Here is a 57,671-nt window from a genome sequence, read left to right on the forward strand (position 1 = left end):
ACAACCTTCATCGGCGTTGCGGGGCGCATTATGCGTATATGGCCGAATTGCGTCAACTAATTTTTTCCCAAAAAAGCGCTGAAAGGGTTCGTTTGTTTGGCTTGTGAACAGACTGGCGATTAAAGCAGCAGTTATAATGATTAATTGTTGAATTTACCTGCAAAAGGAATATATCCAGACTGTTTGAGGTTACCGCTGTGTTAGCCACTCTGGTTACGCGGTTATCAGTCACTGATGGCCAATAAAAAAGGCCGCCCGGAGGCGACCTTGCTATCAGAACCAAAAGTACGAAGGTTTTAGCCCCTCGCAACAGTGGAATTATTTATAAGCATCCTGATGGACGCCCACGGCACGGCCTGATGGGTCATCCATGCTTTTGAATGATTCATCCCATTCAATAGCTTTAGCTGATGAACATGCCACTGATGGGCCGCCAGGGACACATTCAGCTGCACTTGGCAGCGGGAACAGCTCTTCAAAGATTTCGCGATACAAGTAGCCTTCTTTGGAAGACGGCGTGTTATATGGGAAACGGAAATGAGCAGTTTCCATCTGTTGATCAGTGACTTGCTCGGCTGCTTTCTCTTTTAATGTATCAATCCAGCTGTAGCCAACACCATCGGAGAATTGCTCTTTTTGACGCCATGCAACACTGTGTGGCAGGTAAGATTCAAAACATTCACGCAGGACATGCTTTTCCATCTTGCCATTGCCGCACATTTTATCTTGCGGGTTGATACGCATTGCGACATCAAGGAAATTTTTATCCAGGAAGGGAACGCGAGCTTCTACGCCCCAGGCAGACATGGCTTTATTGGCTCGGGCACAGTCATACATGTGCAGAGCTAACAGCTTGCGCACGGTTTCTTCATGTAATTCTTTGGCATTCGGCGCTTTGTGGAAATAGAGGTAACCGCCGAATACTTCGTCAGAACCTTCACCAGATAACACCATTTTGATGCCCATCGCCTTGATTTTACGTGACATCAAATACATTGGCGTTGAGGCGCGGATGGTGGTGACATCATAGGTTTCAATGTGATAAATCACATCGCGAATAGCATCCAGACCTTCTTGCACGGTGAAATGAATTTCATGGTGCACAGTACCTAAATGATTGGCGACTTCTTTCGCGGCACGTAAATCAGGGGAGCCCACTAAACCCACGGCGAAGGAGTGCAATTGTGGCCACCAGGCTTCACTGCGCTCGTCATCTTCGACTCGGCGGGCAGCAAATTTTTTGGTGATGGCGGAAATAACCGAAGAATCCAGGCCGCCAGACAGTAACACGCCGTAAGGCACGTCAGACATCAAATGGCTTTTTACTGCTTCTTCTAATGCATTTGCCAAGGCCACTTTGTCGGTAACATTGTCTTTTACATTATCGAAATCAAACCAGTCGCGATGATAATATTCGCGGATTTCGCCGTCTTTGCTCCACAGATAGCTACCTGCCGGGAATTCTTTAATGGTGCGGCAAACCGGGACTAACGCTTTCATCTCGGAAGCGACAAACATATTGCCGTGTTCGTCATGGCCCATATACAGCGGGATAATACCCAGGTGGTCACGGCCGATCAGGTAGGCGTCTTTCTCTGTATCGTATAAGACAAATGCGAACATGCCTTGTAGATCGTCAAGGAAATCAGGCCCTTTTTCCTGATACAGCGCCAGAATGACTTCGCAGTCTGAGCCGGTCTGGAATTCATAGCGGTCGCCATATTGCTGGCGCAATGCTTGATGATTATAAATTTCACCGTTTACCGCCAGAATATGCGTTTGAGCCGCATTATACAGGGGCTGAGCACCGGTATTTACGTCAACAATAGATAAACGCTCATGGGCCAATATTGCTTTATCATTTGCCCATACACCCGACCAGTCTGGGCCACGGTGGCGCATTAAACGTGACATTTCCAGCGCTTTTTTGCGTAACTCAATGGGGTCGGTTTTAAGGTCAAGAACCCCGAAAATAGAACACATAATAATCTCCCTAACTTCGCTGCTTTGGCGGTGATGATGTTGAGTTTGAGTCGTTCATCGCTGGCGCTATTTTTTAGCCACTTGCTTGCAAGTTATGCCCCATGACGATGCAGTCATCCGAATAATTTAAAGAAACTCGTCATTTGCTAATAGAAAATAATGCAAAAAACACGCCAATTTATAGTTTTATGGATTTGCCGCTATAGCAGGCGCGGTTCTGAGAGTATTAAAAGAAAATGCGCTAAAACAGGGAGGAATGGCAAGAAACTTTAGTGCATTGCACCAAAAAAGGGAGTGGCGGCCATGACCGCCAACAAAATTAGATGATGTCGATTTCTGCAACAGAGCTGTAAACATAGCTTGGGCGGAAGGGCATGGCGTCAATATCCGCCAATGTGGAGACTCCAGACAGCACTAAGATGGTTTCAAGGCCGGCCTGGAACCCGGCCAGAATATCTGTGCGCAGGTTATCCCCGACAATTACTGTGCTTTCTGAGTGCGCTTGCATTTTATTCAGTGCCGCACGGATGATCCACGGGCTAGGCTTGCCGACATAAAATGGTTTCTTGCCCGAGATTTTCTCGATAGGGGCACAGAGCGCGCCACAGGCTGGGGAAAAACCATGACCATGGCTATCTGGGTTGGTGGCAATAAAACGCGCGCCATTAGCCACAAAATAGGCCGCTTTATGCATCATATCCCAGTTATAAGAGCGGGTTTCGCCCACAATGACAAAATCAGGATTGATATCAGTAATGGTAAAACCTGCTTTATACAATTCGTGAACTAATGCGCCTTCACCCACCACATAGGCTTTTTTACCCTCCTGACGGCGCAGGAAGTCGGCAGTGGCCATTGCAGAGGTATAAAATGCACTTTCCGGCACTTCAAGCCCGGCAGAACTGAAGCGGTTAGCCAAGTCTTGCGCGGTTTGGGATGGATAATTGGTCAAAATAACCAGCGGCATTCCGGCTTCTTGAATTCGGGCCAGAAAAACATCTGCCCCAGGGATCGGGTGATTATCATGCAACAACACGCCGTCGATATCACATATAACGCTTTTAATTGTCATTGTTTATATTACTCTTTTAGCCGCAGCAATATGCCACTATAACATGGTCGATTAGGGCCGTGACCCTGCAATTTCCTTATCAGCAGGTTATACCTGCTTTCCGGGATTTTGACATCTATGGCGTTTGATTTTCTAACAGGTGCTGTAGCAACACGCCGTTCAGCATGGCACGTTTAGCCAGCGCGAAAGCCCCGATGGCCGATTGATGGTTAAGCTGCGAGGTGACTATCGGCAGGTTTTGGCGGAAGTTTTTCAACACTTGCGTATTGATACAACCCTGAATGGCGGGAAGCAGGATTTTGTCGGCTTCGATGATTTCGCCGGCAATAACGACTTTTTGTGGATTAAATAAGTTGATGGCAATAGAAATGGCTTTACCGAGGTAGCGGCCCACATGTTCGATGACTTCGGTCGCCAGCAAATCCCCTTTATTGGCGGCTTTGCAAATAGCGCTAATATGGCAATCATCCAATGTCAGTTTGCTTGGGTAGCCCTGAGTCAACAGGTGGCGCACCCGGTTTTCAATCGCTGCATTTGATGCCACGGTCTCCAGACAACCAAAATTGCCGCAATAGCAGCGCTCACCCAGGGGATCAATTTGGATATGACCGATTTCACCGACGTTGCCATTGCTGCCTAAAAATATCTGGCTATTAACAATGATGCCGGCCCCGGTTCCCCGGTGCAGACGAACCAAGATGGAATCTTCGCAATCACGGGTGGCACCGAAATAGTGCTCCGCCAGCGCCAGACTGCGGATATCGTGGCCGACAAAGCTGGTGACATTAAAGCGATTTTGCAGATTTTCGACTAACGGCCAGTTGCTGACACTGATATGTGGCATATAGCGCACGATACCTTTGCTCGGTTCAACCAGACCGGGAAGAATCACTGCGATGGCGATCAGCTCGCGTAACTTGCGCTGATAGGCTTCGATAAATTGGCTGATGACATTAAAGAGGGCGTATTCCAGGGTTTCTTGAGTGCGTTCTGGTAGGGCGTAATGCTCTTCTCCCAGCGACTTCCCGCTCATGTCAAACAGGGTAATGGTGGCATCATGGCGGCCCAGACGGACAGCAATAGTATGGAACTGGCGGTTTTCTGTAACAATGGAAATGGCGCGGCGGCCCCCAGTAGAAGCCTGTTGATCGACTTCTTTGATAAGCCCCCGCTCTAACAATTGGCGGGTGATTTTGGTGACACTGGCGGGGGCTAGCTGACTAAGATCGGCAATTTGTATACGCGAAATCGGGCCTTGTTGATCAATAAGCCGGTAAACCACGGCACCATTGAGTTGTTTCACCAGATCTACGTTACCGATTTGTGACAGTCCGCCAGTGCTCATTAATCAAATTACTCGCTTATTTTAAAACCTCGTTACCGTTAACGATGGTTTTAATGATTTTATAATCGCGGGTGAAGGCAGTCAGGTTAGCAACTTTGCCGACCTCAATACTCCCTAACTGTTTATCCACGCCAATAGCGCGGGCCGCATAAAGTGTTGCCATACGTAATGATTCGTCCAGCGCGATACCTACATGTTCAACACTATTTTGTACTGCTTCTATCATGGTGAGTGCTGAACCGCTTAAGGTGCCGTTCTCATCTACACATAAGCCATCACGATAGTATATTGTTTTACCAGCAAAAATAAATTGTTCAATTGCAGGATCTGCCCCTGCCGGTGCTGTGGCATCGGTCACCAGTACCAGCTTTTCGCCTTTTAGACGTTTGGCATTGCGGATATTGGCCCAGTCGACATGCAGGCCATCAGCAATAACACCGGTGTAGATATCTGGCGTATCAAAAATTGCACCAATAAGCCCCGGTTCGCGCCCGGAAATGTAAGGCATTGCATTATAAAGGTGCGTTGAGAAGCGGATCCCAGCACTAAACCCTTGGCGGGCTTGCTGATAAGTTGCGTTTGAGTGACCCGCAGACACCACAATACCAGCCTCTGTCAGTTGACGAATATATTTAGCATCAACGATTTCAGGTGCCACTGTCAGTTTAGTTATTACATCCGCATTGGCGCACAGATAATCAATCATTTCTGCGCTAGGTTTGCGAATAAATGCAGGATTATGGGTGCCTTTCTTCAGCGGGCTGATATACGGCCCCTCAAGATGTAGCCCCAAAGCCTGGTGCTGATTTTTTTGTAAGTATGAGCGCATGACATTGACGCCGTGCTTCATAAATTCATCACTGCAAGTAATCAGTGTTGGCAAGAAGCTGGTGCAACCTGATTTTTCATTCGCGCGCTGCATGATATCCAACGTCTCTACTGAAATAGCCTCGAGAGAATCATTGTATTGGACGCCGCCGCAGCCATTCAGTTGAAGATCAATAAAACCGGGGGCCAGAATGGCACCACCCAAATCACGGATTTCAATACCAGCCGGAAGTTCATCGACAGGACAGATACGTTCGATCAATCCATCAGCCACAACAACGGCATGATTATCCAATACTTCATGGCTGGTATAAATACGACTGTGAGTTAAAGCGTACATCTTGGCCCCCTGATAACTATTACAGATTTTTGACGTTTTCAGCTTCTAATTCGCGGAAATACTTGACGGTTTTGACCTTCAATTCCATGGTTGATGGTTCATCACACACCATGATGGCTTTGGCATGCAGTTGCAGGCAACTGATAGTCCACATGTGGTTGATGCTACCTTCAACCGCGGCTTGCAAGGCTTGTGCTTTGCCATGACCGGTAACCAAAATCATCACTTCTTCTGCATCCAATAATGTCCCCACACCTACGGTAAGTGCATATTTCGGCACGAGGTTTGCATCACCACCAAAGAAGCGGGAGTTAGCAATGCGGGTTTCTTGGGTCAGAGTTTTGATACGAGTGCGGGAAGCCAAAGAGGATGCCGGTTCGTTAAAGGCGATATGGCCATCAACACCGACGCCACCCATGAACAGGTGAATTTTGCCGTAAGACTTAATTTTTTCTTCGTAACGACGACATTCAGCATCGATGTCTGGCGCGTTACCATTCAATAGGTTGATATTTTCTGCTGGAATATCAACATGATCGAAGAAGTTGGTGTGCATGAAGGTGTAGTAGCTTTCCGGGTGTTCCTGCGGCAAGCCAACATATTCATCCATGTTAAAAGTGACAACATGCTTGAAGCTAACATCGCCGGCTTTATGCATGGCGATTAAATGCTTATAGGCCTCCATTGGTGTGCCACCAGTAGGCAAACCCAGCACAAATGGACGGTCAGCTGTCGGTTTGAAGGCATTGATACGATTAACGATATGACGTGCTGCCCATTTGCCAACTTCTGTGGTGTTTTTCAGTGGGATAAGTCTCATCTTGCACCTCTTGGATTGCTAATAGTGGCTATACTCTACGCGATTAAAATCATTCATCTAAGCGTAACTCAGATTTTGACTCATGCGCTGGTACAATGCGTTGTTCATTTTTCGAATGATAAAATAAGTTTTGTGTCATGGCTAGTCTGTTGGTGCTTTTTAACTAGTTTTTGGTGATATTTATCACAAAATAGGGGGTTTTAATTTGCGTTACGAAATAATTTTTTTACACTCGCAATGAGTAATACGTGCCGTGAATAAATATAAAGTGTGCCATGCGTTTTTCTAAAAGGTAGTGAGTCAATTAAATAAACTACTTATAAGGGTCCGATATCGGACGAATAGGGGGAAAGGTGAATATTCTTAGTTACTTGCAAAAAGTGGGTCGGGCTCTGATGGTCCCTGTGGCCACACTGCCTGCTGCCGCGATACTGATGGGTGTTGGCTACTGGATAGACCCAGTGAGCTGGGGTGGTGATAATGCACTTGCGGCATTATTTATCAAATCCGGTGCCGCTATCATCGATAACATGTCCGTGCTGTTCGCCATTGGTGTGGCTTATGGTATGTCAAAAGACAAAGACGGTGCTGCTGCATTGACCGGCTTTGTCGGCTTTTTGGTGTTAACCACACTGTGTTCTCCTGCTGCGGTCTCGATGATTCAAAAGATCCCAGTTGATCAGGTTCCGGCTGCTTTCGGCAAAATTAACAACCAGTTCGTGGGTATCCTGGTGGGTATCATCTCTGCTGAGTTGTACAACCGCTTTAGCAGTGTTGAACTACCGAAAGCACTTTCCTTCTTCAGTGGTCGTCGTCTGGTTCCGATTCTGACGTCTTTCCTGATGATCGTGGTTGCCTTTATCCTGATGTACGTTTGGCCACTGATTTATAACGCATTGGTGACTTTCGGCGAATATATCAAAGATATGGGTTCTGTGGGCGCGGGCATCTATGCCTTCTTCAACCGCTTGCTTATCCCCGTCGGTCTGCATCACGCCTTGAACTCAGTGTTCTGGTTTGACGTTGCCGGTATTAACGATATTCCTAACTTCCTGGGTGGCCAACAGTCTATCGATAGCGGTAAAGCCATCGTCGGTATTACTGGTCGTTATCAGGCCGGTTTCTTCCCGATCATGATGTTTGGCTTGCCGGGTGCAGCGCTGGCGATTTATCACTGCGCACGTCCGGAAAATAAAGCGAAAGTGGCGGGTATCATGTTGGCAGGGGCTTTTGCCGCCTTCTTCACAGGTATTACCGAACCACTTGAATTCTCCTTCATGTTCGTCGCCCCTGTGCTGTACTTCATTCACGCCGTACTGACCGGTATTTCTGTGTTCATTGCCGCCAGTATGCATTGGATTGCAGGTTTCGGTTTCAGCGCCGGTCTGGTGGATATGGTGCTGTCTTCCCGCAACCCGCTGGCCACACACTGGTATATGCTGATCCCACAAGGTCTGGTGTTCTTCGCCATTTACTATGTGGTCTTCCGTTTCACCATCAAGAAATTCAATTTGCTGACTCCAGGCCGTGAACTGGCCGTTGAAGGCAGCGAAGAAGATGGTTATAACGTCGATCTGGATACCACAAAAGAAGTTAACGAAAGTGAAATCAATGGTTTAGCTCGTCGCTATATTGGTGCGATTGGCGGTTCAGATAACCTGACTGGCATTGATGCTTGTATCACGCGTCTGCGCTTGAATGTGAAAGATTCCGCCCAGGTTAATGACAGTGTTGCCAAGCGTTTAGGGGCTTCTGGTGTTATTCGCCTCAATAAACAAAGTGTGCAAATTATTGTTGGTACTCGTGCTGAACTGATTGCATCGGCAATGCGCGTAGTATTGGCAGGTGGCCCGGTTCCTGCAACAAGCAGCACAGCGGCACCTGCAACCAAGCCTCAAGCGGTGATTAACACGGCAAAAACAGCTTCTTTGGTATTGGTTTCTCCAATCACCGGTGAGGTTGTGGCCTTGGATCAGGTTCCTGATGAAGCCTTTGCCAGCAAAGCTGTGGGTGATGGCGTTGCTATTCGTCCAACCGATAAAATGGTCGTTGCTCCGGCAAACGGCACCGTCGTTAAAATCTTCAATACCAACCATGCTTTCTGTCTGGAAACTGACACCGGCGCAGAAGTTGTGGTGCATATCGGGATTGATACGGTGAAACTTAACGGCCAGGGCTTTGCCCGCTTGGTTGAAGAGGGTGCGACTGTGGTTGCCGGTCAGCCAGTGTTGGAACTGGATTTGGCTTATCTGAATGCCAATGCGCAATCTATGATTAGCCCAGTGGTCGTCAGCAATATTGATGATTATGCCGGTATCTTGGTATTGGCAGGTGGCTCTGTGGTCGCGGGTCAAAGCCCACTGTTTGAGATTAATGGCAAGTAATAACGATAAAGTCTGCGGTCACTAAGGTACTGATGTACTGAATAACCGGTCAGAGTTTTAATCGACATAGCGGGAAGGGAGCAATCTCTTCCCGCTTTTTTGTTTTATTTACTGTAACAAACGGTTGTTTCCGGGCCGGGCTTGTTGGATTATATGCGGTTATATTTGTTGCGTTTGCATTGAGGAATAGAACAATGAGTGAGGCAGAAGCCCGCCCGAGTAATTTTATACGTCAAATTATTGACGAAGACTTAGCCAGCGGCAAACACACGACAGTTCATACCCGCTTCCCGCCGGAGCCTAACGGCTATCTGCATATCGGCCATGCGAAGTCTATTTGTCTGAATTTCGGTATTGCACAAGATTATCAGGGCCAATGTAATCTGCGTTTTGACGACACCAACCCGGTGAAAGAAGACGTGGAGTTTGTTGAGTCAATTAAACACGACGTAGAGTGGCTGGGCTTTACCTGGAGCGGTGATATACATTACTCCTCAGACTATTTCGACCAACTGTACCAGTACGCTGTAGAGCTTATTAACAAAGGTCTGGCGTATGTGGATGAGCTAACTGCTGAACAGATGCGCGAATACCGTGGCACATTGACGGCACCGGGTAAAAACAGCCCATACCGTGACCGCAGTGTGGAAGAAAACCTGGCGCTGTTTGAAAAAATGCGTGCGGGTGGCTTTGCGGAAGGCACTGCCTGCCTGCGAGCTAAAATCGACATGGCATCGCCGTTTATCGTTATGCGCGATCCGGTGCTATATCGCATTAAGTTCGCCGAGCATCATCAGTCGGGCAACAAGTGGTGCATTTACCCGATGTATGACTTTACCCACTGCATTTCCGATGCTATCGAAGGGATTACTCATTCGCTTTGTACACTGGAATTCCAGGATAACCGTCGCTTGTATGATTGGGTGTTGGATAATATCTCCATTGAATGTCATCCACGTCAGTATGAGTTTTCGCGCCTGAATCTTGAATACGCCATTATGTCTAAGCGCAAGCTGAACCAATTGGTGACAGAGAAGATTGTGGAAGGCTGGGATGACCCACGGATGCCAACCATTTCTGGTTTGCGTCGCCGTGGTTATACCGCGGCATCAATCCGTGAATTCTGCCGTCGTATCGGGGTGACCAAGCAGGAAAATAACGTTGAGATGATGTCACTGGAATCTTGTATCCGTGATGATCTGAACGAAAATGCCCCACGGGCTATGGCTGTGCTTGACCCTATCAAAGTGGTTATCGAAAACCGTGCTGCTGGGGAAGAGTGGCTGACGATGCCAAATCATCCGAACAATCCGGAGATGGGCACCCGTCTGGTGCCTTTCGATAGTGAGATTTATATCGATCGCGCTGATTTCCGTGAAGAAGCCAATAAGCAATATAAGCGTTTGGTGTTGGGCAAAGAAGTGCGCCTGCGCAATGCTTATGTACTTAAAGCTGAACGCGTTGAGAAAGACGCCGCAGGCAATGTCACTACGCTGTATTGCAGCTACGACCCAGAAACATTGAACAAAGATCCGGCTGACGGGCGTAAAGTTAAAGGCGTTATCCACTGGGTTTCGGTGCAGCACGCCTTACCTGCGGAAATTCGTTTATACGACCGGTTGTTTAGTGTACCAAACCCAGGGGCCGCAGAAGACTTCCTGTCGACCATTAACCCTGAATCTTTGGTTATTCGCCAGGGCTTCGTGGAACCAAGTTTGGCCGCCGCAGTGCCAGAAAAAACCTATCAATTCGAACGTGAAGGTTATTTCTGTGCTGACAGCCGTTATTCACGTCCGGATGCATTAGTGTTTAACCGCACTGTGGGCCTACGTGATACCTGGGCTGCAAAAGCCGCTAATTAATTTTGGTATGCAGAATTAATATTATTGGCGTGGCTTAGGTCACGCCTTTTTTATGCCTCTCAATGATACCGCCGCAGGGTTATTTTAGCGGTATTTAGCCGCACTATAGCACTCGCCTTCGCGTAATAATCTCCCCATTCTTCGCCTCCTGGGCCACCAATCACCTTAGAGATAAAACAGAAAATGTTTGTTTTATTAAACTCGGCTTGATTTTTTTCTCTTCACCTCATCCTGAGGTCAATAACAACAGATTACTTTTTTTGCTCCCATAAATGTCGCTGTTTGTAAGTCGTTCTTAAATATTCGCTTTACAAATTAACTGCGGCAAAAATGCGATTTATTGCATAAAAATTCACTATTTATTCTAAAAGCTGAAACCATTCAGGATGTCAATAAGAGACTATTTTTGCTTTTAAAAATGCTCTTATCCATTGTTTTTTAAGCTTTTGTGAGCTCTGTAATATTTTTTCACAGTTATGTGCTCGTTGTCATACTTTGAATAATTAGCTTATTTTTTGATTGATAATTCGCGTCGCGAAAAATAGTCTGTGTGTCAGCAACCATCATCAAAGTGTTGGTATTTCGCAGCAGAAGTTTGTTTTTTTAATGAGCAATGGCCGGTGGAGATTTCTCCCCCAGCAAAATTTTACCCACTTAGGGTTTATTTGAGGCTGAACCTGTGAGCAGTGGTGAACACAGGCAAGCACTTTAAATGTGATGTCAAAGAGGAATTTTTTTATATGGTTACGCACGGTGCTAAACGTAAAACGTTAGCGCTCGCAGTCGCGGGTGCACTGTTAGGAACGGGGTTTATGGCAACCCCAGAGGCCAAGGCTGAAGGTTTTATTGATGATTCGTCACTGACCGGTGGTATTTACTATTGGCAGCGTCAGCGCGACCGTAAAGATTTAACCCCCGGCAGTGCTGAGTACGGCAAATATGTTGCCAACCTGCATCACTCCACCTTTAACGCCAACCTGGACTTCTCTTCTGGTTACGCCGCAGATATGTTCGGTATCGACTTGGCGGCATTTGGCGCAGTTGAACTGACAAACAGTGGCCCGGCGGCACCAAACGAAATTGGCTTTAGTGATGCTAAAACCCGTTGGGATGAAAAATGGACGGGGGATAAGAGTGGCGTCAGTGTTTACAAGGCCGCGGCCAAATTCAAGTTAGGCGATTTCTGGGCGCGTGGCGGGTATATCCAGCCGACCGGCCAGACATTATTAGCCCCGCACTGGAGTTTTATGCCGGGCACTTATCGTGGTGCTGAAGGCGGTGCGAAATTTGATTTTGATACTGCGGGCGCATTATCGATGTCCTACATGTGGACTGATGAATATAAAGCGCCTTGGTATCAGAATATGTACAACTTCCGTCAGGCGGATGGGCTTACCGGTATTAGTTACCTGCATTCATTCGGTGCCAAGTACGACTTCAAAAATAAATTGGTGCTGGAAGCCGCGTTTGGGCAGGCCAAAGATTATATGGATCAGTACTTTACCAAGGCCTCTTATGCTTTCCCAGTTGCAGGTAATGATCTGCGCACCTCTTATCAATTCTATGGAGCCAAAGACAAAGTTGATGGTGGCTTCAAGAATGTCAATAACGTGTATGACGGCTTAGCCTGGTTACAAGCGCTGACTTTGGGTTACACCACCGGGCCATTGGATTGGCGTTTGGAAGGAACTTGGGCCAAGGCAGAAGGTAACCAAGGTTACTTTTTACAGCGTATGACTCCGGGCTATGCCACCTCGAATGGCCGTTTGGATGTGTGGTGGGATTCCCGCTCTGATTTCAACGCCAATGGCGAAAAAGCGCTGTTTGGTGGCGTGATGTATGACCTGAAAAACTGGAATTTAGCCGGTTGGGCCGCTGGCACCTCCTATGCCTATGGCTGGGATGCTAAACCTAGCTCCAATCCTATCTATGACCAGAATGTGCGACTGAAAGAATCCGCCTGGAACTTTGATATTCTTTACACCCTGCAAGAAGGCCGGGCGAAAGGCACATTATTCAAATTGCATTACACGATGTATGACAACCATACCAATATCCCAAGTTATGGCGGCGGTTTCGGCAACATATTCCAGGATGAAAAAGACGTTAAATTTATCGTCATTGCGCCCTTTACCATTTTCTGATTGTTAGATTGCCATCCCCGGCCAACAGTGCCGGGGAACAATGGAGTGATGCCATGAAAAAAACACTTTTTCTCCTTACTGCAATAATGGGATTAAGCGCTTGTGCCACACAAGCACCGGTTCAGCCGGAAGACAGCAAACTTAAGCAAGCTTACAGTGCTTGTATTAATGCCAGTGAAGGTCAACCGGAAAGGCTTATCCCTTGTAAAGCCGTGCTGAATGTTTTGAAGCAAGAAAGAGCGCATCAAGACTTTACTGACAAAGAAACAGTTCGGGTATTGGATTATCAGCGTTGCATTGATGCAGCCCATACCGGCAATGGTCAGGCCTATAAAGCGCAGTGTGGCAAGCTTTGGCAAGAAATTCGCGACAATAATTAAACTAACAATAATTCTGCCAGCAGCAATACTTTTATAAATAATACTTATACAAACAATACGTTCACAAACAATACGTTCACAAACATAGCTTTTACAAACAATGCTGGCAGCAATTATTAATTATGGATGAGGTTAGTGATGAACAGATTCAAATTAAATGCGCTGGCGGCAATGGCCGCAACTTTGGGTTTGATGGGATACGCCAATGCGGATACCGCCCCTCAACAGTTAGTTGATAAACTCAGCACCTTGAAAGTTAACTATAAAATTTTGGATAATCGCGCCGCTGAACATGGCGTGGACTGCGCTAAGTTGGGCGCTGATTGGGCCTCATGTAACAAAGTAATGATAACGCTGACCAACACCGGGGATCAGATAACAGGCCAGGACTGGGCTATTTATTTTCACAGTATTCGACAAATTCTGGCTGTGGATAACAGCCAGTTCAAAATTACGCACCTGACCGGTGACCTACATAAAATTGAACCGACGGAAAAATTTGCCGGTTTCCCTGCCAATCAGGTGGTTGAAATCCCCATTACCGGCGAATACTGGCAGCTGTTTGCCACCGACTTTATGCCGCGCTGGTATGCAACTTCGGGTAATGCTAAGCCAAAAGTACTGAAAAATACCGATACTGAGGACATCAACGAATATCTCACTCAGTTTACCGGAGATAACTGGCAGCGAACCAAAGACGATAATAATGTGTTGATGACGCCGGAGTCTCGTTTCGTCAAAAATGCTGCAGTGAAAACATTGGCGGCGGCTGACTTGCGTGGGCAAATTATTCCGACCCCGCTGGAAGTCAAAATCCATCAGCAAGATGTTGATCTTAGCAAGGGTGTGGCATTGGATTTGAGCGCATTGCCGCAATCGGGTGCAGAGGCGGTGCAGCAACGTTTCGAATTACTCGGCCTGACACTCAATTCGGCAGGATTCCCGATTAAAACTGCCATTCAACCGGCTGACTTTAAAGGTGATTTAGCACTGTCCGGTGCCTATCAGCTGAAAATTGGCGAGCAAGGTGCGCAAGTTATTGGCTTTGATCCCGCGGGCGTATTTTACGGCCTGCAATCAATCCTTTCTTTAGTGCCGACCGATGGCAGCAAGAATATTGCCACTCTTGATGCACAAGATGCACCGCGCTTTGAATATCGTGGCGTCTTCTTAGATGTCGGGCGTAACTTCAAAACCAAAGCCGCGGTGCTGCGTTTGCTGGATCAGATGGCGGCTTACAAGCTGAATAAATTCCACTTTCACCTCAGTGATGATGAGGGCTGGCGTATTGAGATCCCCGGCCTGCCAGAGTTGACGGAGGTTGGCGGCAAACGTTGCCATGATTTGACTGAGAATACTTGCTTGCTACCCCAATTGGGGTCTGGCCCGGATAGCAATAATTTGGGTTCTGGTTACTTTACCCGTGCTGATTATCTCGACATTTTACACTATGCCAAAGCCCGCCAAATTGAGGTGATTCCTGAAATCGACATGCCAGCACATGCCCGTGCGGCGGTGGTGTCGATGGAGGCCCGTTACCATAATTTAATGAAGCAGGGTAAAGAAACAGCAGCCAATGAATTCCGGCTACTCGACCCGACAGACGACTCTAACACCACCTCAGTACAATTCTATGAACGTAAAAGCTATTTGAACCCCTGCCTGGATTCTTCTAAGCGGTTTGTCGATAAAGTCATTGGCGAAATGGCGCAGATGCACAAAGAGGCCGGTATGCCGCTAACCACTTGGCACTTTGGTGGCGATGAGGCGAAAAATATCCGGCTGGGTGCTGGCTTCCAGGACAAGAATGGCACTATTGAACCGGGTAAAGGCATCATTGATAAGGGAGTTGAAGATAAGCCCTGGGCTAAATCGCAGGTGTGCCAGGATAGGGTCAAGCAAGGCAAGATTCAGGATGTTGAGCACCTTGCCAGCTACTTCGGCATTGAGGTTAGCAAACTGGTTAATGCCCACGGTATTGAAAAAATGCAGGCCTGGCAAGATGGGTTGAAAGACGCAAAAAGCGCCAAAGATTTCGCGACCAAACGTGTTGGCGTCAACTTCTGGGATACCCTTTACTGGGGTGGGGCCGATTCTATCAATGATTGGGCCAACAAAGGTTATGAGGTGGTGGCCTCCAACCCGGATTATGTTTACTTCGATATGCCTTATGAAGTTAATCCGAATGAGCGCGGCTATTACTGGGCCACCCGCTTTACCGATGAAGCGAAAGTCTTCAGTTTCGCCCCCAATAACATGCCGCAAAACGCCGAAACATCGGTTGACCGCGATGGTAATCATTTCAGCGCGAAGAGTGATAAACCTTGGCCGGGAGTGCAGGGTATTTCAGGTCAATCATGGAATGAAACAGTACGCACTGATAAACAGATGGAATATATGATTTTCCCTCGGGTATTGCCTCTGGCTGAACGCGCCTGGCACCGCGCATCTTGGGAACAGGATTACCAAGCAGGCCGCGAATATCAAGGCGGTAAGACGCACCATGTGGATACCCAAGCATTGAATACGGATTGGCAGCGTTTCGCTAATATTATGGGCCAGCGTGAATTGGCAAAGCTGGATAAATCCGGTGTTGCTTACCGCTTGCCGGTGCCGGGGGCGCGAGTTGTTGGCGGAATATTGGAAGCTAATCTCTCCTTGCCGGGGCTGATTATCGAGTTTTCTACCGATGGCGGAAAGCAATGGCAGCAGTATGATGCCAAAGTGCCAACCAAAGTCAGCGGTGAGGTACTGATCCGTGCTACCAGCCCGGACGGCAAACGCAGTAGCCGGGCGGAGCCGGTTAAAGTGTGACGCGTGTTTTTAAGGTGCTGTGTCTGAGGTTATCTCCTGTTTGCTATTTTTTTGGGTAAACACACGAAGTGACGTTGAGTTGATGGTTTTTCCCCGGCGAGTCCGGGTTTTTTTTGTCTGAAATCCAGTAAATATTTTCAGATAAGTGGAGTGGCATTGAGGTACATAGCCGAGTGGGATGCAGAAAGTCTGGGGGAGGGTGCGCTAAGCACCAATAAGAATGACCACCAGCTTCCTAACTGAGCAGGAAAGGTGGCCACCTTGCTGATAAAGCTATTCGCGCCAGATAATAGAATGCAATTATCTGGGTTTTAAATCTCAGTGCATAAAATCTTTATCTTTTGTCGTGTGCAGACTCATTTTCACGACAATTGCCGCTCTCACAGTGGCCGTACAGATACAGGCTGTGATTGGTCAGCTTGATACCATGCTGTTTAGCAATTTCACGTTGAAGCGATTCAATGGATTCATTACTAAACTCAATCACTTTGCCGCAATCCAGGCAAATCAGGTGATCGTGATGATGCTGCTGCGTCAGTTCAAAGACTGATTTGCCGCCTTCGAAATTGTGGCGGGTAACAATACCGGCATCATCAAATTGATTTAGTACACGGTAAACCGTCGCCAAACCAATCTCTTCACCGATATCGATCAGCTTTTTATAAAGATCTTCCGCGCTGACGTGGTGGCACGCCGGATTTTGCAACACTTCCAGTATTTTAAGCCGGGGCAGTGTTACTTTAAGGCCTGCATTTTTTAAGGCTTTGTTGTTGTCAGTCATGCGGATTCAGTCCTGTTACTATCGATTCAAATTAAGGCTGTTCAGCCTATGACATCCGTGGCGCAATAATTACAATTGCGTCTCATTATAGAACTGCTAGGCCCAAATGAAAACCGGGGTTGTTAACAAAGATATAATTGCACACTTTGTCAGATTAATCATGCAGTGTATTGATGAATGGGATTATCGCATCATTTTAGTATATGGTGCCGAAAGGTGATGTTACAAATTTGTAGTTATTTATTTTCATTTTACACGGATGAGGATGCCGATTTGTGGGCGGCTTAACAAAGCGCATGTTGATAGCAAATTACGCCATCAAAGATTTGTGGTTATCTAAAGATGATACATGGCCAGAGACTGGCAAGGTAAGTTTACAAAAAAGATAAGAACTCGTTGAAACGCCCGGCGATAGTTAAAATCCACCAAGCGTTTCTTTGCCGACAACTTAGCCGGTTATCTCAGACAAGCTCAGTTCTTCGCTTATCTGTTTTACCCAAGCTTCAACACGTTCATTTGTCAGTTCTGGTTGGCGGTCTTCATCGATTGCTAAACCAATAAAGTGATTATCATCAGCCAAGCCTTTAGAGGCTTCAAAGTGGTAACCTGTCGTTGGCCAGTGACCGACAATAGCGGCACCACGCGGTTCGATGATATCGCGCACTGTACCCATCGCATCACAGAAATATTCTGCGTAGTCTTCCTGATCACCACAACCGAACAACGCAACCAGTTTGCCATTGAAATCGATCTCTTCCAGTGTTGGGAAGAAATCATCCCAATCGCACTGGGCTTCACCGTAATACCAGGTTGGGATACCGATCAGCAGAATATCGAAGCCTTCTAAATCTTCTTTAGTGCTTTTGGCAATGTCATGAACCTCAGCAACCTCTTTGCCCAGTTGCTTTTGGATCATCTTGGCAATGTTTTCGGTATTGCCAGTATCGCTGCCAAAGAAAATGCCTACAATTGCCATATAACTTAATACCTTTTGAATTCAAATAGTTAAACTAATTGTCGAGCTAGATGCCCAACAATATAACACATTTCATTGGGCGATATAATGCCAGAAGACGCCATCAGACTCATATCAAGTTTATGCGATATTAAATTTTGGTGAGTCGCTCAATCTTACAATGTTATTGCCGATAACATTCATGTAATCGAAAGGTTGCAATTTGTGGTGCCAGGGGGAGAACCGGCAGATGAACGTTTGTCGGGGGGGAGCTGTCGTTAGCTGTATGGAACGTCCTTATTGCTTTTCGGTCATCAAATAATACCAGAGTCTCTATCGGTAACTATCCGATATATAAGGGGAACGAACATGCGGTTTTTTAAAAATATCACCATCAGGGCGGCATTACTTTGGGTTCTCGGCGCATTTTGTGTGCTTTGGGGCGGAGTATCTGCCAATACGTTGTTATCACTGAACCAACTGACAGAATCTTCTAACGCCAATGCGGTGTTGGTTGAAAATATGAATTTGGTCAATCAGGGGACTGACCAATATTTCCGTATGGTAACTCGCCTTGCTCGTGCGGTGGATTATCATCAGAGCGGCAATATGGCCGATGCTGATAAGGAACTTAAATCCTCTAATGTTGCATTGGAGAATCTGAAGGAAAAACTCGCAGAGTTTAAAGCTATCGACCATGCACAAATAGATCCCGTGTTAGTCACTGGCGTGATTGATGGTTGGAGTGGATTAATTGAGCAAGGTGTTATGCCGCTTTATCAGGCGGCAATGGATAACAATAGCGCTGCTTATCAAGAGTTAGCGAAAAAAACTGTTCCCGCGTTGAGCCGCCAGTATGGTTCAGTGGCCGAAGCATTTAATCAGGCTGCATCGCATGCTATTGGGGTGGCTAAAGACCAATTCGCACAACTGACTAAAATGAGCAGCATGACTTTGATTGCGGCATTGCTGACCGGTTTGGCCATTTTATTGGCCACAGATCGCTACCTGGTGGTTAATCTGGTTCGCCCTTTGGATGATATTCGTGCGCATTTCCGGGTTATTGCCTCTGGCCAACTGGGGCAACCTATTGTTGATTTTGGTCACAATTGTGTTGGGCAATTATTCCCATTGTTACGCGAGGTACAAACTAGCCTGGTTAACACGGTTAAAGCTATTCGTAGCAGTACCGATGGGATTTATCAGGGCGCTGCGGAGATTGCTGCGGGTAATACCGATTTATCATCTCGTACCGAGCAGCAGGCCGCCGCGCTGGAAGAAACCGCGGCGAGTATGGAGCAGTTAACTGCCACGGTAAAACATAATGCCAGCAATGCGCATCATGCCAGCCAACTGGCAGATAATGCGCGCGCAACAGCAAAAAAGGGCGGGGTGCTGGTGGCGGATGTGGTTAACACCATGAATGAGATTTCAGCCAGTTCGCGGAAAATCGCTGATATCACCACTGTGATTAACAGCATTGCGTTTCAGACCAATATTTTGGCGCTGAATGCGGCGGTTGAAGCCGCGCGCGCGGGGGAACAAGGCCGTGGTTTTGCCGTAGTCGCCAGTGAGGTACGCAATCTTGCTCAACGAAGCGCTCAGGCGGCGAAGGAAATTGAGGGTTTGATTAGCGAGTCGGTTGGCCGGGTCAGCAGTGGTTCGGCATTGGTGGAAAGCACCGGAGCCACTATGGATGAGATTGTGCGCTCCATTACCAATGTGACTGATTTAATGAGTGAAATAGCCTCTGCTTCTGATGAACAAAGTAAAGGTATCAGTCAGGTTGGGCTGGCGGTGGCCGAAATGGACACTGTGACTCAGCAAAATGCGGCATTGGTGCAGGAGGCTTCACGGGCTGCGGCGTCACTTGAGGAACAGGCGACTCAGTTAAACCTTGCAGTCGCAGTGTTTAAATTGCGCTCAGATGATCAGCGGAGCAAGCCAGTTGCGAAAGCAAAAGTACTCACCAAGGTAACCGCCCCTGTTCGGGTGGATAGCAATGACAACTGGGAAACATTTTAAGTAGGCTGGGGATAAAGTAATAACGGCGTGGCGTAATGACTTACGCCACGCCGTCGTGGTAACTGAAAAGATTAAAACCTTTGAGGTTGCAGACATTCCTACACTATTGCCGGTCATCTGCCGGGCGACTGCGCCGCTGGGTGCCCCGGTGACTCTCGCCACAGTGCCCCTTTGGTACATTTTCCCGGTAACTAACGTTGTCAGCAGTCTGAAAGGTTAAAAACCTTCTTGTGAGTGTTCCAATTGAGCCAATAACATTTGTTCAATCAGTTCACTGCGGCTGATATTACGTTGCTCTGCAAGGCTGTTGAGAGCATCGACGGCATCGGCGTTAATCTTCAGTTCCACGCGTCGTAAGCCACGTACTTTATCGCGCCGTAGTTGATTTCGCTTATTAATTCTAAGCTGTTCATCACGGGATAATGGGTTTGTTTTCGGGCGCCCCGGACGGCGTTCATCTGCGAACAGATCCAGCGTCGTGCGATCCGTTTGTTCTTTTGCCATAGGTCGCGCTACTACAAGGGATTTACATCAAAAAATTTGATGATTTGGTTTACACGTTTCAGGTTGAGAACATAGATAGAATGCATTGAGTAACCTATTATCCAACAGCCCGAATTTGCATTTGCTACTAAACGCTGTAGCAAATTTATAGCGCGCCATAATACCCCAGCCAACCGAGCAACGACAATGCTTTACTGTGATTAGATTGGGTTAATTTGTTCTTTTTTGCACAATTTTTCCACAGGAAATACATTTCTTTTCCCCAGGGTATAATTTTTAACCAACTGCAATGCCAATGACTTTGGTTATGTTTATTTATTGGTCAGGTTTATTTTTCACCACTAGGGTCTTCATCAATAAATCGATGAATAGCACGTAACACTGAATCTGGTTTCTCTGCATGAACCCAATGGCCCGTTCCGGCCACGATATAAGCACGAGCTTGCGGGAACTGACGGGCAATCTCATCGCGATATTCATCTTGAATATAGGGGGATAACTCACCGCGAATAAATAAAATCGGATGTGGCCACGGGGGAACCGGCTGCCAGCCTACAATATTTTCGTATTGATTCCATAATGCCGGCGCATCAAATCGCCATTCACCTTGTTGGAATGACTTTAATAAGAACTGAATAACGCCTTCTTCTTTTATTGTTTCCCGCATCAGTTGAGCGGCTTGTTGGCGTTGGGTTACTCCGGCCGCCGTGACGGCATTGATAGCGGCAAAAATTTGATCATGACGGCGCACTTGATAATTGACCGGGGCGATATCAATCGCGACCAGTTTTTCAATACGGTCAGGTGCGATTGCGGTCATTGCCATCGCCACTTTGCCCCCCATTGAATGGCCGATAATTATCGCTTTTTCTATGGCGAGCTGGTCCATTAATTCCAGAACGTCTTGCGCCATATCCGGATAATTCACCTGTGGTGAGCGGGGGGATAAACCGTGGTCGCGCAAATCAACCTGAATCACATGATGATCCTGGTGCAAATCACGCGCCAGAACACCCAAGTTATCAAGATTACCAAATAACCCATGAATGAGGATGATGGGCAGGGTGGGGGTAGGTGAAAGTGCGTTTTGTATGCGGAAGTTTAATTTCATGGCGAAGTTCATACTGAGAGATATTGTGGTTAGGGTATCATGTCTGAGCAGAGGTTTGCTGCTCCATGATTATTTGCCTTATCAAGTATATGTAGATTATTGCGTCATTACCGCTGCGATGGGGGATTTATCCTGATAAAGCCATGATAAAGGTACTCGTTAGCGCGCTTTGACTTTATAATCCTAAGATATGCATAAGAAAGTAGAAACCGTACTGGATAAAGATGAAAACTATTGAACTTGACGAAGAACTTTATCGCTATATTGCCAGCCATACGCAACACATTGGCGAGAGCGCGTCCGATATTTTACGGCGTATGCTGAAGTTTACAGCAGGTCAGCCGGTACCAAACTTACCTGCCAACAATGAGGTAGCAAAGGCGGTAGTCGCCCCCGCCCCACGAGATAAAGTTCGTGCAGTGCGTGAATTGCTATTGTCTGATGAATATGCCGAGCAAAATAGGGCGGTTAACCGCTTTATGTTAGTGTTATCAACATTATATACCTTGGATGCTCAAGCATTTACCGAGGCAACAGAATCTTTACATGGCCGCACTCGGGTTTATTTTGCCGGAGATCAGCAGACATTGTTGCAAAACGGGACACACACTAAGCCCAAGCATGTCCCTGGTACGCCATACTGGGTTATTACCAATACCAATACCGAGCGTAAACGCAGCATGGTGCAACATATCATGCTGACAATGCAGTTCCCGCCAGAATTGACTGATAAAGTGTGCGGGACTATCTGATTTTATTGAAATTATATCCAGTAAATTTCAAAATGCAGACAGGTGGCAAGCAGGGAGCAAATGGGTTGTAAACCGATTTGAACAGCGCTGGCCCGAAGGTTGAGCATAAGTCTCATCACTTCGAAGAGCTTACTCAAATAGAGGTTCGGGCGAGCCTGTGCAGCCAACATATCTGCGACTTAAAAATTAAAGGTATAAGGAGTAATGTCTGTGGCTAATCACCCTCGTGCAGGACAACCGGCTCGACAAAGCGATTTGATTAATGTTGCTCAACTCACTTCTCAATATTATGTATTGCAACCTGAGGCTGAAAACCCCGCTCATGCGGTTAAGTTTGGTACCTCTGGCCATCGTGGTAGCGCCGCGCGACAGAGCTTTAATGAAGCCCATATTCTGGCTATTGCTCAGGCGATAGCCGAAGTTCGTCACCAGCATGGTATTACTGGCCCATGTTATGTGGGTAAAGATACCCATGCACTGTCTGAACCCGCCTTTATTTCGGTACTGGAAGTCTTAACGGCAAATGGCGTGAATGTTGTCGTGCAACAGGATAACGGTTTCACCCCTACGCCGGCTATTTCACATGCCATTCTTTGCTATAACGCACAGGGTAAAGACCTGGCCGATGGCATTGTTATTACGCCATCCCACAATCCACCTGAAGACGGCGGCATCAAGTACAATCCACCTAATGGTGGCCCGGCCGATACGAATTTAACGTCAGTGATTGAAAAGCGTGCTAATCAATTACTCAGCCTGAAATTAGAGGGCGTTAAGCGCCAGTCGCTGGATAAAGCTTGGCGCGGTAATCACTTGCGTGAGCAAGATTTGATCCAACCGTATGTTGAAGGTTTGGTCGATGTGGTTGATATTCCAGCTATTCAACAAGCAGGTTTGAAGCTAGGTGTTGACCCGCTCGGCGGTTCCGGCATTGCTTATTGGCAACGTATTGGTGAGCACTATAAGTTGGATTTGACTCTGGTTAATGATTCTATCGATCAGACCTTCCGTTTTATGCACCTTGATCACGACGGTATCATCCGCATGGATTGCTCGTCAGAATCTGCTATGGCAGGTTTATTGGCGCTGCGTGATAAATTCGATTTAGCCTTTGCCAACGACCCTGATTACGATCGTCATGGGATTGTTACCCCCGCGGGTCTGATGAACCCTAACCACTATTTGGCGGTTGCCATTAATTACTTGTTCCAACATCGCCCTCAATGGGGCGCGGATGTTGCTGTGGGTAAAACACTGGTTTCCAGTGCCATGATTGATAGAGTGGTTGCTGATTTGGGTCGTAAGCTGGTGGAAGTGCCGGTTGGTTTCAAATGGTTTGTCGAGGGGCTGCATGATGGCAGCTTTGGTTTTGGTGGCGAAGAGAGTGCCGGGGCGTCTTTCCTGCGCTTTAATGGCACACCTTGGTCGACCGACAAAGACGGCATTATCATGTGCTTGTTAGCGGCTGAAATTACAGCGGTTACCGGTAAAAACCCTCAACAACATTATGACGAATTGGCCAAACGTTTTGGGGCTCCGAGCTATAACCGAATTCAGGCCCCTGCAACTCAGGCGCAAAAAAATGCCTTGTCCAAGTTGTCACCTGAAATGGTCAAAGCCAGTACCTTGGCCGGTGACCCTATTACCGCCCGGTTAACCGCAGCGCCGGGTAATGGCGCATCAATCGGTGGCCTGAAAGTGATGACCGACAATGGTTGGTTTGCCGCCCGTCCATCTGGCACTGAAGACGCGTATAAAATTTACTGCGAAAGTTTCCTTGGTGCAGAGCATCGTGAAAAAATAGAACTTGAAGCCGTGAATATTGTGAGCGATGTGCTAGCCGGTAAGCAGTAACTGTTGATAAGAAATAGCGCCAGGTGGCGCTATTTCTAGTCATAAAGTTTCCGTCAGAACGATATAACAGATTTACTGTTATTGGCCTATACAAGCAGGCTGTTATAAACGCTATTTTCCAACATATAATGGTGTTTTAAATAGGTTGGATAGGCTTGTTGAGCCTCTTTGGGGGCAAAAGAAGAAAGCGCCGCAGAAATATAAGATATATCTGGCAAGTTATCACCAAAATGTAATGGGTTGTTTTCATACATATTTTGTAATTTATCATTTCTATCTTTAAGGACATCAATAAGCGTTTCTTTTGTTAACTTCTCAGTGTCTGGCATTTTACTGCTAAAAACGTAAGTTAAATCAGTCCGATAAATATCGCCAAGGTCGTATTCATGAGTTAATTTATTTAATATATCATCAGTATTTCCAAGGTTGTTTTTTACCATCGTTAAAATATTATCTTCATGGTACTTCTTATCCTCTTCACTACTATATTTAATATATGAACGGGTCTCTAAATTATTAACTTTATAGCCATCTTCAGCATATTGATCGTAAATTACGATGGTGAGGTTATTTATATGCGCTTCGGCGCTTGATATCATCAAGTGATTACCGTAACGTTTAAATTTTAATTCATGGAGGAAATAGTCATTAATGCAGATAGTATTTTTCTCTCCACCATACTCAACTATCATATTAATCCCCTCAAAGCTGGAGAATAGATACATATCATCACCGGTGCCACCGGCTAAATAATCATTATTTCTTCCCCCTTCGATACGATCCAACCCTTTTCCGCCAAATAGAATGTCATTGCCTCGTGCTTCACTCTGATAAGCAAAAGGGCCTAAGCCGTTAGCATCCCCATATAATTCGTCATCACCATCGCCAGCATCAATAAAATCATTACCAGCCCCGCCAGCCAATCCATCATTACCTGTGCCACCGACTAAAATGTCATTCCCACCCTGGCCAAACAACGAGTCAAAAGAGGCATAACCAAAAATAATATCGTCACTATCCCCGCCAGCAAGGTGGTCATTTTCATCACTACCATTAATCAAGTTAGCATTATATGACATAAAAGCCGTTTTTGATGGACGAGCAGGTGTGCTCAGTTTCTGGGCAGAAATTTCGGGCCGGTTTTTTCTGCTGAGTAGCAGGGTTTTATCTGGGCTAGCATTGGTGCTGTTTAACGTTAAAAATAGTTCACTTTGTATATGATTATTGTCACGAATAATAATGGACTTTATGAGGAGGTCGCCATTCTCAATGACGTCAAAAGTACGGCTTAAAAATCTTTTATCATCTATTATACTAACTTTAAGTTTTGAATCTGAGTATTGGATAAAAATTTTATCAGTAGGGATGTTTGCTATCAGAATGGACTTGCTTTCTTGGTTAACTATTAATGTTATTTCTTTGGTTTTTTTTTAATGACTTTGTTTGTTACTGTTTTTTTGTTGGTTTCTTTTGTGTTCAAAATATTTTCCTTTTTTTAAGTTGATATCAATTAACTCTTTTATATTTATAGTGAATAAATTAATTTAAATATACTTATATAGTATTTAAATGCTTAGCTTAAAGTGAGTTTGTTAGCTAAAGTATAAAACAGCTCGGTAAGCTATATGATATCCGATAAGTTACTATCAAATTCACTAGGCTTATCATTCTCATCATTAATTACATATTTAGTTTTAATAATAGATGAAAGAATTGACTTTAAAATCGTGATAATTTGTATTGATATTCTCTTATCTATACAAATTCCATATTTGTTAAATTACGCGGGTTGATATGATAATATCTCAATCTTAGAAAAAGAAACTTAAATAAATTGCATTTTCTTATTTTTAATTAGCAGGAAGATATATTGGTAAAGGCAACAGTAATATACTTTGCCTTTATGTTAGATATCATTATTAACTTGCCGCAATCACCCCAAGGCAACCATCAGAGCACCCGCTGTGATAAGTGCGACTCCTAGCCCGGCCACTAAAGATATTTTTTCACCAAACAGAATAAAGGCGAGAATGACGGCAAAAACCACACTGAGTTTATCAATGGGGGCCACCTGCGAAACATTGCCATTTTTTATTGCCATAAAATAGAACAGCCAGGACAACGCACCCGCGACACCACTAAGCACCACAAACAGCAGCGCTTTTTTATCTGCCAACACCGCGCCGACCAGATTAAATTTTCCCTGCACCAGCACCACACCGACTAAAAATAGCGCCATAACGACGGCACGAACTGCGGTTGCAGTATTCGCATCTAAATGTTGCAGGCCGATTTTACCGAAGATTGCGACCAAAGAGGCGGTAAGGGCAGAAAGTAGGGCATAAATTAACCAGGTGCTCATAATAAATAAGATCCATTCAGGCTGCTAGCAAAGTTGATTGTAGGGGAAATGGGCTAAATGGGCCGTCGCCGCACAAGCGCCCATAGGTATCGTCACCCCGACTCGCTGGGAACTGATGATGTTGATTTGGCATCAACTTCATCGATTATCATTAGAAAACCTGATGCTACTCTGGAGCGCGTTTTTTTCCTAGTCTCAATGTGCCGGCTGATGATGTATAACGCTTTATGGAATAAAGCGATAACCAACACCGGTTTCAGTTAACAGATGCTTGGGGCGGGTAGGGTCAGCTTCTAATTTTTGGCGTAAATGACCCATATAAATGCGCAGATAATGACTGTGTTCGACATAATTAGGCCCCCACACTTGATTGAGTAACTGGCGCTGGGTAATGACTTTGCCGCTATTGGCCAATAATGCGGTAAGCAAGCGAAACTCAATCGGTGTCAGGTGCAGTTTTTCACCGCCACGGGTGATCTGACGGTTAATTAAATCGACACTGATGTCTGCAAAATTCACCACCGGGCTTTCCTGGCTGCCGCCACTGTGACGGCGCAAGGCAACACGAACTCTGGCTAGTAACTCACTGATACCAAAAGGTTTGCTGAGATAATCATCTGCTCCGGCATCTAACGCCGCGACTTTATCTTCTTCACTGCTACGGGCGGATAAGACAATAATGGGGATGGCACTCCATTGGCGCACATCCTGAATGTAAGTCAGGCCATCACCATCCGGCAGGCCCAAATCCAATATGATTAAATCGGGTTTACGTGTGCCGGCTTCAATCAGGCCGCGTTGCAGTGTTTCACTCTCAAACACTCGGCAGCCTTCACTCTCCAGCGCAATGCGAACAAAGCGGCGGATCTCTTTTTCATCTTCAACAATCAGGATGTTAGCTGGGGGTATGCTCACAGTTCCTCAGTTTCAATTTCCGGTGGTTTTTCCAATGGCAAAGTAAAATAGAAACTGGCACCGCCTTCTGGATTGCGTTCCACCCAGATACGGCCGCCGTGTACATCAATAATGGCACGACAAATGGCTAAACCCAAGCCCACCCCCGGAATTACTGACTCTTTGTTACCACGGGAAAATTTATCAAAAATCAGCTGCTCTTGCCCGGCGATAACCCCAGGGCCGTTATCCCAGACTTCCACCTGCAACCAATCACCTTGTACTGAGGCTCGGATCCCCAGCAATGCATGGAAACCGGCATATTTATGGGCATTTTCCAACAGATTGATAAAGACCCGCTCGAGCAAGCTGCCATCACAATTGATAAGCACCATGTCAGCCGGTAACTCAACACGAATAGGATGATGATTGAGGGCGGTATCCAGCATATGTAAGGCGCTACCGACAATTTCTTCCAGTGACTGCCACTCTTTGCGCAAGTTAAAGCCCCCTGATTGGATCCGCGCCATATCCAGCAAATTATTGACCAGGCGAGTGGTGCTCAACACTTGTTGGCGGATTTGGTTGGCTTGTGGGGCATGGCGCGAGCCCTCGGCGGCTAAATCCAGGGTGAGGATTTCTGCTTGACCAAATAACACCGTCAGTGGGGTGCGCAAGTCATGGGAAAGGGCCGCCAGCAAGGAGTTGCGCAGTTGCTCTCGTTCGGCATCCAACTTTGCCAGTTCAGCACTGCGAGCCAGATGCAGCCTTTCCAGCGCGTTGGCAATCAGGCTGGTGAATGTTTGTAGCAAACGCTGTTGCTCCGGCACCATTAGCTGGCGCAGGTTAGCGGGTTCAATGGCCAGTACCCCAAAGGTCTGTTTTGAGGTGGTCAGTGGCAGTAATTGATAAGGGACTCCCGGCAAGGTGTCTGTCCCGGCTCCGGCTGGCGCGCCTTTATCAAAACTCCAGCGGGCAATGGCTTCATCGACGGAGAGCGCGCCGCCGTCATCCGTAGCGACTTGCTGCAAGCGGCCATCTTCTTGTGGCAACAACAAATCAGTTTTGGCTTGGAAGCTGCTGGAAAGAAAATGGCGGCTGGTTTTGGCAATATCCACCGGAGTCAGGGCGCGGCTGAGCCCGCGTGACATTTCGTATAAATGTCTGGCGCGCTGTTCCCGATAGCGAGCAATTCTGGCCTGATAGCGCACCCCGGCGGTTAAGTTCCCGACCACAATCCCGACAATCAACATTACACCGAAAGTCACCAGATATTGCACGTCGGTCACGGCTAATGACCAGTGTGGCTGAACAAAAAACAGATCAAAACTGGCGACATTAATCACTGCCGCCAGGACGGAGGGCCAACGGCCATAAAATAGCGCAATAATCACGACGCCCAGCAAGTAAACCATCACCAGGTTTGCCTGGTCAAAGCCGGGTATTAGCCATTGTGATAAAACGGTAATCAGCGCACATAAGCCGATGGCGGCGATACAACCGCGCAGCTGCATACGCCACTTTTCAGTGAATGCCCGTGAGTCAGTTTCTTTCGCCACCCCAGTAGGGCTGTCACCTTCTAGTGCAATAATCACCAAATCTACGTCAGGGCCGAGTTTACCCAAGCGGTCTGCAAAGCTGCCGCGCAGTTTCCAGGGTTTTTCTGCTCGACGACCAATAATGATTTTGCCCAAATTATGTTCACGGGCGTAGCGCAATACAGCGCGTTCCTCACTGGGCTCTGACAGGGTGGCGGTTTCTGCCCCCAGTTCTTGCGCCAATTTAAGGGTGCGTAAGATGGCGCGGCGCTTGGCTTCTGGCAAGCCATGTAAGCGCGGCGTTTCTACATAAACGGCATGCCAGATACAGCCCAGCCGGGCCGCCAGTCTGGCGGCGGTGCGCACCAGTTTTTCATTGCCGCTGTTATGACCAATGCATAATAAGATAGCATCGCGGGTATGCCAGACCCGCTCGCGCCCTTGAGTGTCGCGAAATGCGCGCATTTGGTCATCAACGCGATCGGCGGTGCGGCGCAGTGCTAACTCGCGCAAGGCAATTAAATTACCTTTGCGGAAAAAATGCTCAATGGCCCGCTCGGCCTGACCGGAAATATAGACTTTGCCTTCATTGAGGCGCTGGCGCAGGTCATCTGGCGGTAAGTCGACCAACACCACTTCCGTGGCCTCATCAAACATATGGTCGGGGACAGTTTCCCGCACCCGAATGCCCGTTACGCCACCCACCACATCATTTAGACTTTCTAAATGCTGCACATTTACGGTGGTCAATACATCAATACCGGCATCCAGCAGTTCTTCAACATCCTGCCAGCGCTTGGGATGACGGGAGCCTTGGGCATTGCTGTGTGCCAGTTCATCCATCAGGATCAGGGCCGGATGACGAGCCAACGCGGCATCCAAATCGAACTCGCGGAGTTGGCGGTTGCGGTGCTGGATGCGCCTGGCGGGCAGAATTGCCAGCCCCTCAAGCAAGGCGGCAGTTTCGCCGCGTCCATGTGTTTCCACCACTCCGACCAGCACATCCAGCCCCTGAGCCCGCAGGCGCTGGGCCTCTTGCAGCATGGCGTAGGTTTTACCCACCCCGGCACAGGCCCCAAAGAATACCTTTAGCCGACCACGGGATTTTTCATTCGCCGCCGCAAGCAGGCTATCGGGGTTGGGGCGGGTTGGTTCTGCATCCACCATGATGTGTCCTTAAGGTTTTGCCAAAGCCGCCGGAATAGCAGCAGGGCTTTGGGCATCCAGCGCCATATTCAGTTTCAGCACATTAACAACAGATTCACCGAAGAAATTGGGTGTCGCTTTTTGCACATTTTCATCAATTAAATGTTTCACTTCAGACAGCGGCAGCTGGCGCACGTTGGCAATGCGAGGGGCTTGATAATAAGCCGCCGCCAGTGAAATACTCGGATCCAGACCGCTGCCAGAGGCAGTGACCAGATCTACAGGTACCGGGCCGCTTTGCATCGGGTTGGCCTGGCGCTGTAATGCCACGCGCTCACTGATAGCCTTATCCAGCGCTGGGTTACTGATAGCCAGATTACTCCCGCCAGAAGCCATTGGATTATAAGGCATATCTGCCGTTGCTGATGGGCGGCCGGCAAAATAACCCAGCTGGGTAAAGTTCTGCCCCAGCAAACTGGAGCCGATAACCTCATCACCCAGCATCACCAATGAACCATTTGCTTGCTGGGCAAACAGCAATTTCGCCAGCCCAGTGGTCAACAGAGGATAAGCTATCCCGGTGATAAGTGTCAGTAATATCAGTAAAACCAATGCCGGGCGAAAATAGGACATAGGGCTTGCTGTAGACTGATGGGTAACTGACTGATTGGTAGATAACATAATTTGTAGCCTCTTAGTTGTATTTCTTGCACTTAGCTCATCAAAGCGGTCAGCAGTAAGTCGATAAGTTTGATTCCGACAAAGGGCACCAGTAAGCCGCCCAGCCCGTAAATCCACAGGTTACGGCGCAGCAAGGCTGCGGCACTCATGGCCTTGTAACTGACGCCTTTCAGTGCCAGTGGAATAAGAAACACGATAACCAGCGCATTAAAGATAACCGCCGACAGTATTGCCGAGGACGGTGAGTGCAACTGCATCACATTCAAGGCATTGAGCTGCGGGTAAGTGGCAGCAAAAGCGGCTGGGATAATGGCAAAATATTTGGCGACATCGTTGGCGATACTGAAGGTGGTTAATGAGCCACGAGTCATCAGCATTTGCTTGCCGATATGTACCACTTCAATCAATTTGGTGGGATTGGAGTCCAAATCCACCATGTTGCCGGCTTCTTTGGCGGCTTGAGTCCCGGAGTTCATCGCGACCGCCACATCAGCTTGTGCCAGTGCTGGGGCATCATTGGTGCCATCGCCGGTCATCGCGACCAGGCGGCCTTCGGCTTGATACTGGCGAATCAACGCCAACTTGGCTTCTGGTGTGGCCTCGGCCAAAAAGTCATCCACCCCGGCTTCAGCAGCAATGGCTGCGGCAGTCAGACGGTTGTCACCGGTGATCATCACCGTTTTAATGCCCATTTTGCGCAGCTCGGCAAAACGTTCTTTAATGCCACCTTTGACGATATCTTTCAGGGCAACCACCCCGAGCACCCGCGGCCCATCAGCCACTACCAATGGCGTGCCGCCAGTGCGGGCGACACTTTCTACCGCATCTTCTACTGCCCGCGGGAAGTGGCCTTGATTAGATTCAACATGGCGACGAAGGGCATCAACCGCCCCTTTGCGGATCATGCGCTCTTGCACATTGACACCGCTCATCCGTGTTTGTGCCGAGAAGGGCACAAAGGTGGCATTCAAGCTGTGCAGGTCGCGTTCGCGCAAGTTAAAACGTTGTTTAGCTAGCACCACAATACTGCGGCCTTCAGGGGTTTCGTCGGCCAGCGAAGAGAGCTGTGCGGCATCTGCCAGCTGTTGTTCGGTGACTCCGGGGGCCGGAATAAACTCGGAGGCCTGGCGATTACCCAAGGTGATGGTGCCGGTTTTATCCAGTAACAACACATCGACATCGCCAGCGGCTTCTACTGCGCGACCACTGGTGGCTATCACATTCGCAGCCAACATTCGGCTCATGCCAGCGACACCAATGGCCGACAATAACCCGCCAATAGTGGTCGGAATCAAGCACACCAATAGCGCGACTAACACGGTGATGGTGACGGGAATACCGGCGTGATTGGCCTCGACACTGAATACCGAGAAGGGGTATAGGGTGGCGGTTGCCAGCAAAAAGACGATGGTTAATGCCACCAATAAAATGGTCAGCGCCACTTCATTGGGGGTTTTACGCCGCTTAGCCCCTTCGACCATCGCAATCATTCGGTCGAGGAATGTCTCGCCGGGGTTAACACTGCACTCGACGACCAGCCAGTCGGACAGCACCCGTGTGCCGCCGGTGACGGAGGAAAAGTCGCCGCCAGATTCGCGGATAACCGGTGCGGATTCGCCAGTAATGGCGCTTTCATCCACAGAGGCACCGCCTTCCAGCACTTCGCCATCGCAAGGCACGATATCACCGGCCTCAATCAGCACCCAATCACCTTTGCGCAGGCTATCGGCAGAGACTTTCTCTTGCGGCGCATCAACGCGGGCGGCGGATAGCTTTTTAGCCCAACTGGTTTTTTTCACGCCGCGCAAACTTTCGGCCTGCGCTTTACTGCGGCCCTCGGCCAGTGCTTCGGCAAAGTTAGCGAACAGCACGGTAAACCACAACCACAGAGCCACACTGCCGGTAAATAGGGCGCTACCTGTGGTGTGGCCGCTTAATATTGCCAACCAAATCAACGTAGTTAGCCAACTGCCCAGATACACCACGAACATCACTGGATTGCGCCACTGGACGCGCGGATCCAGTTTTTTCACAGCATCAAGCAGGGCTGTGCGCACCAGTTGCGGTTCAAAAATCGCGCGTTGTTTATGAGTCATCATTGTTATCTCAGTGGATTAACCAAATCTGCAAATGTTCGGCAACTGGGCCTAAGGCCAGTGCGGGGATAAAGGTCAATGCGCCGACCAACAACACCGTGCCGACCAGCAAGCCGATAAACAGGGGGCCGGAGGTTGGCAGAGTGCCATTACCCGCCGGTTGCCGTTTTTTCGCTACCAATGAACTGGCAATGGCCAGCACCGGCAGAATGACTCCGAATCGCCCCAGGAACATCGCCGCAGCCAGCAGCAGGTTATAAAATGGCGTATTGACACTCAGGCCCGCAAAGGCGCTGCCATTGTTGTTTGCCGCACTGGAAAGGGCGTAAAGCACTTCACTAAAACCATGCGCGCCGGGGTTAAGGATCCCCGCTCGGCCCGCATCGGTACAGAGAGCCAGTGCCGTGCCTAACAGCACCACCGCAGGTGTTACCAGAATGGCTAACGCGGTCATTTTCATCTCAAAAACGTCAATTTTTTTGCCCAGATATTCTGGAGTGCGACCAATCATCAGCCCGGCAATAAACACGGTTAACAGCACGAATAACAGCATGCCGTACAAACCCGAACCGACGCCGCCAAACACCACTTCGCCAATTTGCATCAACCACATTGGCACCATGCCGCCCAAGGCGGTAAAGGAGTCGTGCATGGCATTCACCGCCCCGCAAGAGGCCGCGGTGGTCACCACGGCATACATGCTGGTGGCGAGGATGCCAAACCGCGATTCTTTACCTTCCATATTGATATTGCTGTCGGCCCCTAACTGGGTTAAATGCGGGTTTCCGGTCAGTTCGGCATACATCACCACGGTGACCGCCACGATAAAAATCAGTGACATAGCCCAGATGAGTGCATGACCCTGGCGGTTATCTCCCACCACCTGACCAAAAGCAAAGCACAGGGCGCAGGGGAGAAGGAAAATGGCCAACATCTGCACAAAATTGCTAAATGCGGTTGGGTTTTCAAAAGGATGGGCGGAGTTAGCGCCAAAGAAACCACCGCCATTGGTGCCCAACATTTTGATTGCTTCTTGCGAAGCCACCGGCCCCATAGGTAAGGTTTGTTTTACCCCCTCTAAGGTGGTGATATGCAAGTAACTATCCAGGTTTTGCAAGACGCCCTGACTGACAAAAATCAGGGCGATGACCAAGGAGATTGGCACTAACACATATAAAGTGATGCGCACCAAGTCAACCCAGGCATTACCCAGAGTTGCTGCCGAATGGCGGGCAAAAGCGCGTATCAGGGCAAAGGCGACAGCAATGCCGGTAGCCGCGGACAGAAAGTTTTGCACTGTCAGACCGGCCATTTGGCTCAGATAACTGAGGGTGTTTTCGCCGCTATAGGCTTGCCAATTGGTGTTGGTGACAAAACTGACGGCGGTATTCAGTGCCAAATGCCATGACATACCCGGCATATGTTCCGGGTTCAATGGCAATGAGCCTTGCGTCATTAACAACACAAATAACAGCACAATACCCAGCAGGTTAAAGCTGAGAATAGCCAGCGCATATTGCCAGCCATTCATTTCTTCATTTTTTACACCGCTACAACGCCATATACCGGCCTCGAATTTTTGCAGTGCCGAGAAGGGGTAGCCTTCAATAAGGCGCGCCAGAAAGCCCCCTAATGGACGCGACAGCACCAACAGCACCAGCATAAAACTGGCGATAAGTAGAAATCCTGATGCAGCCATTTAAAAGTCCTCCGCGTTAAACAGGGCATAAACCAAATAGCCCAGAAGCAGCAGAACCAGCAGCGCCCCACCTATGATGCTGAAACTCACGATACACCTCCACAGGTCTTATTTTTGAAAACCAAGCTATTGATAACCCGGTTTTTGATAGCCAATTTTTTGATAACAACAGCTTAGGAAGTTGTAAGAAAAGTTCTTGATAAAAAAGCGAGGCGGAGTGTAAAAAAAGTATAAAAACGGTCATAAAATAAGCTAAAAATGAGTGTAAATTAGGCAGTGATAAGGCGTGGAATCAAAAGACGTCATCAAAATGCGATTTTCATACTGAATGTATCCAGCCTTCTAATTCATAAATGGTATGTAACTTTGGCACAACAAGTGCCGAGCAATGTTTAACCTTGATGTAACAAAATTACAGATTTGATGGTTTTTTTCTGTTTTTACTCTGAATTAGTGGTCGGATGAGTGGTAAAATTTCAAACAATGCGGTAAAATTTTGTCCAGTTTCCAATTTTGTTTATTTTACTTTCAACGCCAAGCGGTAAATCGGTTCAGTGCTCTTTGGCCAGCGGTTACACGACGGCGTTTTGTAAGGAGGGTTATTATGTCTATGTACAATACATTTCCATTACATCAGGTTATTTTGCGTCGTATCGCGGTAATTCTGGTGGGATTACTGGCTCTGCCCGTCATGCTTTTTCGCAAGGATCGCGCCCGTTTTTATAGCTATTTGCACCGTGTCTGGGTCAAAACCAGTGATAAACCGGTGTGGTTGGCGCAGTCTGAAATGGCACCGCAAGATTTCTATTGATTGTTAATAGACTGAATTTTTAAACACTTAAATCTTAAAAAGGCTCATAAGCTGAATGCTTGTGAGCCTTTTTATTTGCGACGGTGTTACAAGACGGCGCACTGGATAGCCTGGTGGCGATGATGGGCCAGCATGATTTCACTGAGAGCCGCGCTGGTTTTATGTCTCAGTTAGAGACTGACTTGCGTAATAACATGATTACCGCATGGAGTAATATTATTGCCACCTAAGACAATATTATTACTTTAATAACCAGTATTGAGATCATCATGCCGTTCAGGTCATTACTGGACGGCATTTTTATTGGCATCTTTTGTGCCCTACAACAATAAGATTGTTATGATGAAGCTCATGGTTTTTACCTTCAGGGCTGGCTCATGTCGATAACAAATAAGCAGGTCAATAGTGCTGAAAGTCGCTATATTTTGTGTGAATTTGATCAATTAATGGCCGGTAGCATTACCCGTGGCAAATTGATGGCGTTCCACAGCCGCTATAAACTGGTGTTGTTAGCGCATTCTCAACCTGAATATCGTGAGATTGGACCTTTTGTTGCAGGAATGGATAAATGGCCTTCATTAGCTGAGTTTGCTACCGAGTATCGCCAACGGCTGTTACAGCTGTTATCTCATCAGCCTACTGCGGCGAATCACACCAATGTATTGATGCATGTGCAGGGCTATTTTCGGCCTTATCTTACCTCAGAGCAACGCCAGGCCTTGGCACAGCTTATTGAAAAATACCGCACTGGTGATGTGCCCCTTACTGTGCCTATAGCCCAAATAACAGCTTATATGACTGAATTCCCAAATGATTATCTTGCTGGGCAGCACTATTTTACTTTTTATTCAGCGCAAGGATAAAACATGGCGACCCATCTGGTCTGGTTTCGCAATGATTTACGGATCACCGATAACCTGGCGCTCCATGCCGCTTGTAAAGACTCACAAGCCACTGTTATTGCTGTATTTGTTGCGACACCAGTACAATGGGGAAAGCAGGATATGGCCCCACGGCAGGCGGCTTTCTTGTGGCAAAATCTGCAACAGTTGCGGGCGGTGTTGGCAGAGCGCGCCATACCGCTGCACTACCATCAGTGTGATGAATTTAAAGATTCTATTAACTGGCTGGATGATTTTTGCCAGCAACATCAGATTGATGCGCTGTTTTATAATCAACAGTATGAATGGAATGAGCGGCAACGTGATGATGCACTGATAGCAAAACTCGCCGGTCGGGTCATTTGCCACAGTTTTCATGATAGTTTGTTATTGCCGCCGGGGAGTGTGCTGACGGGAAATGGTAAAATGTATCAAGTATTTACCCCATTCCGCCGAGCATTTATTCAACGGTTAATGATGTCCGATTATCGCAGTGTGCCAGCACCGAAAGCCCGTCAGACCAAGATAGCTATTGAACCGGCATCATGGGGCCCGTTTGATTACCCGCAGCAGTCTGTCGATAACCAGCTGTTTCCTGCGGGCGAAGAGGCGGCGCTTTTACGCCTGCGCACTTTTTGTCGTGAGCAGGTTCAGGACTATCAGCAACAACGTGATCTGCCCGCCGTGGCAGGTACCAGTTGTCTGTCACCTTATTTGGCTCTGGGAATACTTTCACCCCGTCAATGTGTTAATCGCTTGCGGGCGGAGTGTCCGGAGGTGTTTGAAAAAGCGGATGGCGGTGCCTTTATCTGGCTTAATGAGCTGATTTGGCGTGAATTTTATCGTCATTTGCTCGTGGCGTATCCGCGGTTATGCCAGCATCGTCCCTTTATTGACTGGACTGATGCGGTAGTATGGAATCATTCGGAACAGCACTTGCTGGCCTGGCAACAAGGGCGGACAGGTTACCCTATTGTTGATGCAGCAATGCGGCAACTGAATGAAACGGGTTGGATGCATAACCGGCTGCGGATGATTAGCGCCAGTTTTCTGGTTAAAGATCTGTTGATTAACTGGCGGCATGGCGAGCGCTATTTTATGTCGCAATTGTTGGACGGTGACTTAGCCGCCAATAACGGCGGCTGGCAGTGGGCAGCTTCAACCGGTACTGATGCCGCGCCCTATTTTCGTATTTTTAACCCCACGACGCAGGGAGAGCGTTTTGATAAAAAAGGTATTTTTATTCGCCGCTGGTTACCTGAATTGTCTGCGGTGCCAGACAGTGATATCCACCAGCCGTGGCATTGGGCGCAGCAGCAACAGCACCCATTGGATTACCCGCCACCACTGGTTGACCACAAGCAAGCCAGATTGGCTACACTCGCGGCATTTGACGCCGCTAAGCGGGATGGCAGCAAGGATCCCTAACCACCAGGAGCCTTCATGTTTTTGACAACACGTTTAATTCAATCGGCATCAGCTATTCGCCAGCTCAATGGCAGGAAATACCGCAACAAGCTGATTAACGCCGGATTGGTTTTCTCGGTTAGCCTTTATAGCTCGCTGGCTACGGCAGGTTTTGAAGTTGTCGCTCTTGGGGTCGATGGCGGAGTCAGCGATGGCAATCTGACCTCTTATCTGATCCGTGATGATAGCCAGCCAGTGTATTTGGCGCTGGATGCCGGTTCGGTACTGCCGGGGATAGCTAAGGCACTGGAAAAAGGCCATTTTTCTGAAGTTACGGATGAGATTGCCGCGCCATTGACTCGCCAGGGATATATTTTCCGTCAGCGCATTAACAGCTATTTTATCAGCCACGCCCATCTTGACCATGTTTCTGGCCTAATTATTGGCTCGCCAGAAGACAGTAAAAAAACTATTTATGCCTCTGCCGATACCATTGATGTGCTGCGAAATTATTATTTTAATTGGCGTGTCTGGCCCAATTTCACCGACAGCGGCAGTGGCACCCGTTTGGGCACTTACCGCATGCAACTGGTGCGCCCGGCTCAATCATTGAGTTTGGGATTGACGCGCTTAACCGGCGAAATGTACCCCTTGAGTCACGATAAATCGCCATCTTCGATGTTACTTATCAGCAGTAATAATGAGGCATTTGCCTATTTTGGTGATACTGGCGCGGATGAAATAGAATCGGCGAAAAACCTGGGTGTGGTGTGGCGTAAGCTGGCAGAAAAGGTTAAGCAGCAGCAATTGAAGGGGATGATAATTGAAGTTTCCTATCCCAATGAGGCTCCTGACGGCAAGCTGTATGGTCATATGACCCCCAAGTTATTACTGAAAGAATTGAAAAATCTGGAGAAATACAGTGGCGAAGGCCAACCTTTGGCCGGGTTGTCGGTGGTCATTAGCCATATCAAACCCTCATTCCAGCAGGGGCAGGATGTGCGCAAAATCATTGCGACTGAGCTGGCACAGGGTAATGATATGGGAATTAAATTTATCATTATGGAACAAGGTGATAGCCTGAAATTCTAATCTGAGATCGGCAAAATCAGGGGATTGAATTTATACTTTTCATCTATTTGTTAATTGGCGAGATTAAACGAAATGCGTAACACGGAATTAGAAACTCTGCTCAATAACCAACTCAATATCGCCGCTTTTCAGGATTACGCGCCTAATGGGTTGCAGGTTGAGGGGCGTGAGGACGTCCGGCGCATCGTCACTGGCGTCACGGCCAGTCAAGCCTTACTGGATGCGGCGGTAGAGCAACAGGCGGATGCTATTTTGGTGCATCACGGTTATTTTTGGAAAAACGAACCTTCAGTGGTGCGGGGCATGAAACGTAACCGACTGAAAACATTGCTAACCAATGATATCAATCTGTATGGCTATCATTTGCCGCTGGATGCCCACCCAGAATTAGGTAATAACGCCCAACTGGCTAAATTGCTGGATATTCACGTGTTGGGTGAAATTGAACCACTGTTGCCTTATGGCGAGTTTGAAAAACCGCTAAATGCAGTGATTTTACGTGAACGTCTGGAAAAAGTGCTAGGGCGGGCGGTATTACACTGTGGTGACCATGCACCCACGAGCCTCCGGCGGATTGCCTGGTGCAGTGGTGGTGGGCAAGGATATATTCAGCAAGCAGCTGAATTTGGGGTCGATGCATTCATTACTGGCGAAGTTTCGGAGCAAACTATCCATATTGCTCGGGAAATGGGGGTGAATTTTTATGCAGCTGGGCATCATGCCACTGAGCGCTATGGTATTAAGGCGCTAGGTGAATGGCTCGCTACCCATCATCAGCTTGAAGTGACTTTTATTGACATCCCTAACCCCGCCTGAGTTGGGTTAGATGCTTACTGGGCACCAGTGGTTAGCCGCATTGGTGCTCAATCAATTTAGTCGCCACACGGCGGATGCTTAACGGTATTTAACCACAATAAAAATAAGGCTTTTTTAAGTTAAGGGTATTAAAAACAAACATCTGACCTAAATTAAATGATAAAACTGCATTTTTTCATATTATTCCCTCGCTTTACTCTGATTTTAAATAAGAAAAAAATCCATTCCTGCCCTCTATCTTCATCAAAAAACCATAAAAACAATAAGTTGTGATGGTTTATATGGCTATTGGCTGCGAATCTAGAAATTACTCTTAATTATGGGTTGGCCCACTTCTATTGACAGCGGCTAGGGTGCTGACGCATAAATATATCCATAAGACGGGTATTTATTTAACAACGAAAACAAACAGGGAGACGGGAGTGCAACGAGCACGATGCTATTTACTAGGAGAAAGTGCGGTGGTTCTGGAACTGGATCCGCCGGTGACGTTAGCAAGCCAGCAACGGATTTGGGGCTTAGCTGACCGCTTGATTCATCATCCCGATGTCCTTGAAGCCATTCCTGGTATGAATAACCTGACATTATTGCTGACCTGTCCGCAGAACACAGCATTGGATGCGATTGAACGCCTGCAACGCTGGTGGGAAGAGAGTGAGTCATTAGTGCCTGAGTCGCGTGATATCACCATCCCGGTGATTTATGGCGGCGAGGCTGGCCCTGATCTGGCCGAAGTCGCTCGCCATACCGGTATGACCGAGCGCCAAGTGGTTGAGTGCCATGCGGGGACGAGCTATATCGTCTATTTTCTCGGGTTCCAACCGGGTTTTTCTTATTTGGGCGGTATGCCAGAACAACTGGCAACACCACGGCGCGCCGAGCCACGTTTGGTGGTACCGCCAGGGTCGGTCGGGATTGGTGGCAGCCAAACCGGGATCTATCCGCTGGCAACACCCGGTGGCTGGCAGCTAATTGGCCGCACCTCGTTGGCATTATTTAACCCATTAGAGATGCCGCCAACCTTGCTGCGACCGGGTGACAATGTGCGCTTCCTGCCTTCAAAGGAGGGCATATGCTGAAAATTATTCGTTCCGGTATGTATACCACGGTACAAGACAGTGGCCGTGGTGGTTTTCGTCGTTTGGGTATTAGCCAGGGCGGGGCACTTGATTTACCCGCATTAAGTATGGCGAATATGCTGGTGGGCAATGAGGCGGGTGCAGCTGGGTTGGAAATTACCCTGGGCCAGTTGATCGTTGAGTTTACCCAAGCGGGCTGGATAGCGCTGACGGGCGCGGGTTGTGATGCACGGCTTGGAGAGCAACTGCTCTGGACGGGGTGGCGTTATCCGGTCAAGCGGGGGCAACAGTTAAAACTCAATGCGCCACTCCGGGGAATGCGTAGCTATCTGGCAATTTCTGGCGGGATTGATGTGCCGGAAATGCTGGGGTCACGTAGTACCGACCTGAAAGCCGGTTTTGGTGGTTATCAGGGGCGGCTGATTAAAGAGGGCGACAACTTGCCACTGGGTAAACCGACCCGTTTGCCGCGTGAATCTGTTGGTATCAAACAATTGTTATTTGGCAATAGAGTGCGGGCCGTACCGGGGCCGGAATATCATGAATTCGACGATATTTCTCAGGGCACATTTTGGCGTGAGGCCTGGCGACTCAGCCCGCAAAGTAACCGGATGGGTTATCGCCTGACGGGCCGTGAGTTAGCGCGCACCACCTCGCGCGAGATGCTGTCGCACGGTTTATTGCCCGGCGTGGTGCAGGTGCCGCATAACGGCCAGCCGATTGTGCTGATGGCCGATGCGCAAACTACCGGTGGTTACCCACGGATTGCCTGTGTTATCGAAGCCGATCTCTACCATTTGGCGCAACTACGGCTGGGGGAGCCGGTGCACTTTATCCCTTGCACTGTGGAGGATGCGCTCCGTGCCAAATCTGAACAGCAGCATTTCCTGCAACAAATTGAATGGGGATTACAAGCGGGTTTTGATAGCAGGGAGGGCAAATGAACGTTGATTTAAATGCTGATTTAGGTGAAGGCTGCGCCAATGATCAGGCGCTATTGCAGTTGGTGAGTTCCGCCAATATTGCCTGTGGTTTTCATGCCGGTGATGCACAAACTATGCGCCAGTCAGTGCGCTGGGCGATTGAGTATGGGGTTGCCATTGGTGCGCACCCGAGCTTTCCGGATCGTGAAAACTTTGGTCGTACCGCCATGCAATTACCACCAGAAACTGTCTATGCCCAAGTGGTTTATCAGCTTGGTGCCCTGGCGGCAATAGTGAAAGCCGAAGGGGGCGTGATGCAACATGTGAAGCCCCACGGCATGTTATACAACCAAGCGGCGCGAGACCCACAGCTGGCTGATGCCATTGCTCAGGCCATCAAGGCGGTAGACCCGTCATTGCGGTTAGTCGGCTTAGCTGGGAGTGAATTGATTCGTGCCGGTGAGCGCGCGGGATTAGCAACCCGACAAGAAGTGTTTGCCGATCGTCGCTACCAACCTGACGGCACTTTAGTGCCGCGTAACCAATCCGACGCCTTAATTGAAAGTGACGAATTAGCCTTGTCACAAACCTTAGCCATGGTATTGCGCCATCAGGTTCAGGCGAATGATGGCAGTTGGGTCGCGGTGCAGGCGGATACCGTTTGTGTTCACGGCGATGGTGCTCATGCTTTGGCTTTTGCCCGGCGTTTACGAGACAGTTTTCAGCAAGAAAATATTAAGGTCACTGCGCAATAAGCAACCTTTTTGAACCACAGAAATATAACCGCCAACTCGAGCGGGATTTTATTTTAATTTAAATAATTACCCATAGGCATTAGTGCCATAGCTAATACTGCTGCGGCTTGATGACGAAGGGTTAATGCTATTTTTCATGACAGGAGAGTCACCTTGGAGCAAACAGTTAACCTATGGCCGCTTATTGGTATTGCGGCGATTATTATCGGATTTTTACTGCGCATAAACGCAGTTTTAGTGGTCATCACCGCCGGGATAATCACCGGCTTGACCGCCTTAATGCCCATCGCCACTATTTTAGAAAAACTGGGCGAGGGTTTTCTCAATACCCGTAACCTGCCTTTGATTTTGTTACTGCCCTTGGCGGTTATCGGATTGCTGGAGCGCCACGGCTTGAAAGAGCGGGCGCAGGCGTGGATTTCGCAAATCAAAAGTGCCACTTCTGGCCGGTTATTGATTGTGTATTTGTTTGTACGTGAAGCCACGGCGGCACTGGGATTAACCAGCCTCGGCGGTCAACCTCAGATGGTGCGCCCATTATTGGCCCCTATGGCCGAAGGCGCGGCAGAAATCCGTTACGGCGAGTTGCCAGAGAAAGTGCGCTATCGCCTGCGCGCGATGTCTGCTGCCACGGATAACGTCGGGCTGTTTTTCGGCGAAGATATTTTTGTCGCCTTCGGTGCCATTATTTTCATGCACAACTTTATGTTGGAGTCCGGCGGCATTCAAACTGAACCCTTGCACATCGCGCTGTGGGGGATCCCGACGGCGATTTGTGCCTTCTTGATCCATGCTTACCGTTTGCAACGTCTGGATAAATACCTTGCCGCTGAATTAACTGCGTTGAATCAGTCTGCTTTGGCTGCCAAGGGAGAGGCTAAATGATTTTCCAACAACAATATTTGTACTGGTTAGCGGGCGTCGTATTGCTGATTGTTGCGGCCATGTCATTTCGTGATAAAGCTAACCCACGCCGCTTCACTACTGGCCTGTTCTGGGGCTTATACGGGTTGATTTTTCTGGTTGGCGATTGGACTTACCGCCTGGCAAATACCTTGGCCGGCGAAGGGCCAGATGAGAAACGCATACTGAATATCACTGTTGGTGTGGTGGTGGTAATCATGGCATTGATAGCCGGTTTCGGTGGGGTAAAGCTGGGCAGTTATCACCAGCGCACGGCGCAAGAGCGCGAAGTCAGCGCCAAGCGCCTGGGGAATAAACTGTTTCTTCCCGCCCTGGCTATTCCGGTTGTCACCGTGGTTGGCGTGTTGCTGTTTAATAATATCCCGGCATTAGACCAATGGATGTTTGGTGCAGGTAACCATGCAACGTTGGTGACGTTATTCTCAATGACGGTCGGCTGTGTGCTCGGTTTAATTATTGCCATTTTCCTGACACACGAAACCGCAGCACAACCGGTGCAGGAAGCTCGGCGATTACTGGATTCTATCGGCTGGGCCTTTATCTTGCCGCAGATTTTGGCAACTCTCGGCCTGCTGTTTACTGCCGCGGGCGTTGGGACGGCCATTGCCCATTTGACACAGGAATATCTGGCAGTAGATCATCGCTTTATCGCGGTGGCGGTCTATGCTATTGGCATGGCAGTGCTCACCATGATCATGGGTAATGCATTTGCTGCTTTCCCTATTGTCACTGCCGGTATTGGTATTCCTATTCTAGTCTTGCAACACGGGGGCAACCCAGCCGTTATGGCTGCTATCGGGATGTTCTCTGGTTACTGTGGTACTTTGATGACACCAATGGCTGCCAACTTTAACATTGTTCCTGCTGCGTTATTGGAGCTGCCGGATAAAAATGCAGTTATCAAAGCACAGATCCCAACGGGGATTGCTCTGTTGATTGTTAACGTATTTTTGCTGTATTTCCTGATGTTCCTCTAGGGGGTTCGATGAAAAGAGTATTAATTACCGGATTTGAGCCATTTGGTGGCGAGCGGGTGAATCCCTCCTGGGAAGTGGTTAAGCAACTGAATGATTTAATGCTGGGAGACGAGGTCAGAGTGGTTGCCCGCCAGTTACCTTGTGTCTTTGGTGACGCACTGGTTGCGCTAAATGCAGCCATCGATGATATCCAGCCAGTGTTAGTGTTGGCTATCGGTCAGGCGGGGGGGCGTGCTGATATTACTATTGAGCGAGTCGCGATTAATGTTGATGACGCCCGCATCCCCGATAATCAGGGTAACCAGCCCGTCGACCAGCCTATTGTAGAAAATGGCCCAGCGGCCTATTTTACTCACTTACCTATTAAGGCGATGGTTGAGGGGATGCGAGAGGCGGGTATTCCCGCTTCTGTTTCCCAAACCGCCGGGACGTATGTCTGCAACCATGTGATGTATGGTTTATTGCATCGGTTAAATCAGATCAATAGTGAGGTTAAGGGCGGCTTTATCCATATCCCTTATTTACCTGAACAGGCAGTCAATCACCCTGGAACACCCAGTATGTCGGCCCATTCAGTAGAAATAGCCTTGAAACTGGCTATTTCAATTGCATTGCAAATTGAGCACGATTTACAGATATCCGGTGGCGCTATCCACTAATCTTGCGCGATGCATTTATATTGGCAGTTAAATAGAAACGCCACCGGAAGGTGGCGTTTTGCTGGTATTCAGAAATAAAGGCTTATTTCTTCAACTGGCTCTTAAAATCACGTTCTGCATAGCCGGTATACAACTGGCGCGGACGGGCAATCTTGATGCCTTCATCGTGCATCTCGTTCCAGTGAGCAATCCAACCAATGGTACGGGCGATAGCAAAAATCACGGTGAACATTGAAGACGGAATACCCAATGCTTTCAAGATGATACCTGAATAGAAATCGACGTTCGGGTAGAGTTTCCGCTCAATGAAGTAGGGGTCGTTCAGCGCAATATTCTCTAATTCCATCGCCACTTTCAGCAGGTCGTCTTCCAGTTTTAGCTCTTTCAATACTTCATGACAGGTTTCGCGCATGACAGTGGCACGTGGATCGTGGTTTTTATACACACGGTGACCAAAGCCCATCAGGCGGAATGAGTCATTTTTATCTTTTGCACGGCGGATAAATTCTGGAATGTGTTCAACAGTTTTAATTTCTTCCAGCATTTTCAGACAAGCTTCATTCGCGCCACCGTGGGCTGGCCCCCACAGGGATGCAATCCCGGCGGCGATACAGGCAAACGGGTTGGCACCAGAAGAACCGGCAGTACGCACGGTAGAGGTCGAAGCGTTTTGCTCATGGTCTGCATGCAGGATGAAAATGCGATCCATTGCGCGTTCCAATACCGGATTAACTTCGTATTCTTCACATGGGGTAGAGAACATCATGCGCAGGAAGTTACCGGCATAAGACAGGTCGTTGCGCGGATATACAAACGGCTGACCGATGGAATATTTGTAACACATCGCGGCCACAGTCGGCATTTTGGACAGCAGACGGAAAGCGGTGATTTCACGATGGCGCTCGTTATTGACATCCAAGGCATCATGGTAGAAGGCCGCCAGAGCACCGGTCACCCCACATAACACTGCCATAGGATGTGAATCGCGGCGGAACCCACGGAATAGACTGGTTATCTGCTCGTGGATCATGGTGTGGCGGGTAACCGTCGCTTTAAAGGTTTCATACTCTTCAGCGGTAGGTGCTTCGCCATACAGCAGAATGTAGCAAACTTCCAAATAGGTAGAATGGTTAGCCAACTGGGCAATCGGGAAGCCACGGTGCAGCAGAATCCCTTCATCACCATCGATATAAGTGATTTTTGATTCGCAGGATGCGGTAGAGGTAAAACCGGGGTCAAAGGTGAAATAACCTTTAGAACCTAAGGTGCGAACATCGATAACGTCAGTGCCGATGGTTGGGGATAGCACGCCCAGCTCGATCGCAGCTTCGCCTTCCAAATTCAGCGTTGCTTTCTTGTTAGCCATTTACAGTCTCCTTAGCGCTTATTTTAAAACCCCTAACAACCGCAATATCTTAGATGCCCGCGTGGCCATCACCTCATCCGCAATGCTCTGTTTTGTTCACTATTTTTGCCTATAGTACTGAAAGTCACAGGAAACTTAGCGACATTTATTTACCCAAATCATGAGTATTATTTACTCATCAGGGTTTTGTCGCTTGCTGCCTGTAACGTCAAGTTCTTTGGGTAGAGAACGTGATTTAGGGTACAGAGTATCTTGCCAATGTGGCCTGCATTTCCAAAGCTCTTGGATTAACAGGTAACGTTACGAAGTTGTTAACGATTCATTGGATACTTATCTTATATGGTTCAATGCCTACGATATCTATGGGGATATTAACTTAATACACTGTTGCATAACTTAAGCTTATGGGGAAGTGTATCCTCAGACCTTTAGTGCATCATAGGGCTTATTTCTACCCTAGTTGTAATGTAAATGTTTATTCTTTGTCAAATCAGATAATTAATTTTATATAAATTGTGTAAATCGTGATCCTAATCACTGTTCAGGGGAAATGTTTCCAATCAGTTTGTGTGGGAATTGTAATAAGAATGTGAACCCCCTATACTGCCGCCAGGTCTCCGGATTACCCTGAAGTAGGAGCACCCAGCGTTATAAGAACACGCCTTTTAAGCATTCAGGATGTTATGTTTAAACGTGCGATGTGAAGGGTTTCGGCTCTTAACGCTGTCTGACCCCCACCCAGATCCGGAGGATGGAAAATAATAAGAGCTGTGTGGGCAAAACCGTGAAAAAACAAAGACCTGTCAATTTGGATCTTCAAACGATTCGATTTCCTGTTACTGCGATAGCGTCCATTTTACACCGAGTCTCTGGCGTAATTACTTTCGTTGCCGTTGGTATTCTCCTCTGGCTGTTAGGTTTGTCTGTTTCCTCGCAAGAGGGATTCCTGCAAGCTGCGGCGATCATGAATAGCTTTATTGTTAAATTCATCTTCTGGGGAATACTCACTGCGCTGGCCTATCACATTTGCGGTGGCATTCGTCACTTGTTAATGGATTTCGGCTATATCGAAGAGAGCTTGGCTGCGGGGACCCGCTCCGCCCAAGTCGCAATGGTGTTAACTTTGGTGCTGTCAGTTTTAGCTGGAGTCCTTGTATGGTAAGCAATGCTTCTGCGTTAGGGCGTAATGGAGTACACGACTGGCTGTTACTGCGTGCTTCTGCAATCGTCATCACTCTGTATGTTCTTTATATTCTGGGCTTTGTTGTTATTGTCCCAGATATCACCTACGAAATCTGGCGCGGCTTTTTCGCCTCGCACATCACAAAAGTATTTACCCTGCTGACATTACTGGCAATTTTGGCTCATGCCTGGATTGGTTTGTGGCAGGTATTAACGGACTATATAAAGCCGCTGGCGGTACGACTGGTGTTACAGCTTGCCGTCGTAGTTACGCTGCTGGTCTATCTATTGTATGGAACAATTGTGGTGTGGGGTGCTTAAATGAAACTGCCGGTCAGAGAGTTTGATGCTGTTGTTGTTGGTGCGGGTGGCGCAGGTATGCGCGCAGCACTGCAAATTTCACAAATGGGGCTGTCTTGCGCCCTGATATCTAAAGTATTCCCGACCCGTTCCCATACAGTATCTGCACAGGGCGGTATTACTGTTGCTCTGGGTAATACCCATGAAGATAACTGGGAATGGCATATGTATGACACGGTAAAGGGCTCCGATTATATCGGCGACCAGGATGCCATTGAATATATGTGTAAAACTGGCCCTGAAGCCGTGCTCGAACTGGAGCACATGGGCTTGCCTTTCTCTCGTTTAGAGGATGGCAGTATTTATCAGCGGCCATTCGGTGGGCAGTCGCTTAACTTTGGCGGTGAGCAAGCGGCGCGTACTGCGGCTGCGGCTGACCGTACCGGGCATGCACTGTTACATACCCTTTATCAACAAAACCTGAAAAACCACACCACTATTTTCTCCGAGTGGTATGCGCTGGATTTAGTGAAGAATCAGGATGGCGCTTTTGTGGGCTGTACTGCTATCTGTATCGAAACCGGTGAAGTGGTGTATTTCAAAGCGCGGGCAACTGTGCTGGCAACCGGTGGTGCCGGGCGTATTTATCAATCAACCACCAATGCGCACATTAATACCGGAGACGGTGTGGGCATGGCTCTGCGTGCCGGTGTACCGGTGCAGGACATGGAAATGTGGCAGTTCCACCCGACGGGTATCGCTGGGGCGGGGGTGTTGGTGACAGAAGGTTGTCGTGGTGAAGGCGGTTATTTGCTGAACAAACACGGCGAGCGCTTTATGGAGCGTTATGCCCCGAACGCTAAAGATTTGGCGGGTCGTGACGTAGTGGCGCGCTCCATTATGATTGAAATCCGTGAAGGCCGTGGCTGTGAAGGCCCTTGGGGGCCACATGCTAAATTGAAACTGGATCACTTAGGTAAAGAAGTGCTGGAATCCCGTCTGCCGGGGATCCTTGAGTTATCTCGCACCTTTGCCCACGTTGACCCGATCAAAGAACCTATCCCTGTTATCCCAACTTGCCATTATATGATGGGCGGGATCCCAACTAAGGTGACCGGCCAGGCGATTACAGTAAATGAAAAGGGTGAGGACGTTGTCATCCCTGGTTTGTTTGCGGTAGGTGAAATTGCCTGTGTTTCCGTCCATGGTGCAAACCGTCTGGGTGGCAACTCATTACTGGACTTGGTCGTCTTTGGCCGAGCAGCAGGTATGCACCTGCAAGAATCCTTAATGGAGCAGGGGGCTAGCCGCGATGCCAGTGAATCCGACATTGACGCTTCTCTGGCCCGAATGAACCGCTGGAATAACACCCGTTCAGGTGAAGATCCAGTTGAAATCCGTAAAGCATTGCAATCCTGCATGCAGAACAACTTCTCGGTATTCCGTGAAGGTGATGCAATGGCGAAGGGATTGGAAGAACTGAAAACTATCCGTGAACGTCTGCAAAATGCCCGTCTGGATGACACTTCCAGTGAGTTCAATACTCAACGAATTGAATGCCTGGAATTGGATAACCTGATGGAAACTGCGTTTTCCACTGCTGTATCAGCAAACTTCCGTACCGAAAGTCGTGGGGCGCATAGCCGCTTTGACTTCCCGGAACGCGATGATGCGAACTGGCTGTGTCACTCGCTGTATTTGCCAGACACTGAAAGCATGACCCGCCGAGAGGTAAACATGCAACCTAAGCTACGCGCGGCGTTCCCGCCGAAAGTGCGTTCTTATTAATGTATGTGTCATGTTGCAGGGTTAACCCAAACCTGTTGCGGAGAAATAGGTCATGAAGCTTGAGTTCTCAATTTATCGCTATAACCCGGACGTCGATAACGCGCCGTATATGCAGGATTACACCCTCGAAGCAGAGGAAGGCCGGGATATGATGTTGCTGGATGCACTTATCCAGCTGAAGGAAACCGATCCAACACTGTCGTTCCGCCGCTCATGCCGTGAGGGGGTTTGTGGTTCCGACGGTCTGAATATGAATGGCAAAAATGGCTTGGCATGTATTACGCCAATATCTGTTTTGCAAAAGGGTAATAAAAAGATTGTTATCCGCCCGCTGCCGGGGTTACCTGTAGTGCGGGATTTAGTGGTCGATATGGGGCAGTTTTATACTCAGTACGAGAAAATTAAACCTTACCTGTTGAACGACGGCAAAAATCCGCCAGCCCGCGAGCATTTGCAGTCGCCGGAACAGCGCGAAAAACTGGACGGTTTGTATGAATGTATCCTGTGCGCCTGTTGTTCAACCTCTTGTCCGTCATTCTGGTGGAATCCGGACAAGTTTGTTGGCCCGGCGGGGTTACTGGCCGCCTATCGTTTCCTGATTGATAGCCGTGACACAGAAACATCAGCACGTTTGGATGATCTAGACGACGCTTTTAGTGTTTTCCGCTGCCATAGCATCATGAATTGTGTCAGTGTTTGTCCTAAAGGCCTTAACCCGACCAAAGCAATTGGCCACATTAAGTCTATGTTGTTACAGCGTAGTGCATGATGTGAGTTTATTAACCCGGGGAATCATCTTCCCGGGTTGCTTCTAAGGTAGGGAATCTCTAAAAGCGGGCAGGTTGTCCATTTTTAGAGGTTCCTTGAACGGGACCGTTAAGGTCCATAACAGAACGTGCATTGAGCATGTCGAGTGAACCGTTTTTACGGCAAACCGTTTATATTACGGTGTATATGTTAACCACGGCGAAAACTGAAGCTTCAAAGCTTAAGGGATCATGATGCAGAACGGCGCAATGAAGGCCTGGCTGGATTCCTCCTATCTGGCGGGCGCGAACCAGTCCTACATAGAGCAGCTCTATGAAGACTTTTTAACTGATCCTGGTTCCGTTGATGATAGTTGGCGTTCAATTTTTCAACAACTACCGACAACGGGTGTAAAACCTGATCAGTTCCACTCTCAAACGCGTGAGTATTTCCGTCGCCTGGCGAAGGATACCTCTCGTTATAACTCATCCATCAGCGATCCTGAAAATGATGCCAAGCAAGTTAAGGTGTTGCAGTTAATCAACGCCTTCCGCTTCCGCGGCCATCAGCATGCCAACCTTGACCCTCTCGGTTTATGGAAGCAAGAGTCTGTTCCCGATCTTGAACCTTCCTATCATCACCTGACCGAAGCCGATTTCCAGAACACCTTCAATATTGGTTCTTTTGCTATTGGCAAAGAAACGATGAAGCTGTCTGACCTGTATGCAGCACTGAAGCAGACCTACTGCGGCTCTATCGGCGCTGAATATATGCATATCACCAACACTGAAGAGAAACGCTGGATTCAGCAGCGCATTGAATCAGTGGTCGGGAAACCGACATTCAGCGATGAAGAGAAGCGCCGTTTTCTGAGCGAACTGACTGCCGCTGAAGGTTTGGAACGTTATTTAGGGGCTAAATTCCCGGGCGCGAAGCGTTTCTCTCTGGAGGGCGGCGATTCGCTGGTCACCATGTTGAAAGAAATGATTCGACATGCGGGCAAGAACGGCACCCGTGAAGTGGTGCTGGGGATGGCTCACCGTGGCCGCCTTAACGTCTTGATTAACGTGCTGGGTAAAAAACCGGAAGATTTGTTCGATGAATTCGCCGGTAAGCATAAAGAGCATCTGGGTACTGGTGACGTTAAATACCACCAAGGTTTCTCTTCTGATGTAGAAACTGAAGGCGGTTTGGTTCATCTGGCACTGGCCTTTAACCCCTCTCATCTGGAAATTGTCAGCCCGGTGGTTATCGGTTCTGTCCGTGCCCGTCGTGACCGCCTGGATGAAGCCCGCAGCAACATGGTACTGCCAATTACCATTCATGGTGATGCGGCGATTGCCGGGCAGGGTGTGGTGCAAGAAACCTTGAATATGTCTCAGGCCCGTGGCTATGAAGTCGGCGGGACGGTGCGCATTGTTATCAATAACCAGATAGGTTTCACCACCTCGAACCCACTGGATGCGCGCTCAACGCAGTATTGCACCGATATTGCCAAAATGGTGCAAGCGCCTATTTTCCACGTGAATGCTGATGATCCTGAAGCCGTGGCGTTTGTAACCCGTCTGGCGTTGGATTTCCGTAACACCTTTAAACGTGACGTGATGATTGACCTGGTTTGTTACCGTCGCCATGGGCATAACGAAGCCGATGAGCCAAGTGCAACACAGCCAGTGATGTATCAGAAAATCAAAAAACACCCGACGCCGCGCAAAATCTATGCTGACAAGCTGACTGAGCAAAATATCGCCAGCTTGGAAGATGCCACGGAAATGGTCAACTTGTACCGTGATGCATTGGATGGCGGTGAGTGTGTGGTGGCAGAGTGGCGTCCGATGAATCTGCAATCTTTCACGTGGTCGCCCTATTTGAACCACGAGTGGGATGAAGAGTATCCAAGCAAAGTTGAGATGAAACGCCTGCAAGAACTGGCGCGTCGTATCAGCCACGCACCGGAAGCCATTGAAATGCAATCCCGTGTTGCCAAAATCTATGGCGATCGCGCCTTGATGGCCAGCGGTGAGAAACCCTTTGACTGGGGCGGTGCTGAAACACTGGCCTACGCCACACTGGTAGATGAAGGCATTCCGATTCGTTTATCTGGTGAGGATGCCGGGCGCGGGACTTTCTTCCATCGCCATGCGGTTATCCATAATCAGAAAAACGGTTCTGTTTATGTCCCACTGGAAAATATCCACAGCGGGCAGGGGCATTTCCAGGTATGGGACTCCGTGCTGTCTGAAGAAGCGGTGTTGGCATTTGAATATGGTTACGCCACGGCGGAACCGCGCACCCTGACTATCTGGGAAGCGCAGTTCGGTGACTTTGCCAATGGTGCTCAGGTTGTTATCGACCAATTCATCAGTTCCGGCGAGCAGAAATGGGGCCGGATGTGTGGTTTAGTCATGCTGCTGCCACATGGTTATGAAGGGCAAGGCCCGGAGCACTCCTCCGCGCGCTTGGAACGTTATCTGCAACTTTGTGCTGAACAAAACATGCAGGTGTGTATCCCGTCAACACCGGCACAGGTTTACCACATGATCCGCCGTCAGGCATTACGTGGTATGCGCCGTCCACTGATTGTGATGTCGCCTAAGTCATTGTTGCGTCATCCGTTGGCCATATCCTCTTTGGATGAGTTGGCGAATGGCAGCTTCTTGCCAGCAATTGGCGAGATTGACGAGCTGGATCCAAAAGGTGTTAAACGCGTCGTGATGTGTTCAGGTAAAGTCTACTATGACTTGCTGGAACAGCGCCGCAAGAATGGGCAAACCGATGTTGCTATCGTACGTATTGAGCAGCTTTATCCGTTCCCACATCATGCGGTACAAGCGGTGCTGGAGCAATTTGCTCATGTACATGATTTTGTCTGGTGTCAGGAAGAGCCGCTTAACCAGGGTGCTTGGTATTGCAGCCAACACAATTTCCGTGAAGTGATTCCATTTGGTGCTTCCTTGCGTTACGCGGGCCGCCCAGCTTCAGCTTCACCGGCAGTTGGCTATATTTCCGTACACCAAAAACAACAACAAGCTCTGGTTAATGACGCGCTGACTGTTGAATAGCGAGCCGGTTAACATATAAAGGATAGAGAATGAGTAGCGTAGATATTAATGTTCCTGACCTCCCTGAGTCTGTGGCTGATGGCTCTGTAGCAACCTGGCACAAGAAACCGGGTGACACGGTTAAACGCGATGAAGTGCTGGTAGAGATTGAAACCGACAAAGTGATTCTGGAAGTTCCGGCAAGCCAGGACGGCATTTTAGATGCTATTTTGGAAGATGAAGGTGCCACTGTCGTTTCACGTCAAGTGTTGGGCCGTATTCGTCCAAGTGACAGTTCAGGCCTTCCGACGGAAGAAAAAAGCCAGAGCAAAGAGTCAACTCCTGCTCAGCGCCAGACTGCCAGCCTGGAAGAAGAAACTAACGATGCCCTTAGCCCAGCTATCCGTCGTTTGATTGCAGAACATTCGCTTGATGCATCGGCTATCAAAGGCAGTGGTGTAGGTGGTCGAATTACTCGTGAAGATATTGAGAGTCATTTGGCAAGCCGCGTATCGGCCCCTGCAGCAGAAACCAAAGTTGAAGCCGCCGCAGCTGTTGCTCCTCTTGCTGGCCGCAGTGAAAAACGTGTGCCGATGACGCGTCTGCGTAAACGTGTTGCCGAGCGCCTGTTAGAAGCGAAAAACAGCACCGCGATGCTGACCACCTTTAACGAAATCAATATGAAGCCAATCATGGATTTGCGTAAGCAATATGGTGAGGCTTTTGAGAAACGTCATGGTGTGCGTCTGGGCTTTATGTCCTTCTATATTAAAGCGGTTGTTGAAGCACTGAAACGTTATCCGGAAGTGAATGCTTCTCTTGATGGCGAAGATGTGGTTTATCACAACTATTTCGATATCAGCATCGCAGTTTCTACCCCGCGCGGCCTGGTAACCCCAGTATTGCGTGATGTAGACACCATGGGCATGGCCGATATTGAGAAAAAAATCAAAGAATTGGCTGTCAAAGGCCGTGACGGCAAATTGAAAGTTGAAGAACTGACTGGCGGTAATTTCACTATTACCAATGGCGGCGTATTTGGCTCATTGATGTCGACTCCGATCATTAACCCACCACAAAGCGCGATCCTTGGCATGCATGCCATAAAAGATCGTCCGATGGCGGTAAATGGTCAGGTAGTGATTCTGCCAATGATGTATCTGGCACTGTCCTACGATCACCGTCTCATTGATGGCCGCGAATCTGTGGGTTATCTGGTGACGGTAAAAGAGATGCTGGAAGATCCAGCTCGCTTGCTACTCGACGTATAAAAAAGATAAATGACAAGGCCAGTCTGATTGCAAGGTGTTGATTACCTGCCTCCATGCAATCAGGCTACCTGGTAGGCTTCGGCCCAACTCAGACCTTATATGGATAGAACATCATGAATTTACACGAATATCAGGCAAAACAACTGTTTGCTCGGTATGGCATGCCCGCTCCAACGGGTTACGCCTGTACCACACCGCGTGAAGCAGAAGAAGCCGCATCTAAAATCGGTGCTGGCCCGTGGGTGGTTAAATGTCAGGTGCATGCGGGTGGTCGCGGTAAAGCGGGCGGCGTGAAACTGGTTAATAGCAAAGAAGATATTCGTGCTTTCGCTGAGCAGTGGTTGGGTAAAAAACTGGTGACTTACCAGACTGATGCTCATGGTCAGCCGGTTCACCAGATTTTGGTTGAAGCTGCGACTGATATCGACAAAGAGCTGTATCTGGGGGCGGTAATTGATCGCAGCTCCCGCCGTGTGGTGTTTATGGCATCCACTGAAGGCGGCGTAGAAATTGAAAAAGTAGCTGAAGAAACCCCTGAGTTGATCCACAAAATTGCGTTGGATCCGCTGACTGGCCCACAACCTTATCAAGGCCGCGAATTAGCCTTTAAGCTGGGTCTGAGCGGTAAACAAGTTGCTCAGTTCACCAAGATCTTTATGGGCCTGGCGACCATGTTCCTGGAGCGTGATCTGGCGATGGTTGAGATTAACCCGCTGGTTATCACCAAACAGGGTGATTTGGTGTGTTTGGATGGCAAACTTGGCGCGGATGGCAATGCCTTGTTCCGCCAGTCTGAATTGCGCGAAATGCGTGACCCAAGCCAGGAAGATGCCCGTGAAGCACATGCTGCTCAGTGGGAACTGAACTACGTTGCGCTGGATGGCAACATTGGTTGCATGGTTAATGGCGCGGGTTTGGCCATGGGCACCATGGACATCGTGAAACTGCACGGTGGCGAGCCGGCTAACTTCTTGGATGTTGGCGGTGGCGCAACCAAAGAGCGCGTAACTGAAGCCTTTAAAATCATTTTGTCTGACGACAAAGTGAAAGCGGTTTTTGTTAACATCTTTGGCGGCATTGTGCGTTGTGACCTGATTGCTGACGGCATTATTGGTGCGGTTGAAGAAGTGGGTGTCAATGTGCCAGTGGTGGTTCGTCTGGAAGGTAATAATGCCGAGCTGGGTGCCAAAAAACTGGCAGACAGCGGTCTGAATATCATTGCTGCGACCAGCCTGACAGATGCGGCTCAGCAAGTTGTAGCGGCAGTGGGGGCTAAATAATGTCTATTTTAATTGATAAAAACACCAAAGTTATTTGCCAGGGTTTTACCGGTAGCCAGGGGACTTTCCACTCTGAACAAGCTATCGCCTATGGCACGAAAATGGTTGGCGGTGTTACGCCAGGCAAAGGCGGCACTCAGCATTTGGGCCTGCCAGTATTCAATACAGTCCGTGAAGCAGTAGAAGCAACCGGTGCTACGGCATCTGTCATCTACGTGCCAGCTCCATTCTGTAAAGATTCCATTCTGGAAGCTATCGACGCCGGCATCAAACTGATTATCTGCATTACGGAAGGCATCCCGACGCTGGATATGCTGGTAGTTAAAGTCAGATTGGAACAGTCTGATGCACGGATGATTGGCCCGAACTGCCCAGGTGTTATCACCCCGGGTGAATGCAAGATTGGTATCATGCCAGGCCATATCCACCTGCCGGGCAAGGTGGGTATTGTTTCCCGTTCAGGTACTCTGACGTATGAAGCAGTAAAACAGACCACGGATATTGGTTTTGGTCAGTCAAGCTGTGTCGGTATTGGTGGCGACCCAATCCCTGGCTCTAACTTTATTGATATTCTGAAGTTGTTCCAGGAAGACCCACAGACTGAAGTCATCGTGATGATCGGTGAAATCGGCGGTAACGCAGAAGAAGAAGCCGCGGCTTATATTAAAGAGCATGTGACCAAACCTGTCGTGGGTTACATCGCGGGTGTGACTGCGCCAAAAGGCAAACGTATGGGCCATGCTGGTGCCATCATTGCCGGTGGTAAAGGAACTGCGGATGACAAATTTGCTGCGCTGGAAGCGGCTGGTGTGAAAACCGTACGTAGCCTGGCTGAAATCGGCAATGCTGTGAAAGCTGTCTACCAAAGTAATAAGTAACTTAACGCCATTATTGGCTAAGTGATTTATTGGCTAAGTTATTTGTTCGATATACAGGCCACCTTAGGGTGGCCTTTTTAATACCCACTCAGAACTTATTTAACTCTCTAATTAATGTGATATCAGTTTGGGCTTGTTGCTTGGCCTGTTTGGTGTGCGCGCTGGTAGCTTGTTGTTGTAACTTCACCAACGCGGCGTGATAACTGGTTTTATCTTTAAATAATTTATCAATTACATTGATTGATGCAATATTGGTATAACGGTCATCAGCAGTTGATGGCACGGCAATAGCACCTTGATTAATCAGGTTTTTAACCATTAGCCGCTCTTTCTCATAGCCTTCTAATCCCACTAATTTCCAACGTTGTTGAGGTTTACCCTCATATTTTCCGGCTTTAATATCTGTCAGATAGCGAATGGTCAGATTACGGATAGTGCCAGCTTCCTCACCGTATTGCGCTTTACTGTCAGACAGAATAGGGAAACGTTGCCCTGCCAAGATGCCGCCTTGTTGTGTCAGATGACCCATCCGATAACTGTTCATACCCAGATTAATGGGTGTGATATCAATGACAGGAGTGCCATCATTAAGACGTAAATCAGTGATCCGAGAGCCAACCGGTTGGCGCAAATCAATGATATAAGTCACACCATCAAAGAAATCATTGGTTGAGTATTTTGAAGCGCGGCGCAGCGGATTGAAACTGTAGGTAACATCGCCGGGTTTGGCCTGATTGAAGTAGTCTGCCGACCATTCCATATATTGCTTTAATTCTTTGCCCGTCAGGGAATAAACCGTGATTTCACCGCCAGCATATTGATAGTTAAATGCAATATCTTTAGCTGTGATATTTCCCACATCCAGTTTGGGGGTGTCATTATCAATCTGCAAGGCAATGACTTGGGCATAGGGCGCATAATAGTGAGCCGCTTCCTGGTACAGTGCGCTGATACCTGTATCTTGCACATGTACTTGAGGAATACCTTTTATCTCATCAGGCGGCACCAGATTGCTGCCAGTCAACTTAGCAATGACTCGGTTAGCATTGGCGCGCAAAATATCATGATAAGGCTGGTAAATAGCTTCTAGTTTTTTATCAGATTTGATGTCTTTGATGGGGTAG

The 57,671-nt window shown here is 48.2% G+C and carries 47 protein-coding genes (1 of these 47 running past the window's edge); 28 read left to right on the forward strand and 19 right to left on the reverse strand.

All coding sequences use genetic code 11. From position 1 onward, the window contains the following. Positions 1-318: 318 nt before the first annotated feature. From asnB to nagB, 5 genes are all read right to left on the reverse strand, one after another. The gene (gene asnB, locus YROHD0001_RS04735) at positions 319-1,983 is read right to left on the reverse strand and encodes an asparagine synthase B (protein WP_004715739.1); all 1,665 of its coding nucleotides are present in this window, start codon (positions 1,981-1,983) and stop codon (positions 319-321) included. Positions 1,984-2,302: 319 nt separating this feature from the next. Then, positions 2,303-3,055, reverse strand: coding sequence for an HAD-IIA family hydrolase (locus YROHD0001_RS04730; protein WP_004715740.1), 753 nt, complete (start codon positions 3,053-3,055; stop codon positions 2,303-2,305). A gap of 115 nt (positions 3,056-3,170) precedes the next feature. Then, positions 3,171-4,400, reverse strand: coding sequence for a DNA-binding transcriptional regulator NagC (gene nagC, locus YROHD0001_RS04725; protein WP_004715741.1), 1,230 nt, complete (start codon positions 4,398-4,400; stop codon positions 3,171-3,173). Between the two features lie 16 nt (positions 4,401-4,416). Then, a complete protein-coding gene (gene nagA, locus YROHD0001_RS04720; protein ID WP_004715742.1) occupies positions 4,417-5,568 on the reverse strand; it encodes an N-acetylglucosamine-6-phosphate deacetylase in 1,152 nt (383 codons plus the stop codon). 19 nt (positions 5,569-5,587) lie between these two features. Beyond that, positions 5,588-6,388: a glucosamine-6-phosphate deaminase gene (nagB, locus tag YROHD0001_RS04715; protein WP_004715743.1), complete on the reverse strand. Its 801-nt coding sequence runs from the start codon at positions 6,386-6,388 to the stop codon at positions 5,588-5,590. Between the two features lie 353 nt (positions 6,389-6,741). Here nagB and nagE point away from each other — a divergent pair, with 353 nt between their 5' ends. The 5 genes from nagE (at position 6,742) to YROHD0001_RS04690 (ending at position 15,972) form a co-directional block, all read left to right on the forward strand. Further along, complete coding sequence (gene nagE / locus YROHD0001_RS04710; protein WP_032817482.1) at positions 6,742-8,772, forward strand: N-acetylglucosamine-specific PTS transporter subunit IIBC; 2,031 nt, start codon at positions 6,742-6,744, stop codon at positions 8,770-8,772. A 194-nt stretch (positions 8,773-8,966) separates the two neighbouring features. Beyond that, entirely contained in the window at positions 8,967-10,634 is a 1,668-nt protein-coding gene (gene glnS / locus YROHD0001_RS04705; protein ID WP_004715745.1) for a glutamine--tRNA ligase, read from the forward strand. Positions 10,635-11,374: 740 nt separating this feature from the next. Beyond that, a complete protein-coding gene (gene chiP, locus YROHD0001_RS04700) occupies positions 11,375-12,778 on the forward strand; it encodes a chitoporin ChiP (RefSeq protein ID WP_004715746.1) in 1,404 nt (467 codons plus the stop codon). A 53-nt stretch (positions 12,779-12,831) separates the two neighbouring features. Next, on the forward strand, positions 12,832-13,158 hold the full coding sequence (gene chiQ / locus YROHD0001_RS04695) for a ChiQ/YbfN family lipoprotein (RefSeq protein WP_032817484.1): 327 nt from the start codon (positions 12,832-12,834) through the stop codon (positions 13,156-13,158). Positions 13,159-13,296: 138 nt separating this feature from the next. Continuing rightward, on the forward strand, positions 13,297-15,972 hold the full coding sequence (locus tag YROHD0001_RS04690; RefSeq protein WP_032817486.1) for a beta-N-acetylhexosaminidase: 2,676 nt from the start codon (positions 13,297-13,299) through the stop codon (positions 15,970-15,972). 334 nt (positions 15,973-16,306) lie between these two features. Here the strand turns inward: YROHD0001_RS04690 and fur are convergent, their stop codons facing one another. Together fur and fldA are read right to left on the reverse strand one after the other, a co-directional pair. Continuing rightward, complete coding sequence (gene fur / locus YROHD0001_RS04685; RefSeq protein ID WP_004715749.1) at positions 16,307-16,753, reverse strand: ferric iron uptake transcriptional regulator; 447 nt, start codon at positions 16,751-16,753, stop codon at positions 16,307-16,309. Positions 16,754-17,201: 448 nt separating this feature from the next. Continuing rightward, complete coding sequence (gene fldA, locus YROHD0001_RS04680) at positions 17,202-17,729, reverse strand: flavodoxin FldA (RefSeq protein ID WP_004715751.1); 528 nt, start codon at positions 17,727-17,729, stop codon at positions 17,202-17,204. Between the two features lie 348 nt (positions 17,730-18,077). On the opposite strand from fldA, the gene YROHD0001_RS04675 reads away from it, so the two are divergent. Further along, complete coding sequence (locus YROHD0001_RS04675; protein WP_004715752.1) at positions 18,078-19,733, forward strand: methyl-accepting chemotaxis protein; 1,656 nt, start codon at positions 18,078-18,080, stop codon at positions 19,731-19,733. 216 nt (positions 19,734-19,949) lie between these two features. On the opposite strand, the gene ybfE is transcribed toward YROHD0001_RS04675, so the two are convergent. Then, positions 19,950-20,237 carry a LexA regulated protein gene (gene ybfE, locus YROHD0001_RS04670; protein ID WP_004715753.1) on the reverse strand — a complete coding sequence of 96 codons (288 nt, stop codon included), beginning with the start codon at positions 20,235-20,237 and terminating at the stop codon, positions 19,950-19,952. 328 nt (positions 20,238-20,565) lie between these two features. Next, complete coding sequence (gene ybfF / locus YROHD0001_RS04665; protein WP_032817488.1) at positions 20,566-21,348, reverse strand: esterase; 783 nt, start codon at positions 21,346-21,348, stop codon at positions 20,566-20,568. Positions 21,349-21,572: 224 nt separating this feature from the next. Between ybfF and seqA the strand changes: the two genes are divergently transcribed. Next, positions 21,573-22,100, forward strand: a complete 528-nt coding sequence (gene seqA / locus YROHD0001_RS04660) for a replication initiation negative regulator SeqA (RefSeq protein WP_004715755.1) — start codon at positions 21,573-21,575, stop codon at positions 22,098-22,100. A 210-nt stretch (positions 22,101-22,310) separates the two neighbouring features. Beyond that, a complete protein-coding gene (gene pgm, locus YROHD0001_RS04655) occupies positions 22,311-23,954 on the forward strand; it encodes a phosphoglucomutase (alpha-D-glucose-1,6-bisphosphate-dependent) (protein ID WP_032817516.1) in 1,644 nt (547 codons plus the stop codon). 86 nt (positions 23,955-24,040) lie between these two features. Here pgm and YROHD0001_RS0118360 read toward each other — a convergent pair whose 3' ends face one another. The 8 genes from YROHD0001_RS0118360 to YROHD0001_RS20955 form a co-directional block, all read right to left on the reverse strand. Next, positions 24,041-25,033, reverse strand: a complete 993-nt coding sequence (locus YROHD0001_RS0118360) for a calcium-binding protein (RefSeq protein WP_004715757.1) — start codon at positions 25,031-25,033, stop codon at positions 24,041-24,043. A gap of 854 nt (positions 25,034-25,887) precedes the next feature. After that, positions 25,888-26,316, reverse strand: coding sequence for an EamA family transporter (locus tag YROHD0001_RS04650; RefSeq protein WP_004715758.1), 429 nt, complete (start codon positions 26,314-26,316; stop codon positions 25,888-25,890). Between the two features lie 225 nt (positions 26,317-26,541). Then, positions 26,542-27,231, reverse strand: a complete 690-nt coding sequence (gene kdpE, locus YROHD0001_RS04645) for a two-component system response regulator KdpE (protein ID WP_032817493.1) — start codon at positions 27,229-27,231, stop codon at positions 26,542-26,544. Further along, entirely contained in the window at positions 27,228-29,915 is a 2,688-nt protein-coding gene (kdpD, locus tag YROHD0001_RS04640; RefSeq protein WP_004715760.1) for a two-component system sensor histidine kinase KdpD, read from the reverse strand. The genes kdpE and kdpD overlap by 4 nt, the downstream gene beginning before the upstream one ends. A gap of 9 nt (positions 29,916-29,924) precedes the next feature. Further along, entirely contained in the window at positions 29,925-30,527 is a 603-nt protein-coding gene (gene kdpC / locus YROHD0001_RS04635) for a potassium-transporting ATPase subunit KdpC (RefSeq protein WP_004715761.1), read from the reverse strand. An 80-nt stretch (positions 30,528-30,607) separates the two neighbouring features. Beyond that, entirely contained in the window at positions 30,608-32,671 is a 2,064-nt protein-coding gene (kdpB, locus tag YROHD0001_RS04630) for a potassium-transporting ATPase subunit KdpB (RefSeq protein WP_032817518.1), read from the reverse strand. A gap of 10 nt (positions 32,672-32,681) precedes the next feature. Beyond that, the gene (gene kdpA / locus YROHD0001_RS04625) at positions 32,682-34,370 is read right to left on the reverse strand and encodes a potassium-transporting ATPase subunit KdpA (RefSeq protein ID WP_004715763.1); all 1,689 of its coding nucleotides are present in this window, start codon (positions 34,368-34,370) and stop codon (positions 32,682-32,684) included. Then, positions 34,371-34,460, reverse strand: coding sequence for a K(+)-transporting ATPase subunit F (locus YROHD0001_RS20955; protein ID WP_032817497.1), 90 nt, complete (start codon positions 34,458-34,460; stop codon positions 34,371-34,373). 514 nt (positions 34,461-34,974) lie between these two features. Here YROHD0001_RS20955 and YROHD0001_RS04620 point away from each other — a divergent pair. From YROHD0001_RS04620 to pcp, 12 genes are all read left to right on the forward strand, one after another. Next, positions 34,975-35,181: a YbfA family protein gene (locus tag YROHD0001_RS04620; protein ID WP_032817499.1), complete on the forward strand. Its 207-nt coding sequence runs from the start codon at positions 34,975-34,977 to the stop codon at positions 35,179-35,181. An 83-nt stretch (positions 35,182-35,264) separates the two neighbouring features. Beyond that, positions 35,265-35,411, forward strand: coding sequence for a hypothetical protein (locus YROHD0001_RS20495; protein ID WP_004715765.1), 147 nt, complete (start codon positions 35,265-35,267; stop codon positions 35,409-35,411). Between the two features lie 147 nt (positions 35,412-35,558). Beyond that, positions 35,559-36,044: a DUF1722 domain-containing protein gene (locus YROHD0001_RS04615; RefSeq protein ID WP_004715766.1), complete on the forward strand. Its 486-nt coding sequence runs from the start codon at positions 35,559-35,561 to the stop codon at positions 36,042-36,044. Between the two features lie 3 nt (positions 36,045-36,047). Further along, positions 36,048-37,490 (forward strand): deoxyribodipyrimidine photo-lyase, encoded by a 1,443-nt coding sequence (gene phrB, locus YROHD0001_RS04610; protein ID WP_004715767.1) that lies wholly within the window; start codon positions 36,048-36,050, stop codon positions 37,488-37,490. Between the two features lie 15 nt (positions 37,491-37,505). Beyond that, entirely contained in the window at positions 37,506-38,561 is a 1,056-nt protein-coding gene (locus tag YROHD0001_RS04605; protein WP_004715768.1) for an MBL fold metallo-hydrolase, read from the forward strand. Positions 38,562-38,633: 72 nt separating this feature from the next. Continuing rightward, positions 38,634-39,377 carry a type 2 GTP cyclohydrolase I gene (locus YROHD0001_RS04600; protein WP_004715769.1) on the forward strand — a complete coding sequence of 248 codons (744 nt, stop codon included), beginning with the start codon at positions 38,634-38,636 and terminating at the stop codon, positions 39,375-39,377. Positions 39,378-39,799: 422 nt separating this feature from the next. Continuing rightward, a complete protein-coding gene (gene pxpB / locus YROHD0001_RS04595) occupies positions 39,800-40,456 on the forward strand; it encodes a 5-oxoprolinase subunit PxpB (RefSeq protein ID WP_032817501.1) in 657 nt (218 codons plus the stop codon). Beyond that, entirely contained in the window at positions 40,450-41,400 is a 951-nt protein-coding gene (gene pxpC, locus YROHD0001_RS04590) for a 5-oxoprolinase subunit PxpC (RefSeq protein ID WP_032817503.1), read from the forward strand. The genes pxpB and pxpC overlap by 7 nt, the downstream gene beginning before the upstream one ends. After that, complete coding sequence (gene pxpA / locus YROHD0001_RS04585; protein ID WP_032817505.1) at positions 41,397-42,134, forward strand: 5-oxoprolinase subunit PxpA; 738 nt, start codon at positions 41,397-41,399, stop codon at positions 42,132-42,134. Before pxpC ends, pxpA begins: the two co-directional genes overlap by 4 nt. Before the next feature lie 153 nt (positions 42,135-42,287). After that, positions 42,288-43,019 carry a DUF969 domain-containing protein gene (locus tag YROHD0001_RS04580; RefSeq protein WP_004715773.1) on the forward strand — a complete coding sequence of 244 codons (732 nt, stop codon included), beginning with the start codon at positions 42,288-42,290 and terminating at the stop codon, positions 43,017-43,019. Further along, positions 43,016-44,035: a DUF979 domain-containing protein gene (locus YROHD0001_RS04575; RefSeq protein ID WP_032817507.1), complete on the forward strand. Its 1,020-nt coding sequence runs from the start codon at positions 43,016-43,018 to the stop codon at positions 44,033-44,035. Before YROHD0001_RS04580 ends, YROHD0001_RS04575 begins: the two co-directional genes overlap by 4 nt. An 8-nt stretch (positions 44,036-44,043) precedes the next feature. After that, the gene (gene pcp, locus YROHD0001_RS04570; RefSeq protein ID WP_004715775.1) at positions 44,044-44,694 is read left to right on the forward strand and encodes a pyroglutamyl-peptidase I; all 651 of its coding nucleotides are present in this window, start codon (positions 44,044-44,046) and stop codon (positions 44,692-44,694) included. Between the two features lie 82 nt (positions 44,695-44,776). Here the strand turns inward: pcp and YROHD0001_RS04565 are convergent, their stop codons facing one another. Continuing rightward, on the reverse strand, positions 44,777-46,060 hold the full coding sequence (locus tag YROHD0001_RS04565) for a citrate synthase (protein ID WP_004715776.1): 1,284 nt from the start codon (positions 46,058-46,060) through the stop codon (positions 44,777-44,779). 772 nt (positions 46,061-46,832) lie between these two features. Between YROHD0001_RS04565 and sdhC the strand changes: the two genes are divergently transcribed. The 8 genes from sdhC (at position 46,833) to sucD (ending at position 56,547) form a co-directional block, all read left to right on the forward strand. After that, positions 46,833-47,222, forward strand: a complete 390-nt coding sequence (gene sdhC / locus YROHD0001_RS0118370; RefSeq protein WP_032817520.1) for a succinate dehydrogenase cytochrome b556 subunit — start codon at positions 46,833-46,835, stop codon at positions 47,220-47,222. Beyond that, positions 47,216-47,563 carry a succinate dehydrogenase membrane anchor subunit gene (gene sdhD / locus YROHD0001_RS04560; protein ID WP_004715777.1) on the forward strand — a complete coding sequence of 116 codons (348 nt, stop codon included), beginning with the start codon at positions 47,216-47,218 and terminating at the stop codon, positions 47,561-47,563. The genes sdhC and sdhD overlap by 7 nt, the downstream gene beginning before the upstream one ends. Next, positions 47,564-49,330, forward strand: coding sequence for a succinate dehydrogenase flavoprotein subunit (sdhA, locus tag YROHD0001_RS04555; RefSeq protein ID WP_004715778.1), 1,767 nt, complete (start codon positions 47,564-47,566; stop codon positions 49,328-49,330). It begins immediately after the preceding gene. 52 nt (positions 49,331-49,382) lie between these two features. After that, positions 49,383-50,099: a succinate dehydrogenase iron-sulfur subunit gene (locus tag YROHD0001_RS04550; RefSeq protein ID WP_004715779.1), complete on the forward strand. Its 717-nt coding sequence runs from the start codon at positions 49,383-49,385 to the stop codon at positions 50,097-50,099. 232 nt (positions 50,100-50,331) lie between these two features. Then, positions 50,332-53,139: a 2-oxoglutarate dehydrogenase E1 component gene (gene sucA / locus YROHD0001_RS04545; protein WP_032817509.1), complete on the forward strand. Its 2,808-nt coding sequence runs from the start codon at positions 50,332-50,334 to the stop codon at positions 53,137-53,139. Between the two features lie 29 nt (positions 53,140-53,168). Further along, positions 53,169-54,389 carry a 2-oxoglutarate dehydrogenase complex dihydrolipoyllysine-residue succinyltransferase gene (gene odhB / locus YROHD0001_RS04540; RefSeq protein ID WP_004715781.1) on the forward strand — a complete coding sequence of 407 codons (1,221 nt, stop codon included), beginning with the start codon at positions 53,169-53,171 and terminating at the stop codon, positions 54,387-54,389. A gap of 113 nt (positions 54,390-54,502) precedes the next feature. After that, positions 54,503-55,669, forward strand: a complete 1,167-nt coding sequence (gene sucC / locus YROHD0001_RS04535) for an ADP-forming succinate--CoA ligase subunit beta (protein WP_004715782.1) — start codon at positions 54,503-54,505, stop codon at positions 55,667-55,669. Then, positions 55,669-56,547 carry a succinate--CoA ligase subunit alpha gene (sucD, locus tag YROHD0001_RS0118375; protein WP_032817511.1) on the forward strand — a complete coding sequence of 293 codons (879 nt, stop codon included), beginning with the start codon at positions 55,669-55,671 and terminating at the stop codon, positions 56,545-56,547. The genes sucC and sucD overlap by 1 nt, the downstream gene beginning before the upstream one ends. 88 nt (positions 56,548-56,635) lie before the next feature. On the opposite strand, the gene YROHD0001_RS04530 is transcribed toward sucD, so the two are convergent. After that, on the reverse strand, positions 56,636-57,671 hold the 3' portion of the coding sequence (locus tag YROHD0001_RS04530; RefSeq protein WP_004715783.1) for a bifunctional metallophosphatase/5'-nucleotidase. Its footprint extends 863 nt past the window's final position; the window shows 1,036 of its 1,899 coding nt (coding positions 864-1,899); its start codon lies off the right edge, out of view; the stop codon is at positions 56,636-56,638.

The organism is Yersinia rohdei ATCC 43380 (assembly GCF_000173775.1).
GTDB lineage: Bacteria > Pseudomonadota > Gammaproteobacteria > Enterobacterales > Enterobacteriaceae > Yersinia > Yersinia rohdei.

Coding starts and splice junctions, on each gene's coding strand:
- asnB (WP_004715739.1), bottom strand. CDS start 1,983: ATGTGTTCTATTTTCGGGGTTCTTGACCTTAAAACCGACCCCATTGAG.
- YROHD0001_RS04730 (WP_004715740.1), bottom strand. CDS start 3,055: ATGACAATTAAAAGCGTTATATGTGATATCGACGGCGTGTTGTTGCAT.
- nagC (WP_004715741.1), bottom strand. CDS start 4,400: ATGAGCACTGGCGGACTGTCACAAATCGGTAACGTAGATCTGGTGAAA.
- nagA (WP_004715742.1), bottom strand. CDS start 5,568: ATGTACGCTTTAACTCACAGTCGTATTTATACCAGCCATGAAGTATTG.
- nagB (WP_004715743.1), bottom strand. CDS start 6,388: ATGAGACTTATCCCACTGAAAAACACCACAGAAGTTGGCAAATGGGCA.
- glnS (WP_004715745.1), top strand. CDS start 8,967: ATGAGTGAGGCAGAAGCCCGCCCGAGTAATTTTATACGTCAAATTATT.
- chiP (WP_004715746.1), top strand. CDS start 11,375: ATGGTTACGCACGGTGCTAAACGTAAAACGTTAGCGCTCGCAGTCGCG.
- chiQ (WP_032817484.1), top strand. CDS start 12,832: ATGAAAAAAACACTTTTTCTCCTTACTGCAATAATGGGATTAAGCGCT.
- YROHD0001_RS04690 (WP_032817486.1), top strand. CDS start 13,297: ATGAACAGATTCAAATTAAATGCGCTGGCGGCAATGGCCGCAACTTTG.
- fur (WP_004715749.1), bottom strand. CDS start 16,753: ATGACTGACAACAACAAAGCCTTAAAAAATGCAGGCCTTAAAGTAACA.
- fldA (WP_004715751.1), bottom strand. CDS start 17,729: ATGGCAATTGTAGGCATTTTCTTTGGCAGCGATACTGGCAATACCGAA.
- YROHD0001_RS04675 (WP_004715752.1), top strand. CDS start 18,078: ATGCGGTTTTTTAAAAATATCACCATCAGGGCGGCATTACTTTGGGTT.
- ybfE (WP_004715753.1), bottom strand. CDS start 20,237: ATGGCAAAAGAACAAACGGATCGCACGACGCTGGATCTGTTCGCAGAT.
- ybfF (WP_032817488.1), bottom strand. CDS start 21,348: ATGAAATTAAACTTCCGCATACAAAACGCACTTTCACCTACCCCCACC.
- seqA (WP_004715755.1), top strand. CDS start 21,573: ATGAAAACTATTGAACTTGACGAAGAACTTTATCGCTATATTGCCAGC.
- YROHD0001_RS0118360 (WP_004715757.1), bottom strand. CDS start 25,033: ATGTCATATAATGCTAACTTGATTAATGGTAGTGATGAAAATGACCAC.
- YROHD0001_RS04650 (WP_004715758.1), bottom strand. CDS start 26,316: ATGAGCACCTGGTTAATTTATGCCCTACTTTCTGCCCTTACCGCCTCT.
- kdpD (WP_004715760.1), bottom strand. CDS start 29,915: ATGGTGGATGCAGAACCAACCCGCCCCAACCCCGATAGCCTGCTTGCG.
- kdpC (WP_004715761.1), bottom strand. CDS start 30,527: ATGTCCTATTTTCGCCCGGCATTGGTTTTACTGATATTACTGACACTT.
- kdpB (WP_032817518.1), bottom strand. CDS start 32,671: ATGACTCATAAACAACGCGCGATTTTTGAACCGCAACTGGTGCGCACA.
- kdpA (WP_004715763.1), bottom strand. CDS start 34,370: ATGGCTGCATCAGGATTTCTACTTATCGCCAGTTTTATGCTGGTGCTG.
- YROHD0001_RS04620 (WP_032817499.1), top strand. CDS start 34,975: ATGTCTATGTACAATACATTTCCATTACATCAGGTTATTTTGCGTCGT.
- YROHD0001_RS04615 (WP_004715766.1), top strand. CDS start 35,559: ATGTCGATAACAAATAAGCAGGTCAATAGTGCTGAAAGTCGCTATATT.
- phrB (WP_004715767.1), top strand. CDS start 36,048: ATGGCGACCCATCTGGTCTGGTTTCGCAATGATTTACGGATCACCGAT.
- YROHD0001_RS04605 (WP_004715768.1), top strand. CDS start 37,506: ATGTTTTTGACAACACGTTTAATTCAATCGGCATCAGCTATTCGCCAG.
- YROHD0001_RS04600 (WP_004715769.1), top strand. CDS start 38,634: ATGCGTAACACGGAATTAGAAACTCTGCTCAATAACCAACTCAATATC.
- pxpC (WP_032817503.1), top strand. CDS start 40,450: ATGCTGAAAATTATTCGTTCCGGTATGTATACCACGGTACAAGACAGT.
- pxpA (WP_032817505.1), top strand. CDS start 41,397: ATGAACGTTGATTTAAATGCTGATTTAGGTGAAGGCTGCGCCAATGAT.
- YROHD0001_RS04575 (WP_032817507.1), top strand. CDS start 43,016: ATGATTTTCCAACAACAATATTTGTACTGGTTAGCGGGCGTCGTATTG.
- pcp (WP_004715775.1), top strand. CDS start 44,044: ATGAAAAGAGTATTAATTACCGGATTTGAGCCATTTGGTGGCGAGCGG.
- YROHD0001_RS04565 (WP_004715776.1), bottom strand. CDS start 46,060: ATGGCTAACAAGAAAGCAACGCTGAATTTGGAAGGCGAAGCTGCGATC.
- sdhD (WP_004715777.1), top strand. CDS start 47,216: ATGGTAAGCAATGCTTCTGCGTTAGGGCGTAATGGAGTACACGACTGG.
- sdhA (WP_004715778.1), top strand. CDS start 47,564: ATGAAACTGCCGGTCAGAGAGTTTGATGCTGTTGTTGTTGGTGCGGGT.
- YROHD0001_RS04550 (WP_004715779.1), top strand. CDS start 49,383: ATGAAGCTTGAGTTCTCAATTTATCGCTATAACCCGGACGTCGATAAC.
- sucA (WP_032817509.1), top strand. CDS start 50,332: ATGCAGAACGGCGCAATGAAGGCCTGGCTGGATTCCTCCTATCTGGCG.
- odhB (WP_004715781.1), top strand. CDS start 53,169: ATGAGTAGCGTAGATATTAATGTTCCTGACCTCCCTGAGTCTGTGGCT.
- sucC (WP_004715782.1), top strand. CDS start 54,503: ATGAATTTACACGAATATCAGGCAAAACAACTGTTTGCTCGGTATGGC.
- sucD (WP_032817511.1), top strand. CDS start 55,669: ATGTCTATTTTAATTGATAAAAACACCAAAGTTATTTGCCAGGGTTTT.